Source organism: Geomonas anaerohicana, assembly GCF_016458305.1.
Lineage (GTDB): Bacteria > Desulfobacterota > Desulfuromonadia > Geobacterales > Geobacteraceae > Geomonas > Geomonas anaerohicana.
In genome coordinates this window covers 1-57,671 of record NZ_JAEMHL010000002.1, presented here as the reverse complement: position 1 = coordinate 57,671, position 57,671 = coordinate 1, and the positions used below count along the sequence as shown (strand labels likewise).

Annotated in this window: 49 protein-coding genes (1 of these 49 running past the window's edge); 19 read left to right on the top strand and 30 right to left on the bottom strand. The window is 62.8% G+C overall.

What is annotated here, in order from left to right:
• The 16 genes from tig to xseA all read right to left on the bottom strand — a co-directional run.
• A protein-coding gene (tig, locus tag JFN91_RS03625; protein WP_199387857.1) for a trigger factor crosses the window boundary here: on the bottom strand, positions 1–1,138 show its 5' portion. Its footprint begins 170 nt before the window's first position; only the first 1,138 of its 1,308 coding nucleotides appear in the window; its start codon is at positions 1,136–1,138; its stop codon lies off the left edge, out of view.
• Between the two features lie 364 nt (positions 1,139–1,502).
• The gene (gene cydB, locus JFN91_RS03620; RefSeq protein ID WP_199387856.1) at positions 1,503–2,531 is read right to left on the bottom strand and encodes a cytochrome d ubiquinol oxidase subunit II; all 1,029 of its coding nucleotides are present in this window, start codon (positions 2,529–2,531) and stop codon (positions 1,503–1,505) included.
• Positions 2,532–2,540: 9 nt separating this feature from the next.
• Complete coding sequence (locus JFN91_RS03615) at positions 2,541–3,884, bottom strand: cytochrome ubiquinol oxidase subunit I (RefSeq protein ID WP_215907275.1); 1,344 nt, start codon at positions 3,882–3,884, stop codon at positions 2,541–2,543.
• Between the two features lie 136 nt (positions 3,885–4,020).
• Entirely contained in the window at positions 4,021–4,431 is a 411-nt protein-coding gene (locus JFN91_RS03610; protein ID WP_199387855.1) for an RrF2 family transcriptional regulator, read from the bottom strand.
• A 664-nt stretch (positions 4,432–5,095) separates the two neighbouring features.
• On the bottom strand, positions 5,096–5,515 hold the full coding sequence (locus JFN91_RS22375) for a ComEA family DNA-binding protein (protein ID WP_328745618.1): 420 nt from the start codon (positions 5,513–5,515) through the stop codon (positions 5,096–5,098).
• 134 nt (positions 5,516–5,649) lie between these two features.
• Positions 5,650–7,236 carry a citramalate synthase gene (gene cimA / locus JFN91_RS03600; RefSeq protein ID WP_199387853.1) on the bottom strand — a complete coding sequence of 529 codons (1,587 nt, stop codon included), beginning with the start codon at positions 7,234–7,236 and terminating at the stop codon, positions 5,650–5,652.
• A 224-nt stretch (positions 7,237–7,460) separates the two neighbouring features.
• Positions 7,461–8,678 carry an aspartate kinase gene (locus JFN91_RS03595; protein ID WP_199387852.1) on the bottom strand — a complete coding sequence of 406 codons (1,218 nt, stop codon included), beginning with the start codon at positions 8,676–8,678 and terminating at the stop codon, positions 7,461–7,463.
• A gap of 276 nt (positions 8,679–8,954) precedes the next feature.
• Positions 8,955–9,416 (bottom strand): tRNA (adenosine(37)-N6)-threonylcarbamoyltransferase complex ATPase subunit type 1 TsaE, encoded by a 462-nt coding sequence (gene tsaE, locus JFN91_RS03590; RefSeq protein ID WP_199387851.1) that lies wholly within the window; start codon positions 9,414–9,416, stop codon positions 8,955–8,957.
• An 8-nt stretch (positions 9,417–9,424) separates the two neighbouring features.
• Positions 9,425–9,874 carry a CBS domain-containing protein gene (locus JFN91_RS03585; RefSeq protein WP_199387850.1) on the bottom strand — a complete coding sequence of 150 codons (450 nt, stop codon included), beginning with the start codon at positions 9,872–9,874 and terminating at the stop codon, positions 9,425–9,427.
• 2 nt (positions 9,875–9,876) lie between these two features.
• Positions 9,877–11,451 carry an NAD(P)H-hydrate dehydratase gene (locus JFN91_RS03580; protein WP_199387849.1) on the bottom strand — a complete coding sequence of 525 codons (1,575 nt, stop codon included), beginning with the start codon at positions 11,449–11,451 and terminating at the stop codon, positions 9,877–9,879.
• On the bottom strand, positions 11,452–11,829 hold the full coding sequence (locus JFN91_RS03575) for a holo-[acyl-carrier-protein] synthase (RefSeq protein WP_199387848.1): 378 nt from the start codon (positions 11,827–11,829) through the stop codon (positions 11,452–11,454).
• A 74-nt stretch (positions 11,830–11,903) separates the two neighbouring features.
• Positions 11,904–13,133 (bottom strand): peptidase MA family metallohydrolase, encoded by a 1,230-nt coding sequence (locus JFN91_RS03570; RefSeq protein WP_199387847.1) that lies wholly within the window; start codon positions 13,131–13,133, stop codon positions 11,904–11,906.
• Positions 13,126–15,063 (bottom strand): 1-deoxy-D-xylulose-5-phosphate synthase, encoded by a 1,938-nt coding sequence (dxs, locus tag JFN91_RS03565; RefSeq protein ID WP_199387846.1) that lies wholly within the window; start codon positions 15,061–15,063, stop codon positions 13,126–13,128. Before dxs ends, JFN91_RS03570 begins: the two co-directional genes overlap by 8 nt.
• Positions 15,064–15,948, bottom strand: a complete 885-nt coding sequence (locus JFN91_RS03560; protein ID WP_199387845.1) for a polyprenyl synthetase family protein — start codon at positions 15,946–15,948, stop codon at positions 15,064–15,066.
• A 180-nt stretch (positions 15,949–16,128) separates the two neighbouring features.
• Positions 16,129–16,356 (bottom strand): exodeoxyribonuclease VII small subunit, encoded by a 228-nt coding sequence (locus tag JFN91_RS03555; protein ID WP_199387844.1) that lies wholly within the window; start codon positions 16,354–16,356, stop codon positions 16,129–16,131.
• A 76-nt stretch (positions 16,357–16,432) separates the two neighbouring features.
• Positions 16,433–17,809, bottom strand: a complete 1,377-nt coding sequence (xseA, locus tag JFN91_RS03550; protein ID WP_199387843.1) for an exodeoxyribonuclease VII large subunit — start codon at positions 17,807–17,809, stop codon at positions 16,433–16,435.
• Between the two features lie 293 nt (positions 17,810–18,102).
• Between xseA and JFN91_RS03545 the strand changes: the two genes are divergently transcribed.
• Positions 18,103–19,476, top strand: a complete 1,374-nt coding sequence (locus JFN91_RS03545; RefSeq protein WP_199387842.1) for a ParA family protein — start codon at positions 18,103–18,105, stop codon at positions 19,474–19,476.
• 331 nt (positions 19,477–19,807) lie between these two features.
• Here JFN91_RS03545 and JFN91_RS03540 read toward each other — a convergent pair whose 3' ends face one another.
• Positions 19,808–20,761 carry a divergent polysaccharide deacetylase family protein gene (locus JFN91_RS03540; protein WP_199387841.1) on the bottom strand — a complete coding sequence of 318 codons (954 nt, stop codon included), beginning with the start codon at positions 20,759–20,761 and terminating at the stop codon, positions 19,808–19,810.
• 317 nt (positions 20,762–21,078) lie between these two features.
• On the opposite strand from JFN91_RS03540, the gene JFN91_RS03535 reads away from it, so the two are divergent.
• The 4 genes from JFN91_RS03535 (at position 21,079) to JFN91_RS03520 (ending at position 24,960) form a co-directional block, all read left to right on the top strand.
• Positions 21,079–21,498, top strand: a complete 420-nt coding sequence (locus tag JFN91_RS03535; RefSeq protein ID WP_199387840.1) for a bacteriohemerythrin — start codon at positions 21,079–21,081, stop codon at positions 21,496–21,498.
• Positions 21,499–21,694: 196 nt separating this feature from the next.
• A complete protein-coding gene (ric, locus tag JFN91_RS03530; RefSeq protein ID WP_199387839.1) occupies positions 21,695–22,426 on the top strand; it encodes an iron-sulfur cluster repair di-iron protein in 732 nt (243 codons plus the stop codon).
• A gap of 450 nt (positions 22,427–22,876) precedes the next feature.
• A complete protein-coding gene (locus JFN91_RS03525; protein ID WP_199387838.1) occupies positions 22,877–23,593 on the top strand; it encodes a c-type cytochrome in 717 nt (238 codons plus the stop codon).
• A complete protein-coding gene (locus JFN91_RS03520) occupies positions 23,590–24,960 on the top strand; it encodes a cbb3-type cytochrome c oxidase subunit I (protein WP_199387837.1) in 1,371 nt (456 codons plus the stop codon). The genes JFN91_RS03525 and JFN91_RS03520 overlap by 4 nt, the downstream gene beginning before the upstream one ends.
• A gap of 510 nt (positions 24,961–25,470) precedes the next feature.
• Here JFN91_RS03520 and hcp read toward each other — a convergent pair.
• On the bottom strand, positions 25,471–27,117 hold the full coding sequence (gene hcp, locus JFN91_RS03515) for a hydroxylamine reductase (protein ID WP_199387836.1): 1,647 nt from the start codon (positions 27,115–27,117) through the stop codon (positions 25,471–25,473).
• A 387-nt stretch (positions 27,118–27,504) separates the two neighbouring features.
• Here hcp and JFN91_RS03510 point away from each other — a divergent pair, with 387 nt between their 5' ends.
• The gene (locus tag JFN91_RS03510; protein ID WP_199387835.1) at positions 27,505–28,887 is read left to right on the top strand and encodes a hypothetical protein; all 1,383 of its coding nucleotides are present in this window, start codon (positions 27,505–27,507) and stop codon (positions 28,885–28,887) included.
• Positions 28,888–29,207: 320 nt separating this feature from the next.
• Complete coding sequence (locus tag JFN91_RS03505) at positions 29,208–29,375, top strand: hypothetical protein (RefSeq protein ID WP_183348929.1); 168 nt, start codon at positions 29,208–29,210, stop codon at positions 29,373–29,375.
• A 5-nt stretch (positions 29,376–29,380) separates the two neighbouring features.
• Here JFN91_RS03505 and JFN91_RS03500 read toward each other — a convergent pair whose 3' ends face one another.
• Positions 29,381–30,037: a hypothetical protein gene (locus tag JFN91_RS03500; protein ID WP_199387834.1), complete on the bottom strand. Its 657-nt coding sequence runs from the start codon at positions 30,035–30,037 to the stop codon at positions 29,381–29,383.
• 680 nt (positions 30,038–30,717) lie between these two features.
• Between JFN91_RS03500 and JFN91_RS03495 the strand changes: the two genes are divergently transcribed.
• The 10 genes from JFN91_RS03495 to JFN91_RS03450 all read left to right on the top strand — a co-directional run bounded on the left by JFN91_RS03495 (position 30,718) and on the right by JFN91_RS03450 (position 39,611).
• On the top strand, positions 30,718–32,121 hold the full coding sequence (locus tag JFN91_RS03495) for a cbb3-type cytochrome c oxidase subunit I (protein WP_199387833.1): 1,404 nt from the start codon (positions 30,718–30,720) through the stop codon (positions 32,119–32,121).
• Positions 32,122–32,133: 12 nt separating this feature from the next.
• Positions 32,134–32,997 carry a cbb3-type cytochrome c oxidase subunit II gene (locus tag JFN91_RS03490; RefSeq protein WP_199387832.1) on the top strand — a complete coding sequence of 288 codons (864 nt, stop codon included), beginning with the start codon at positions 32,134–32,136 and terminating at the stop codon, positions 32,995–32,997.
• Between the two features lies 1 nt (position 32,998).
• On the top strand, positions 32,999–33,154 hold the full coding sequence (locus JFN91_RS03485) for a cbb3-type cytochrome c oxidase subunit 3 (RefSeq protein ID WP_199387831.1): 156 nt from the start codon (positions 32,999–33,001) through the stop codon (positions 33,152–33,154).
• A 13-nt stretch (positions 33,155–33,167) separates the two neighbouring features.
• A complete protein-coding gene (locus JFN91_RS03480; RefSeq protein WP_199387830.1) occupies positions 33,168–33,659 on the top strand; it encodes a c-type cytochrome in 492 nt (163 codons plus the stop codon).
• A complete protein-coding gene (locus tag JFN91_RS03475) occupies positions 33,656–34,879 on the top strand; it encodes a 4Fe-4S dicluster domain-containing protein (RefSeq protein ID WP_236014937.1) in 1,224 nt (407 codons plus the stop codon). Before JFN91_RS03480 ends, JFN91_RS03475 begins: the two co-directional genes overlap by 4 nt.
• Positions 34,880–35,029: 150 nt before the next feature.
• Positions 35,030–35,485 (top strand): FixH family protein, encoded by a 456-nt coding sequence (locus tag JFN91_RS03470; protein WP_199387829.1) that lies wholly within the window; start codon positions 35,030–35,032, stop codon positions 35,483–35,485.
• Entirely contained in the window at positions 35,482–37,902 is a 2,421-nt protein-coding gene (locus JFN91_RS03465; protein WP_236014936.1) for a heavy metal translocating P-type ATPase, read from the top strand. The genes JFN91_RS03470 and JFN91_RS03465 overlap by 4 nt, the downstream gene beginning before the upstream one ends.
• Complete coding sequence (gene ccoS, locus JFN91_RS03460) at positions 37,895–38,167, top strand: cbb3-type cytochrome oxidase assembly protein CcoS (protein WP_199387828.1); 273 nt, start codon at positions 37,895–37,897, stop codon at positions 38,165–38,167. The genes JFN91_RS03465 and ccoS overlap by 8 nt, the downstream gene beginning before the upstream one ends.
• A 175-nt stretch (positions 38,168–38,342) precedes the next feature.
• Complete coding sequence (locus JFN91_RS03455) at positions 38,343–39,014, top strand: sulfite exporter TauE/SafE family protein (RefSeq protein ID WP_199387827.1); 672 nt, start codon at positions 38,343–38,345, stop codon at positions 39,012–39,014.
• Between the two features lie 15 nt (positions 39,015–39,029).
• Positions 39,030–39,611, top strand: coding sequence for a cob(I)yrinic acid a,c-diamide adenosyltransferase (locus JFN91_RS03450; protein ID WP_199387826.1), 582 nt, complete (start codon positions 39,030–39,032; stop codon positions 39,609–39,611).
• On the opposite strand, the gene JFN91_RS03445 is transcribed toward JFN91_RS03450, so the two are convergent.
• Both JFN91_RS03445 and JFN91_RS03440 read right to left on the bottom strand, forming a co-directional pair.
• Positions 39,605–40,570, bottom strand: coding sequence for a diguanylate cyclase (locus JFN91_RS03445; RefSeq protein ID WP_199387825.1), 966 nt, complete (start codon positions 40,568–40,570; stop codon positions 39,605–39,607). The two genes, JFN91_RS03450 and JFN91_RS03445, sit on opposite strands and share 7 nt — an antisense overlap.
• A complete protein-coding gene (locus JFN91_RS03440) occupies positions 40,567–44,238 on the bottom strand; it encodes a PAS domain S-box protein (RefSeq protein ID WP_199388348.1) in 3,672 nt (1,223 codons plus the stop codon). Before JFN91_RS03440 ends, JFN91_RS03445 begins: the two co-directional genes overlap by 4 nt.
• 239 nt (positions 44,239–44,477) lie before the next feature.
• On the opposite strand from JFN91_RS03440, the gene JFN91_RS03435 reads away from it, so the two are divergent.
• Positions 44,478–45,869: a 4Fe-4S dicluster domain-containing protein gene (locus JFN91_RS03435; RefSeq protein WP_199387824.1), complete on the top strand. Its 1,392-nt coding sequence runs from the start codon at positions 44,478–44,480 to the stop codon at positions 45,867–45,869.
• 121 nt (positions 45,870–45,990) lie between these two features.
• The gene (locus JFN91_RS03430; protein ID WP_199387823.1) at positions 45,991–46,419 is read left to right on the top strand and encodes an FKBP-type peptidyl-prolyl cis-trans isomerase; all 429 of its coding nucleotides are present in this window, start codon (positions 45,991–45,993) and stop codon (positions 46,417–46,419) included.
• Between the two features lie 23 nt (positions 46,420–46,442).
• On the opposite strand, the gene JFN91_RS03425 is transcribed toward JFN91_RS03430, so the two are convergent.
• From JFN91_RS03425 to JFN91_RS03385, 9 genes are all read right to left on the bottom strand, one after another.
• Positions 46,443–47,060 (bottom strand): LysE family translocator, encoded by a 618-nt coding sequence (locus JFN91_RS03425; protein WP_199387822.1) that lies wholly within the window; start codon positions 47,058–47,060, stop codon positions 46,443–46,445.
• A 7-nt stretch (positions 47,061–47,067) separates the two neighbouring features.
• Positions 47,068–47,397 (bottom strand): type II toxin-antitoxin system HicB family antitoxin, encoded by a 330-nt coding sequence (locus tag JFN91_RS03420; RefSeq protein WP_199387821.1) that lies wholly within the window; start codon positions 47,395–47,397, stop codon positions 47,068–47,070.
• Between the two features lie 291 nt (positions 47,398–47,688).
• Entirely contained in the window at positions 47,689–49,023 is a 1,335-nt protein-coding gene (locus JFN91_RS03415) for an MFS transporter (RefSeq protein ID WP_199387820.1), read from the bottom strand.
• Positions 49,024–49,026: 3 nt separating this feature from the next.
• Complete coding sequence (locus JFN91_RS03410; RefSeq protein WP_199387819.1) at positions 49,027–49,566, bottom strand: surface-adhesin E family protein; 540 nt, start codon at positions 49,564–49,566, stop codon at positions 49,027–49,029.
• A 33-nt stretch (positions 49,567–49,599) separates the two neighbouring features.
• Entirely contained in the window at positions 49,600–50,301 is a 702-nt protein-coding gene (locus JFN91_RS03405; RefSeq protein WP_199387818.1) for an aspartate/glutamate racemase family protein, read from the bottom strand.
• Between the two features lie 40 nt (positions 50,302–50,341).
• Entirely contained in the window at positions 50,342–52,531 is a 2,190-nt protein-coding gene (gene recD2, locus JFN91_RS03400; protein WP_199387817.1) for an SF1B family DNA helicase RecD2, read from the bottom strand.
• Positions 52,532–52,618: 87 nt separating this feature from the next.
• Positions 52,619–53,332, bottom strand: coding sequence for a general secretion pathway protein GspB (locus tag JFN91_RS03395; RefSeq protein WP_199387816.1), 714 nt, complete (start codon positions 53,330–53,332; stop codon positions 52,619–52,621).
• 1 nt (position 53,333) lies between these two features.
• Positions 53,334–54,995 (bottom strand): AAA family ATPase, encoded by a 1,662-nt coding sequence (locus JFN91_RS03390; RefSeq protein ID WP_199387815.1) that lies wholly within the window; start codon positions 54,993–54,995, stop codon positions 53,334–53,336.
• 189 nt (positions 54,996–55,184) lie between these two features.
• Positions 55,185–57,671 (bottom strand): immunoglobulin-like domain-containing protein (locus JFN91_RS03385; protein ID WP_199387814.1); only part of this gene is annotated, 2,487 nt, incomplete at its 5' end.

Genomic DNA, 57,671 nt, shown 5'->3' with positions numbered 1-57,671 from the left:
CCAGCTGCGCCTGGAACTCCTCCTCGGTCACCACGACCGACTCCTTCTCGGCCACGGCGTCGACGATGACGGAACCCTTGACCTGGTCGCGGGCGGCGTCACGGAACTGGGTCTTGTAGCTCTCGTCGGTCATCCCCATCATCTCCAGGGACATCCTCTGCGACGCGAGGCGCTGCTTGGTGTTCTCCAGCATCATGGTCACCTGGCGATCGACCAGGGCCTCGGGGACCTCGACCGGGTTCTTCTCGATGAGCGCCTTGAAGACGTTCTCACGCAGGTCGTGGTTGATGCGGGACTCTTCCTGGGCCTGGTTGATCTCGGCCAGTTTGGCCTTCAGCAGGTCGAGGGTCTCGAACTCCTCGCCGAACTCCTTGGCGAAGTCGTCGTTCAGCTCGGGGAGCTCCTTGACCTTGATTTCTTTCACCGTGATCTCGAAGTCCGCCGGCTTGCCGGCCAGCTCCGCGGAGCCGTAACCTTCCGGGAAGGTCACCTTGATGGTGCTGTTGGTCCCGACGGTCATGCCGACCATCTGGTCCTCGAAGCCCGGGATGAAGCGGCCGGAACCCAGCTCGAGCTGGAAGTCCTCGGCGGCACCCCCCTCGAAGGGAACGCCTTCGATGGAACCCTTGAAGTCGAAGGTGACGAAATCGCCCAGGGCAGCGGCGTGGCCTTCCGGAGCCGGTGCCAACTGCGCCATGCGCTCCTGCATCTCCTTGAGGCGGGCATCGACCGCTGCGGGGTCGAGCACCAGCTGCTCCTTCTCAACCTCGAGGCCGAGGTATTCCTTCAGTTCGACTTCCGGGAATACTTCGATCACTGCCGAGTACTTGAACGGTTCGCCCTTCTTGAGCAGATCGCTTTCGATCACCGGGTAGGATACCGGGTTCAGCCCCTTTTCCTCGACAGCCTTGAAGTAGCTCTCGTGAACCAGGTTCTTGACCACGTCCTCAGCCATCTTCTCGCCGTAGTGTTTCTCGATCAGGCTCATCGGGACCTTGCCCTTACGGAACCCTTTTATCGCGGCATGCTTTCTTATTTCGGCATAGGCCTTGTCAACTTCAGCAGAAACTTTGTCCGCCGGGATTTCGAAGTTCAACTTTTTCTTGATGCTGTTGACCGTTTCAACACTAATCTGCATGGAAAATCCTCTCTTTGTTCACTTTATATGGCAGGCTCTCTGCCGTAAGGCCTCGTGCATGATTGTCTGGGCGGGGGTTGTGGTGACGGGTCTGTCGGGGCATCCGCTAGAAAAGCTGCCTCCCGGGAAGGGCTTTGGCACCGGCGCTGTTCGCTTAGGGCGCGCGACAAGAGGGTAAAGTAGCAAAGAGGAAGGGAACTTGTCAATATAGAATTGGTTTCGCTTTAAACGCTTACGGCCCCGAAGGGCCGTCCACGGCGGCACTTCGCCGCAACACGTGCCGTGGTTTGATCGCCCCGGAACCGGGCGCCGGAGCACGAAAAAGCCGCCCCCCGGATGGGGGGCGGCGGCAGGCAAAAGCAGGCTAGTAGGCCTCGTGGTCGGCGGCCACCGCCTCGGCGGTAACCGTTCCCCGGAAGAGCCGGTACACCCAGATCTTGTACAGGATCACCACCGGCACGAAGGTGAAGGCCACCCCGGTCATGATCTGCAGCGTGTACTCCGAGGAGGAGCTGTTGTAGATGGTGAGGCTGGACAGGGCGTCCATGCTGGACGGGATCAGGTTGGGGAACAGCCCGATCACCCCGGTCCCGACCACGCCCAGGATGGTGACGCAGGAGGCGGCGAAGGCGGCCAGGGTGTTGCCGGCGCCCAGCAGCAGGCGCACACCGACCAGGGCCGCCACGGCAACAAGCGGCGCCACCAGGAGGACCGGGGCCTTCAAATAATTGTCATAGAGCTTGGTCGCGAAGTTGGTGTAGCCCAGGAAGGCGACCGCCACCACGAGGAGCGGGACCCAGAGGGTGCGGGCCAGGGACTCGGCGCGCCGGCTCAGGCCGCCGGTGCTCTTCACCGCGACGTAGAGGGCGCCGTGCTCCAGGAACAGCATCACGAAGAGCAGGCCGCTCACGATGCCGTAGGGGTTCAAAAGGGCGATGAGGGAGCCGTGGTAACCGGCCTTGTCCATGGGCAGGCCCGCGAAGATGTTGCCGAAGGCGACCCCGAAGAGGAGCGCCGGCACGAAGCTCGACAGGACGATGGCCCAGTCCCAGCAGCCGCGCCAGGTGGCGCCCTCTTCCTTGCTGCGGAACTCGAAGGAGACACCGCGCACGATGAGTGCGAAGAGCAGCAGCAGAAGCGGCGTGTACAGGTAGCTGAACATGAGCGCGTAGGTGGTCGGGAAGGCGGCGAAGGTGGCGCCGCCGGCGGTGATCAGCCAGACCTCGTTGCCGTCCCATACCGGCCCGAAACTGTTGATGACGACGCGCCGCTCCAGGTCGGTCCTGCCCAGCACGCGGTGCAGCATCCCCGCCCCCAGCACGAAGCCGTCCAGCATGAAATAGACCGCCCACAGAACGCCCCAAAGTACAAACCATACGATATGCAGATCCATTGTCCCCCCCTAGTTTCTGAAGGCGTTGCTAGCGCCGACGTGAGTTTCTTCAGGCCCTTTGCGGGCGAATTTGGCCAACAGGTAGATATCCACGAAGCCCAAAAGGCCGTAGAGCAGCGTGAAGCCCAAAAGCGAGCCGATCACCTGCGACATCTCCAGGGACTTGGAAACCGCGTCCGAAGTCTTCATGATGCCGTAGACGATCCAGGGCTGACGCCCCACCTCGGAAACGATCCAGCCAAGCTGGTTGGCGATGTAGGGGAGCGGGATGCAGAGCACCAAAAGCTTCAGGAACAGGGGGTACTTCTCCAGCAGGCCGTTCTTGGACAGGAACAGCCCCGCAGCCGACAGCAGGATGAACAGGGTGCCCAGACCGACCATCAGGCGGAAGCTCAGGAATACCGGGAGTACCGGCGGACGCTCGTCCTTGGGGAAGGAGGTGATGCCGCGGATCTGGGCGTTGGTGTCGTGGAAGGCGAGGAAGCTCAGCAGGCCCGGCACCGGGAGCGCGGTGACCAGGTTGCACTCGTTCTTCTCGTCCGGGAAGGCGATCAGGTGCATGGGAGCGTTGTTACAGGAATTCCAGACCGCCTCCATGGCGGCGAACTTGGCGGGCTGGGTCTTGGCGACGTCGGCCGCGTGGAAGTCGCCGATGACGCCGACCATTATGGAGGCGGCCAGGGCGAAGACGGCGGCCATACCGAAGGAGGCCTTGAAGAACTCGCGGTTGCGCGCCTTGAGCAGGTGGTAGGCGGAGATCCCCATTACGAAGAAGCCGGCCACGGTGTAACCGGACACGATCTGGTGCCCGAATTTCAGCAGGCCGAAGGGGTTGGTGATGAGCGCCATGAAGTCCACCATCTCGGCGCGGCCGTTTCTGAGCACGTAGCCCACCGGGTGCTGCATCCAGCCGTTGGCCAGGAGGATCCAGAGCCCGGAGAGGTTGGTCGCCAGCGCCACCAGCCAGATGGAGACCGCGTGGAACCTTTTGCCCACCTTCTCCCAGCCAAAGGCCCAGACCCCGATGAACACGCTTTCCATGAAGAAGGCCACGGTGGCCTCGATGGCCAGCGGCGCCCCGAAGATGTCGCCGACGTAGCGCGAGTACTCGGCCCAGTTCATGCCGAACTGGAACTCCATGGTAATCCCGGTCACCACGCCGAGGGCGAAGTTGATCAGGAACAGCTTGCCCCAGAACTTCGTCATCCTCTTGTACATCTCGTTGCCGGTCAGCACGTAGCGGGTCTCCATCATCGCTACCAGGACCGACAATCCCAGGGTGAGGGGGACGAAAATGAAGTGGAACATGCTGGTGATGGCAAACTGCAGCCTGCTCAGGGTTAGTACATCCATGATTCGCTCCTTAGATAAAAATGAACAGTTTGGCCCTTGGGCCGTTTCCCAGCCTTACTTGATATTAGCGGTCACAAAAGACCAACAGGACCTTCTTTATCTTAATTGTAGACAAAAATTTTTTACACGCTACGGCTCAGGACTCGGGGTTCCGCGCCAGGGTATCGATAGTGACACCGTCCAGAATATGGACCACTTCGGTCTGCACCTGTTTCCAAACGGCATGAACGCGGCAAGGGCCTCCCCTGTCGCAGGCGCTGCCCAGCAGGCAGCGGTTGGGGAGAATGGGCCCCTCGACGGCCTCGACCACTTCACGCAGGGTGATGGCGGACGCCGGACGCGCCAGCACGAAGCCACCGCCGGTACCGCGCGAGGAGGTGACCAGGCCGAGTTTGGCGAAGCTCTGGAAGATTTTGGCAAGGAAGGTCTGCGGCACCTCGGCGGCAGCGGCAATCTCGCTGATCAGGGAGACCCGCCCCGGCGGCTGCTGCGCCAGGTAGATGATGCCACGGATTGCGTATTCGCCCTTGCGGGTCAGTTCCATCATAAAAACACCTTTAGGACCAATTTGATCCCTTTTATAACCGACCCCCCTGATCCTGTCAAGACAAAATCATGGGAGGGAAAACTTTCTCTCGGCGGTAGCAGGTCCAGTTCGGGCAAGGTGCGCGAAGCGGGTGCGCTCAGGCTACGGACGGCGCATCCACGCATCCACGCATCCACGCATCCACGCATCCACGCATCCACGCATCCACGCATCCACGCATCCACGCATCCGGCGCATCCGGCGCATCCGGCGCATCGATACGGCGGCGCGGTGCGATGGCAAAAACTGTAAAGAAGGGGTAACAAAAAGAGGGGGCGTCGGAGACGTCCCCCCTTGGTGTCTTTATGATGTGGGATCAGCCCAGGAGGCTGTTGAAGTTCCTGGCTCTGTTGGCAAGGATGGTAGGATCGAGCACCTCTCCACAGCAGGTGCATTTCCAGGCATCGAAAGATCTCACGAAGTCGTAATATTTTTCCGCAAACATCCGACCTTTGCATTTAGGGCATTTCATAAGCCGTACCTCCCAACAAAAAGTTGATTAAAGAACTTCATGTGGGATCGTATAATTCACGCGACATGCCAAGATCGGAAATCTAAACAAACTGTAATCTAAGCAGTACTCCTTTTGGAAGGAACCATCGCAAAAAGGCCTCCTTAGCGACCATTAGAAATACTTACGAATCGCCGCCAACGTCCCTTCACCGATCCCCGGCACCCGCAGCAGCCCCTCCACGGAACCAAAAGCGCCATTTTCCTGACGGTCGGCCATGATACGTCGGGAAAGTGCCGGTCCGATGCCGGGGAGCAGGTCCCATTCCTCCTCCTGGAGCAGGTCGGGGTGCAGCGGTATATTGAGGACCATCCTCTCCTTGGCACCCATTTTAGACAAATATATCGAAGACTTACCGCTACCACCTTGAGCCACGGTCACCACATCGCCGCTGGCGAGAACCCGAGTGACGGGGCCCCTGACGCTTGCCGGCGCCGCCGCGTCATGCACCGTCATTTTAATGGCGGTGCCTGCGGTAGCGCCAACCGGCAGGCGGTAAACACCCGGTCGGGCGACCTTTCCGGCGATGCGCACCGTGATCCCCTGCCCCGTATAACGGGAAAAGGCCGCGCCCTCACCCGTAGGGGTGGGAACGCGGCCTTTAAAGTACAGCGAGAGGGAGAGGAGCAGGGCGAGACACCAAAGGGTGAGTCGCTGGCTCCTGGGCATCATTTCTTCGGTGCCGCCGTCTCCTCGTCTTTATGCAGCTTGAACTCGATGGCGTCCACGAGAGCCTGGTAGGAGGCCTCGATGACGTTGCTGGAGACGCCGACGGTGCCCCAGCGCCCTTCCTTGTCGCCGCTTTCGATGAGGACGCGGATGGAGGAAGCGGTCCCCTGCCCTGCCGGAAGCACGCGCACCTTGTAGTCGTGCAGTTTCACGTCCTTGAGCTTGGGATAGAACTTCTCCAGCGCCTTCCTGAGGGCGTTGTCCAGGGCGTTGACCGGGCCGTGTCCCTCGGAGGCGGTGTGCTCGACCTTGCCGCCGACCTTGACCTTGATGGTCGCCTCGGAGATGGGCTGGTCGTCCTCGGTGCGCTTCTCGTCGATGACGCGGAAGCCGATCACGGAGAAGAACTTGCGGTGCGTGCCGAGGGCCCGCTTCATCAGCAATTCGAAGGAAGCCTCCGCTCCCTCGAACTGGTAGCCGCGGTTCTCCATGGACTTGATGTCTTCCAGGATCTCGAGGGTGACCGGGTCCTTGCTGTCCAGGTTGATGTTGAACTCGGTCGCCTTGGCGAGGATGTTGGCCCGCCCGGAGAGGTCGGAGACCAGGACGCGGGTGGTGTTGCCCACCAGTTCCGGCCGCATGTGCTCGTAGGTTTCCGGGTGGCGCTGGATCGCCGAGACGTGCACGCCTCCCTTGTGGGCGAAGGCGGAGTTGCCGACGTAGGGCTGGTGCTTGTTGGGCGCCAGGTTGGCCAGTTCGTAGACGTAGCGGGACAGGTCCCGCAGCGTCTTCATCTGGGCGTCGGAGATGCAGTCACGCTTCATCTTCACCTTGAGCGCCGGGATGATGGAGCAGAGGTTCGCGTTGCCGCAGCGCTCGCCGAAGCCGTTGATGGTCCCCTGCACGTGCACGATCCCCTGTTGCACGGAGATGATGGAGTTGGCCACCGCGCACTCGCCGTCGTTGTGGGCGTGGATGCCGAGCGGTGTTTTGATGTGCTTTTTCACCTCGTCCACGATCGCGGCGATTTCGTAGGGCATGGAGCCGCCGTTGGTGTCGCAGAGGATGATGCAGTCCGCGCCCGCCTGCTGGGCCGCCTGCAGCGTCTTGATGGCGTACTCGGGGTTGGACTTGTAGCCGTCGAAGAAGTGCTCGGCGTCGTAGAAGACCTCGGGCATGTTCTTCTTGAGGAACTCCAGCGAGTCGAAGATCAGCTCCAGGTTCTCCTCGAGCGGGATCCTGAGCGCCTCGTGCACGTGGAAGTCCCAGGTCTTGCCGAAGATGGTGGCGGCGTCGGCCTTGGAGTCCACCAGCGTGCGCAGGTTCTGGTCCTTATCCGGGGTGATCTTGGCGCGGCGGGTCGAGCCGAAGGCCGCGATTTTCGCCTGGGAAAGCTTCTCCTTCTTGATGTCCTTGAAGAAGGCGACGTCCTTAGGGTTGGAACCGGGCCATCCCCCCTCGATGTAGTGAATGCCGCATTCGTCCAGCTTGTGCGCGATGCGGATCTTGTCCTCTACCAGGAAAGAGATGTCCTCCGCCTGCGTTCCGTCCCTAAGCGTCGTATCGTAAAGTTTCACCAGGCTCATATCCCCCCCGAACTTCATCAAAAGACGTTCAACGTTCAACGTTCAACGTTCAAAAGTCAGTTTGGGACCGGCTCCGTACTGCCTGTCCCTTTCGCCTTGGGGACTGGCTCCGCAGGTGCCTGTCCCCTTTTGACGTTCGCAGTTCCGCATCCGCCGTTACGGAAACGCCCGAGCCGAAGCCGGGGCGTTTCGTAACGTCGAACGTTGAACGTTGAACGGGTTCTTTACTTCCCGGCCAGGCCGAAGGCGTCGTGCAGCACGCGGACGGCGAGTTCGGTGTACTTGGCGTCGACCACGACGGAGATCTTGATCTCGGAGGTGGAGATCATCTGGATGTTGATCCCCTCCTTGGCGAGCGCCTGGAACATGGTGGTGGCCACGCCGGCGTGGCTCCTCATGCCGAGACCGACGATGGAGACCTTGGTCACGTTCTCGTCGGAGAGCACTTCCTTGGCGTGGATCGCCTCGGCGGTTTCCTTGGTGATGGAGAGTGCTTTCTTGAAATCGGCCTGGGGCACGGTGAAGGTGAAGTCGGTGGAACCGGCCTCGCTCACGTTCTGGACGATCATGTCGACGGAGATGTTGGCATCGGAAAGCGGCGAGAGGATCTGGGCGGCGATCCCCGGCTTGTCCGGTACCTGCATGACGGCAATTTTCACTTCATCCTTGGCGTAGGCGATACCCGAGACGAGCACTGCTTCCATTTCTTTATCCTCCTTGGTAACCATGGTTCCGAGATTTTCGTTGAAACTCGAGCGGACGTGGACGTCGACGTTGTACTTGCTGGCGAACTCCACGGAGCGGATCTGCAGCACCTTGGCGCCGAGGCTGGCCAGCTCCAGCATCTCCTCGTAGGAAATGCGCTCGATCTTCTTGGCGTCCTTGCAGATGTTGGGATCGGTGGTGTAGACGCCGTCCACGTCGGTGAAGATCTCGCAGACGTCGGCCTTCAGGGCCGCGGCGAGGGCTACCGCCGAGGTGTCGGAGCCGCCGCGCCCCAGGGTGGTGACGCTGCCGGACTCGTCGACGCCCTGGAAGCCGGCCACGATCAGGATGGTCCCCTCTTTCAGGTCGGCGCGCATCTTCTTGTCGTCGATGCTCTCGATCCTGGCTTTGCTGTAAGAGGTATCGGTAAGGATGGGCACCTGGAAGCCGAGGTAGGACTTCGCCTTGTACCCCATGGCTTTCAGGCACATGGCCAAGAGGGCGATGGAGACCTGCTCCCCCGCCGCGACAAGCACGTCGTATTCGCGGTTGTCCGGGAACTCGCACACCTCGTTGGCAAGCGCGACCAGCTTGTTGGTTTCGCCTGCCATGGCGGAGACAACCACCACCATGTCGTTGCCGGCGTCATAGGTTTTTGCCACCCTCTTGGCGACGTTGCGAATTCGTTCGACGGACCCCATCGAGGTGCCGCCGTACTTTTGGACCACCAAAGCCATGCCGTCCTCCTTGTACTCTACTGATTGATCCACCCGGAGCATAATCCCGGCGGTAGGAACCACTTTATTAGCACATTAGCGTGTACGGTCAAAACATTTTTTTAAGTAATCACGGCCAAGATAGCCTATTTCTTCATTTTTCGGGGCCGTCCTGTTTACAGTATAAAAAAACGCCCCTCCTCGTTGAGAGAAAGGGGCGTTTGGTTGATACCGTGATCCCGATCGGAAGCGCCACGCAAGCCGCTGTTTGAATCGACAGCGGCGCTGTTCCTGTCACTATGCCAGAACCGTTTCGGCAAGGACCCGCGCACGCGGCCCGGAGGCCTCGAAACAGACGGAGCGCTCGTCGGCCCCGGCGTGATTCAGGGTAACGGTGAGGAGATCAGCGGGGAGATCCTCCTCGAGCCGCTCGGCCCACTCCACCACGCAGGCGCCATCGCCGGAGAAGTATTCGTCGAAGCCCAAGGCCTCGACGTCGTGCGCCCCCTCCAGCCGGTACAGGTCGAAATGGTACAGCGGAATGCGCCCGTCGTAGATGTTGAGGATGGTGTAGGTGGGGCTGGTCACCGGTGTCTCCGGGTCCACCTCCAGCCCGAGCGCGACCCCCTTCGCGAACTGGGTCTTGCCGGCACCCAGGTCTCCCACCAGGGCGACGAAATCCCCCGGCTGCAACAGCCGCCCCAGCCTCGCTCCCAGTGCTACCGTCTCTTCCTGGCTCTTGCTCAACACGCAGGACATCCGGCCGCCTAGGCGATCATGGTGCGCACCATGTCGATGCGCCCGATGATGCCGACCACGCGGCGCCCTTCCACGACGGGGACGGCCTGGACCTTCTTCTCGGTCATGATCTCGGCGACGTCGGAAACCGGCGCCTCCGGCGCCACGCTGGCGACGTCCTCGGAGTAGATATCCCCCACGGTCTGGCCGGTCATCTTCTGCAATTCCTTCTCGAAGCGCTTGTCACTCTCCAGGTAGATGACCCAGTCGAAGATGGAGATGACAGTCGGGATGTGCAGCGGCTTGTCCTGCTCGATCAGGTCGCTTTCCGAGACGATGCCGATCAGGAGCCCCTCGTCGTCCACCACGGGGACGCTGGAGATGCGGCGCTCGGCGAAGAGCTTGGCGAGATCCCTGACGGTGGTGTCGCGGCGCACGGTGATGACGTCTGTGGTCATGATCTCTTTGGCTTTCATCATGGTCATTCTCCCTGTTGATGGTTCGTTGCGGTGGTTCGGGACGCGGCCAGGTTCGCCAGCGCCACGGGGAGCATCTCCTGCACGTCGGTGGCGCTCATCCCCTGGGTGCCCATGGCCTCCACCAGGAAGTCGGCGGCGTGGCCGTGAACGAAGGCGCCCAGTTGGCAGGCGGCGAAAGGATGATACCCCTGCCCCAGGAATGCGGCAACCACGCCGGTCAGGACGTCGCCCATGCCGCCGGTGGCCATGCCGGGATTGCCGCTGCCGTTGATGGCGATGCTTCCGTCCGGCGCCGCGATGATGCTGCGCGCCCCCTTGAGGATCAGGTGCACACCGTACTTGACGGCAAAGGCGCGGGCGCAGCCGATGCGATCAGCCTCCACCTCCGGCACCGAGCATCCCACCAGGCGCGCCATCTCCCCCGGATGCGGGGTGAGCACGGTGATGCGGTCCTTCCTGGCCAACAAGAGTTCCGGCTGCAGCGCCACGGCGTTCAGTCCGTCCGCGTCCAGCACCAGCGGCTTGTCGAGCGCGGGCAGAAGCGAATGCACCAGGTAAATCGTAGAGGGGGCGGTGCCTATGCCTGGCCCCAGCGCGACCACGTCGCGGATCGCTGCGGCGGCGAGGACCTCGGCCAGGGATCCCGCCCTCAGGTAGCCGGTTTGTTCCGGCCCGACCGGAATGGTCATGGCCTCGGTGGTCTTTTGTTCCAGCATCGGGTTCAGGGCGGCCGGCACGGCCAGGGTCACCAGCCCCGCCCCGGCGCGCTGTGCGCTGTTTGCCGCCATGGCCGCGGCGCCGGTCTTGCCGGTACTGCCGGCGACGATGAGGCAGTGACCGCCGCTCCCCTTGTGCGCGGTGACGCTGCGGGGACGGAAGAGGTCGGCCGCGCAGGCAAGGTCGACATACTGCGCGCCCTCCGCCTCGGCGACGACCTTGTCCGGCATGCCGATGTCGGCCACCACCAGGCGTCCGCACAGGTCGGCGCCCGGGTAAAGCACGTTGCCCAGCTTCGCCAGGGCGAAGGTGACCGTGATGTCGGCGCGCACCGCGCGCCCCAGCACCTTACCGGTGGCGGCGTCGACGCCGGAGGGGATGTCGACGGAAACCACGGGCACCCCGGCCGCGTTGATCATCTCGATCGCCTCAGCATAAACCCCGGTCACCTCGCTGTTCATGCCGGTGCCAAGCAGGGCGTCCACGATCACGGTCGCGTCTTTAAGCAGCTCCTCTGCCCCGGCCAGCCCCTGCGGCATGCTCTGCACCGTCGCACGATCCAGGCGAGCCAGGTTGGCCGCCGCGTCCCCGGCCACAGCCTCCGACGCGGCCAAAAGCAGTACCGGCGCTTCCCAGCCGCACTCCGCGAGCAGCCGGGAAATCACGAAGCCGTCGCCGCCGTTATTTCCTTTTCCCGCCACGATGACGGCGCGCCGCGCCTCACCCTCGCCGAAAGCCTCCTCGATGACGTCGGCGCAGCCGCGCCCGGCACGTTCCATGAGCTCCAGCCCCGGCACGCCGAACTCGCCGATGGCCCGCCGATCCATAAGCTGCATGACCTGTCCGCTCACGACCTTCATCTAACGCTCCAGTACCACCATGGCCACGGCGCAACCGGCGTCGTGCGATAGCGACAGGAAACAGGAGCAAAGTCCCGCCTCCCGGAACAGCTCTTCGGCCCGCCCCCCCAGACGCAATGCCGGCTTGCCGAGGGAGTCGTTGACCACCTCCATGTCCTGCCAGGAAAGGCCGTCGCGCAGCCCGGTGCCCAGCGCCTTCAGGAAGGACTCCTTGGCTGCGAAACGCAGGGCATAGTGCTGTGCCGAAAACTTTTTCGTCGAACAGTAATCTATCTCGCCGCGCGTGAAGATGCGCTGAAACAAGGCATCGTTGCCCTGCTTCAGGAACTTCTCGAAGCGCGCAATCTCCACAATGTCAACGCCGGTACCGTAAATCAAGAAAGACTCCCGTGTTGTTGCTCAGGATTGGCGCCGGTCTGTCAGATACGCCGCTCCTACTGATACTATACCACTCACTGCGCCGCGTCGCCTGTACCAGAACCGGGCAGCGACTCGCGCCATTCGCGTACCACCCCGTTCAGGTCCAGCGAGTAATCCGACAGTGCCTTGGCGACCGCAGCGTCCATGTTGTTCCCCTGCCCCAGGTACTTGAGGACCTGCTGCACGGCGTACCAGCCGTAGCGGTCCGCCATGAAGCGGGTCATCAGGTAGCTCTGCTGATACGCCAGTCCTGCCTCGGTGCCCGCCATGCCGGTGAAGCCCTTGGTCAGAGTGGCCATAGGGATCAGGTGGTTACCACGCACTTCCGGGACCCGGGGGACGTACTCCTTGCGCCCCTCGATCTCGGCCAGCCCCTCGTTAAACCAGGTGGGGACGTTGCCGCGGGTAAGTTCGGCAACCAGGACATGGGTGAACTCGTGAAAGATGATGGCGCGCAGTTGCGGCGTGAGCTTGGTGATGCCGCCTACCGGGAGGCGGATCTTGCCGTCGTAGAGCCCGCCGGACCAGTCCGGCCCGGCAGTGACGCTGCTGTAATCCTTCCTGGTGTAGAGGAGCACCGGGATGCGGGTGGTCGGAAAAACGCCCAAGTCGGCGCCGACCGCGTTGTAGGCGCTTTCCAGCGCGTCCAGCACCTCGGCGGAGAGACCGGGGGGAAGCTCGGCGTCGAAGCCCAAGTCGAACATGGAGCTGTACCCCTTGTCCATCCGGGATTCCACCGGCAGCTCGCGCTCGGCCTTCTCGATCAGGGTGGCCAGCACCTTGTTGGCGGGGTCCAGCTCCTTGGCGCGGCGCCACAACTCCAGTGCGCCGGGAAGGTCGCCGGTGTCGTAGCTGATCTTCCCCTGGTAGACCAGCGACTCGCTCCCCTCACCCGCCTGGATCAGCTCATCCCGCGCCACGGAGTAATCCTTGTTGAGGTACAAGGCGATGCCGCGCATGAGGGCGAGCTCTTTGCTGTCGGGTATCAGTTCATGGGCCTGTTTGAAGTTTTCACCGGCTTGGGCGTAACGGCCGGCCTGCAGGTCGCGCTTGGCAAGTTCGCTGTAGGTGAAGGCGAGTTGGTGCTTGAGCTCGAGATCGTAGGGAAAGCGCGAGGTCGCCGCCTTCAGCTCTTCGAGCGCCTGGACGAAGTCCCCCTTGGAGATCAGTTGCTGGGCCTTGGTGCCATAGGTGACAGGATCGGCGGCGAGAGCGGTGCCCGCGCAAAACAGCAGGGCGAGCAGCAGCGTGCGATCAAGCATGCGGCTGTTCCGGGACGGCCGGCTGTTCGGACCGTTTGGCCGGCGCGGCTGTGCGGCGTCCCTGGCAGGCCTCGCGGACCGAGCGGGCGATACCGGCGGCGTCGAGACCGTAGGCGGCCTTCAGGTCGGCCTGCTCCCCCTGCTCCACGAAAGCGTCGGGGTAGCCCAGGCGCACCACCCGCACCCCGGTCACCTCGTGTTCTTCGAGGTGTTCCAGTATGGCGGTGCCGAAGCCGCCCTGGACCACGTTGTCTTCCACCGTGACCAGGAGGCCGGTCCGGGCCAGTTCGATGATCAGTTCTGTGTCGAGCGGCTTGACGAAGCGGGCGTTCATGACGGCAACCTCGATCCCTTCTTCGGCGAGGGCGACCGCAGCCTGCCGGGCCGGCTCGACCATGGTGCCGACCGCGAGGATGGCGCCGTCCTTGCCGTCCTTCAACCTCTCCCCTTTGCCGATGGCCAGCGGGGTGAGGATCTGCTCCATCGGGACGCCGAGGCCGTTGCCGCGCGGGTAGCGCAGGGCCGCCGGGCCATCAAGGGAAAGCGCAGTGAGCAGCATGTGCTGCAGCTCGTTTTCGTCCTTGGGTGCCATTATGGTAAGACCGGGGACGGCGCGCAGATAAGAGAGGTCGAAGACGCCATGGTGGGTGGGGCCGTCGCTGCCGACCACGCCGGCACGGTCGATGGCGAAAACTACGGGGAGATCCTGCAGGCAGACGTCGTGGCAGAGCTGGTCGAAACCGCGCTGCAGGAACGAGGAGTACAGCGCAACCACCGGCTTGAAACCTTGGGCGGCAAGCCCCGCGGCAAAGGTGACGGCGTGCTGCTCCGCGATACCCACGTCGAAGAAGCGCTCGGGGAATTCCTTGGCGAAGGGGGTGAGACCGGTGCCGTCCGGCATGGCGGCGGTGATGGCGACGATGCGCTCGTCCTCCTGGGCCAGCCGCTTGATGGTCTGGCCGAAGACGCCGGTATAGGAGGCGGCGCCTCCCTTACCCTTGTGGACCTTGCCCGTCTTGACGTCGAAGGGACCGACGCCGTGGAACAGCGACGGGTTCGCCTCCGCGGGGGGATACCCCTTCCCTTTCCTGGTCAGCACGTGGATCAGCACCGCGTCGTCGAAACGCTTCACGTTCTCCAGCGTCTCCAAAAGTTTCGGGATGTCGTGTCCGTCGATGGGGCCGATGTACTCGAAACCGAAGGCCTCGAAGAGCATCCCCGGGGTGAACAGGGTCTTCAGCGACTCCTCGGCCCGCTTGGCGATCTTCAGCACCGATCTGCCGAACATGGGGAGCCCCTCCAGGAAGGCCTCCAGGTCCTTCTTGGCGCGATGCACGTATTCGCTGGTGATGGTGCGGGAGAGGAGGTTGGAGAGGGCGCCGACGTTTTCCGAGATGGACATCTCGTTGTCGTTCAGGATCACCACCAGGTCCTTGTTCAGCTCACCGGCGTGGTTCAGACCTTCGAAGGCGAGGCCGCCGGTCATGGCGCCGTCGCCGATCACCGCCAGCACCTTATTGCGCGCCTTTTTCAGGTCGCGCCCCACGGCAAAGCCGACGCCGGCGGAGATGGAGGTGGAGGAGTGTCCGACGTCGAAGCAGTCATGCGGCGACTCGGCCCGCTTGGGGAAGCCGCTGATGCCGCCCTGGGTGCGCAGGGTGCCGAAGCGCTCCTTCCTGCCGGTCAAAAGTTTGTGGGCGTAGGCCTGGTGCCCCACATCCCAGACGATCTTGTCCTTGGGGGAATCAAAGACCCGGTGCAGCGCGATGGTAAGTTCCACCACGCCGAGACTCGGTGCCACGTGGCCGCCGTTGGCGGCGCAGGTGTCGATGATGCGCGCGCGCAGTTCTTCGGCGAGCGTCTCCAGCTCGCGCAACGAGAGCGACTTCAGTTGACTCGGGTCGGTGATGCCGTCAAGGATGCTGGGCATTTACGATTTCCTTTTCACGATGTACGAGGCGATGGCGCGCAGAGGTTCGGCCCCCTCGTCGAATGACGAGAGCGCGTCCAGGGCGATCTCTACCAGCTCGTGGGCGCGGGCCTTGGAAGCCTCCAGCCCCATCAAGGCGGGATAGGTCGCCTTGCCCCTAGCCTGGTCGCTGCCGGCGTCCTTGCCCAGTTCCTCCGTGGTCCCCTCGACGTCGAGGATGTCGTCGGCGATCTGGAAGGCAAGGCCGATGGCATCGGCGTAACGGGTCAGCGATTTGAACTGCTCCTCGCTCGCCGCTGCCAGGATGGCGCCGCAGCGCACCGAGGCGCGGATCAGCGCGCCGGTCTTGTGGGTGTGGATGTAGGAGAGCGTGGCGAGGTCGACGTCGTGGCGCCCTTCGCTTTCCATGTCGACCACCTGCCCGCCCACCATGCCGCGCGAGCCGGAGGCGACGGCGATCTCCTGGATTACCTTGAGCCGTGCCGCGGGATCCCCGCCGGTGCCGTTGGAGAGCAGGATGAAGGCCTCGGTCAGGAGGGCGTCGCCGGCCAGGATGGCGGTCGCCTCACCATATACTTTATGGTTGGTCGGGTTGCCCCTGCGGAAGTCGTCGTTGTCCATGGCGGGCAGGTCGTCATGGATCAGCGAGTAGGTGTGGATCATCTCCATGGCGCAGGCCGCGGGCATCACCGCGTCCGCGGAGCCGCCGACCGCCTCGCAGGCCGCCAGCATCAGCACCGGGCGCACGCGCTTGCCGCCGGCGAAGACCGAGTAGCGCATGGCGCTGTGCAGGGATGCCGGCAGTTCCTCGGCATCGGGGAGGTAGCGCTCCAGGGCCTGGTCGACCAACTGGCACTTCTGCTTCAGGTATTCCTTAAGATCCATGCGAGATTCCTTGTAGTCGAGATCCCCCTCCCCTTGCGGGAGGGGGTTAGGGGGTGGGGGAAGGTGCCATCATTGCCGTAACCCTGCGGCTTCACCCACCCCCCTGCCCCCTCCCGTCAAGGGAGGGGGGGAGGCGTCCCTGCTAACGATGCCCGGCCGCGATCAAACAAGAGGTTGGTGCTACTCCACCTCTTCGAAGGGCCTGGTGGTGAGGCTGCCGTCGCGCTGCTTGATGAGCACTTCGACCCGCCGCTCGGCCTCGTTGAGCTTCTTCGAACAGAAGGCGGAAAATTTCACCCCCTCCTCGAACGCCTTCAGGGAGTCCTCGAGCGAAAGCTCGCCCCCTTCCAGCTTCTTCACGACGTCCTCGAGCTTCTTCAGTGCGGTCTCGAACTTCTCAACGGCCATGCCAACCTCGTGTCCGGGTACTGCCGCGACGGATTAGAAGCGCCGCCGCGTTTAATTATTAAAAAGTGATCGCCTATTATACCGATCGCTCTGGTGCCGTCAAGGATTCACTCTGCCCGCTGGCCTGCTCCACGGTACAGAGGGCGAAACCGGCGGCAAGGGATAATTCGAGTCGATCGCCGGGTGCCAGTTGACGGAACGAGGTGACCACCGAGCGACCGGGGAGCTTGCGGGCGATGCTGTAGCCGCGGGAAAGCGTGGCCAGCGGCGAGACAGCATTGAGGGTGCCGGTGGCGAGCCCGACGCTCTCCGCGGCGCAGGCCAGACGCCGTGTCATGGCGTGGTCCAGGCGCAATGAGAGCGTCGAGAGCCGCTCCGCGTTGCGCTGCAGGGTGAGCGCGGGACTCTGGCGGGCCAGGCGCGCCGACAGGGTGACGATGCGCTCCGAGGCGTCGTCGAGGATCAGCCCCGCCTCCCGCACCAGGCGGGCGTCCAGCGAGTCGACCCGCTGGGCCAGGTGGCCGAGAATACGGCTCGGGTCCGTGATGGCGCGGCTCATCGCCGTCACCAGCGCGCGCGAGCGTTCCAGCCGGCGCAGTTGCGCGACCTGGAGCCGGTGGCTCAGCGCCTCCACCGTCGCGGTCAGTTCCTGCTTGCTCTGCACCACCAGTTCAGCCGCGGCCGAAGGGGTGGCGGCGCGCAGGTCGGCAACGAAGTCCGCGATGGTGAAGTCGATCTCGTGCCCCACCGCAGAGATGACGGGAACGGTGGACTTATGAATGGCACGGGCCACCACCTCCTCGTTGAAGGCCCACAGGTCCTCCAGCGATCCGCCGCCGCGGCCGACAATCATGACGTCGACGTTGCCGGCGCGGTTCAGGTCGGCGATGGCCGCAGCGATCTCCTGGGCCGCCCCCTCCCCCTGCACCCGGACCGGTGCGATCAAAAGTTCCACGTTGGCGAAGCGGCGCGAGAGCACGGTGAGGATGTCGCGGATGGCGGCGCCGGTGGGCGAGGTAACCACGCCGATCTTGCGGGGGAGTTTCGGGATCTCGCGCTTGTGCAGCTCCGAGAAGAGCCCTTCCTTGGCGAGGCGCTCCTTCAACTGGATGAAGGCAAGCTGCAGCCCGCCGATCCCCTGCGGCTCCATGCTGTCCACGGAGAGCTGGTACTCGCCGCGCGGCTCGAACAGGGTCATGCGGGCGCGCACCAGGACGCGCATGCCGTCGCGGGGGGTGAACTTGAGGGTACGGAAGGCGCCGCGGAACATGACGCAGCGGATCTGGGCGCCGGGGTCCTTGAGGGTGAAGTAGCAGTGCCCCGACTGCGGGCAGGCGAGGTTGGAGATTTCCCCTTCCACCCAGACCTGGTCGAAGTTCTCCTCCAGGAGGCCGCGCACCAGCGCCGTCAGCGCGCTCACCGTCAGGACACGGCGTTCTTTGAAAAGTTGCATGGAGCCTCCTGGCTCTGCCACGTGTGAATCCCGTCTCCTGAAGGGCGGCGTTCAGGGGTCGGCTCCTCCCCCCGGAGGGGGGAGGCTGGGAGGGGGGAAGCTAGTGCAAGACGCTGCGCGTCCCCCTCCCTATCCCTCCCCCTCCGGGGGCGGGGACTCGCCTTGGTGCTATCCAGAGGGAGCGCTGCCCCCTGCTGAGTAAGATGTTTTCTTGCTGTTACTGCAGCCGTTTTCTAGCATGCAGCCAGCGCCATTGTCAAACCGGTTGACCGTCCGGCCGTGTCGATGTTAGTATGCGCGCCATGAAAAATTACCCTTATGTAATAACTGTTTCCTCGGAAAAAGGGGGCGTCGGCAAGACGACTTTGGCGACCAACCTCGCGATCTTTCTGAAGGCCCTGGACGAAAATCTGCCGGTGTCGATCTTCTCCTTCGACAACCACTTCACCATCGACAAGATGTTCTCCATCAAGGGGCAGAAACTGAACGGCACCGTGGCGGACCTCCTTTTGGAAACCCGCGGGCGCGACCTGCTGCACACCGGGCAGTACGGGGTAAACTACATCCCCTCCTCCACCACCCTTCCGGAACTGCGCGGCTCGCTCAAGGGACCGATGGTGCTGGCACGACTCCTGGCGATGTCCGAGATCCCGGGCATCCTGATCGTCGACACCCGCCCCGACCTCGACGTAATGACCCAGAACGCGCTCTACGCCGCGGACCGGGTGCTGGTCCCCATCAAGGACATGGCCAGCATGGACAACTGCCGCAACATCTTCGAGCTGTTCGATAAGAGAGGACTGGATAGAAAGAGCCTGTCGCTCATCCCCTGCCTGATCGACGAGAGGATCAAGTTCGAAGGGATGTTCAAGGACCAGAAGACGCTCCTGAAGGCGTTCGCCATCAACCGCGGCTTCCGCTGCTCCGACATATTCATCTCCAAGAGCCCCAAGGTGGAGAGCCTCAACACCAACCCCGAAGGGAAGATCTACCCGATCCTCACCCACGGGCGCGGTACCGACGTCTACGGCCAGTTCGCGGCGCTGGGGCAGACCTGCCTCAACGAGTTCTACGAGACCGAAGAGCCGCGCGCCATGCTCTACGACAAGTGGCAGCACGAGGAGAACAAGAGAAAGAAAGAGGAATACTTCGGCAGGCTTTCCGGGCTGAAGAGCCAGTGCCTGGTGTGCGGGAAAGAGTTGAGCCAGGAGTCGCAGGTTTCCTACTACTGCGAGAGCTCCGACGGCGCCGCCAGCGGCTACATGGAAGCCGACTGCTTCACCGGGTTCCTGGTATCGACCATCTTCAAGATCGAGCGCCAGTTGCCGCAGGACGACCCGACCCGGCAGATGATCCACCAGACCGCGCTGGAGTCCGTGTTCGTACTGAACCCGGGCGTCGGCGACGAGGCGGGGAGCATCGACTTCCACCGTTTCGACCTGACCGGCAGCGAATTGTTGAAGAAGAAGTACCCGCTGGCCCGCGCCCCGCAGCGCGACGGCTTCTCCGGGATCATGACCGAGACCCTGGCCGGCTATGAAGGTGAGTTGCGCGACGCCTTCCTGATGGTTCACCCCGTGAACGGCAACAACCCCGCCTCTATCCTGGTGGACGACAAGTACCGGGAAGTCGCGAAGCTCAAGAAGAAGATCGCGGCACAGCTTTAGAGAGGCAGAAACGGTTCAACGTTCAACGTTCAACGTTCGACGGAGGCCTTCCAGGTCTGCAGCTTTGTCGCTACTGCGCGTCCATAGAGAGGCAGAAACGGTTCAACGTTCAACGTTCAATGTTCGGCGCAGGCCTTCCAGGTCTGCAGCTTTGTCGCTACTGCGCGTCCATAGAGAGGCAGAAACCGTTCAAGGTTCAACGTTCAATGTTCGGCGCAGGCCTTCCAGGTCTGCAGCTTTCTCGCTACGGCACGTTAGGTGAACGTAGCGATGAGGGTGACCGAAGCCGCTGCACTCTCTCGAACATTGAACGTCGAACGTTGAACGGCTTCTAATTGGTCAGTTCCGACACGTGCACAAAAGTGATGCCGCTTTTGGCCAGTTCGGGCATATAGAGCTTCAGGGCTCGCATGGTTGCAGGGTGCGGATGACAGATTGCTATCGCCGCACCCTTTTTTCTTGCTACGGCGGCGGCCTGCGCCAACTGCTTGCCGATGGCACTTTCATCCTGCACGTTGTCCAAAAACACCTGGCGCGCGGCACACTTCATCCCCAGCGCCTTCGCCTCCCGGTACCCGACCGAGGCCGGCGAGGTCTTGCTGTCCACGAAGAACAGTCCCTTCTCCTTCAATATCTGCAGCACCACCTTCATCTTGCCCGCGTCCTGGGTGAAGCGCGACCCCATGTGGTTGTTGGCGCCGACCGCATGGGGCACGGTGGCGAAGTAACTCTTTATCCTCGTCGCGATCTCGCCGTCGTCCATGGCAACCAGCACGCCTATCGACTCCATCTTCTGCTTGGGATACCCCTCCGGCTCCATCGGCATGTGCACCATCACCTGGGCACCGGCCGCGTGCGCGCCTTCGGCCACCTGCTTGGCGTGGGCCAGGCTCGGGATGACCGAGTAGGTGAGCGGCTGCCCGATCGACTGCAGCGTCTTCAGCTCCTGCATATTGGTTCCCATGTCGTCGATGATGATGGCCAGACGACCCGGACCGGTGGCTTTGGGGAGCGCGGCCGGATGCGGCTTGGGAGCCGGAACCTGGGCGGTGGACAGCTGCTGCTGCACGGGAGCCGGCCGTTCGGGCATCGGTTGATGCTTGGTCGCGCCGGCCGTCGCTTTCGGCGGAGGTTGAGAGGGGGGAGCAGGCTTCTTGAAATGCTCCAGGAGGAAAAAAGCGGCAGCGATCAGTACCGCGACTATGAGAAGTGCCATGAGCGGCTTGCGTCCACCGCCGCCGGGAGCAGGCTTGCGCCTGTTTACCGCCTTGCCTTTTCTTGCCAAAACTACCTCCACCGGGACGGCGCCGCGACATGGCATTGCCGCAACCGCCCCAAGACATCAGTGCCGGCCCTTTCAGCCCGCCGGCATGTTCTAATGTGAGATAGCATGATGCGCTGCGACATTGCAAACACTTTGCAAAAGGGGAGAGACTGGGGAAGGGGACTGGCTCCGCCAGGTGCCTGTCCCCCTGGTGCTTCGGGAAGGTGGCTGAGCTGAAAGGAGTGCCGTCGGCTGCCGTCCCATCCCCAACATTAAAGAGATTGATTAAGGCAAAGGGAGGATGTATAAAAACTCTCAACTGTCTCAGGAGGATGAACATGCTGGTCCAGTGGAGAGACGATCTCAGCATCGGGATGCTAGAGATCGACGTTCAACACAAGCTTCTTTTCGATAAGTTCAACGCCTTCGTCAACGCCTACCAATCCAACCAGGATACCGACGAAATCATGCGCATGTTCTGGTTCCTGGAAGCGTATGCCGTCACACACTTCAAGGAAGAGGAGAAGCTGATGCAGCAGGTCCGCTACCCGGACTATGAGAAACATCGGGAAAAGCACCTTGCCTTCATCGACCAGATCAACCAACTGAAAGAGCGCCTGAAGGCGGAGGGACTCACCCAGGGTGTGGTCAACAACATGACCACCTTCATCACCAGCTGGCTAATCGACCACATTTCCACCATGGACCGCGCCATCGGCCGCTTCGTCAACAACTCGGCAGTCCCGCCCGGGATCTGAACGCCGCTCCGTTTCCGCACCAGCGCCGCCCCCCGGCGCTTTTGCCTCCCCCCCACTCCGCACTACCTTTCACTTTTTGATCTGGATCATACGCTAAACTGCCGATAGTGTTACCATGGGCTCAAAGGGGTAGAAAACACCCCGCAACGTCTGAACCGGCCGCTCTTGCGACAAGAGCCGCCAAGGGAGCGACACCATGAAAAACGCAACTCCGGAACCTGCAGAAAAAAATAACGTGGAAACCGTAGGCTCGGTGGTCGCAAGAGATTTTCGCACCGCCCAAGTCTTTGAAAAATACGGCATCGACTTCTGCTGCGGCGGCAACCTGCCGCTGGCGCAGGCCTGCCGCGAAAAAGGGATCGACCTTGCGACGCTGCAGCGCGACCTGGAAGAGACCTCTGCCCGCCCGCTGGAGCGCAGCCAGAACTACGACGCCTGGGAGCTTCCCTTCCTCGCCGACTACATCGTCAACGCGCACCACGGCTACCTGAAGGAGAGCGTCCCGACCATCACCGCCTATACCACCAAGATCGCACAGGTGCACGGCCCCAACCACCCCGAGGTGGTGCAGATCGCCCAGATCTTCGAAAAGGTGGCGGCCGACCTGATGCAGCACCTGGAAAACGAGGAAGGGCAACTTTTCCCCGCCATCAGGAAGCTCACTGAACTGAAAAAGGAAGGTGGTGCACCGAACCCTGAAGAGATCAGGAAGCTGAAAGCAGTCCTCTCGGAACTGGGCCACGAGCATGACGAGGTGGGGGCCGCGGTACACGAGATCCGCCGGCTTTCCAAGAACTACGCGGTGCCCGCCGACGCCTGCAACACCTTCATGGTGACCTACCAAAAGCTGAAAGAGTTCGAGGACGATCTGCACAAACACGTCCACCTCGAGAACAACATCCTGTTCCCGAAGGCAAGCAAGCTGTAACAGTCCTACGGATCCCCCCTCCCCTTGCGGGAGGGGGTTAGGGGGTGGGGGAAGGTGCCATCATCGCCGTTCCTTGCGGCTTCCCCCCCGCCCCCTCCCCATGCGGGAGGGGGGGAGCCCGCGAACAAGGAATAGCTGAAAAACAAGGAGCCCACGTATGACGATCGTAGTAGCAATCTTTGCCTTTTCCTGGCTGGCCCTGGCGGCCGTTTCGCTTTGCCCCCTCAGGCAGCGTAAAGATGATTAAGACGCCGCAGCCAGCTCCACATTAGCCCGTCCCGCTCCACCCACACGACTCGCGCCAGGCCCCGAAACCGGATCCCCACAATCCTTTCGGGGCTTTATTTATTTGGCGAGGTTGACATACCCCCTCCTGACGGTATCCTTCCTGCTGTCGATCATTAGAGTGAATTAACTTTTCTCATCAACGACGGCAAAAAGGAGGGCGGTATGACCGGAAAAACAGCCCGGCTGATCTTCTGGGTGGGTACTCTCACCTCGGCAGCGATTTTCCTCTGGCAAACCTACGACTTCCACATGCAGACCCCCAAGTTCACCCACACGGACAAGCTCACCGAACAAGTAGTTGCCGGCAAGAAGGTCTGGCACAAGTACAACTGCAACGACTGCCACACCATCCTGGGTTTTGGCGGCTACTACGCCCCCGACATGACCAAGGCCTTCTACCGGCTCGGCGAGAACAATATCGCCTCGATCGTGCAGCACCCCGACGTCATGTACAAGAACTCCTTCCGCAAGATGCCCCAGCTCAACGTGAGCGAAACGGAAACGAGACAACTGGTCTCCTTCCTACGCTGGGTGGGCGATATCGAAAACCGACACTGGCCCCCCCAGGACGAGAAGTTCGTACAGGCCTACAAGCTGCGCGAGTCCCAGCCGCAGAAGCTGGACAAGGTGCACCTGGTGCTGCAGGCCTGCGGCGGCTGCCACACCTTCGAGAACCAGGGGCGCAACGTGGGCGGCGACCTGACCACCATCGCCAACCGGATCACCTACGACCGCCAGACCCTGATCAACTACATGATCAATCCGCAGTCGGTGCGGCCAGGGGTCGCCATGCCTCCGCAGGACGTGAGCCCGCAGACGGCGGCCATCATCGCGGACTTCATCCTGAGCCTCAAGTCCACCAAGGAGGTGAGCAAATGATGCTGATCGAATACCAAAGCCAGCGGGTATCGCTGTGGTACTTCCGTCTCGCCCTGGTGCTCTTCATACTGCAGGTGATCTTGGGGCTGTGGCTCTCCATCAACTACGCCTTCACACTGCCGCAGGACCTGGTCAACGTCTTCCCCTTCTCCACCGCCCGGGCGCTGCACACGAACCTGCTGGTCGCCTGGATGCTGCTGGGCTTCATGGGCGGAACCTACTACATCCTGCCGCCCGAGTGTGCGCGGGACCTTTTCAGCGAAAAGCTCGCCTACCTGCAGCTGATCATCTTCGTCGGTACGGCGGTCACCGCCGTCGTCGGTTTCCTCTTCGGCTGGACCCAGGGCAAGCCGCTCCTGGAGATCCCCCTCCCCCTGGACTGGCTCATCGTGGTGGCGGCACTCATCTTCATCGCCAACGTAGCCATGACCATCATCAAGGCCGAGGTGCGCACGGCACTGCAGTGGATGCTCTTGGGCGGAGTGACCTTCCTGGCCCTCATGTACCTGTTCGGGATGCCCTTCTACCAGAACCTGAACACGGATTACTACTACTGGTGGTGGGTGATCCATCTCTGGGTGGAAGGGGCCTGGGAAGTGGTGACCGCATCTATCGTCGCCTACATCATCATGAGGGTCACCGGTGTGGACCGGAAGGTGGTCGAGAAGTGGCTTTACGTTGAGACGGGGCTGTTCCTCTTCACCGGCATCGTCGGTACCGGGCATCACTACTACTGGATCGGCGCACCCGACTACTGGCTCTGGTGGGGCGGCATCTTCAGCGCCCTCGAGCCGCTCCCCATCGTGCTCATGGTGGTGGACACCTGGATGCACGTGCGCGAGCGCAGGAACCCCATCGTCAATCCGCTCACCTGGTACTACATCATCGGGCTGGCCATCTATCACCTGGTGGGCGCAGGCCTCTGGGGCTTCATGCACACGCTGCCGCCGATCAACTACTACACCCACGGCAGCCAGGTCACCGTCTCGCATGGCCACCTCGCCTTCTTCGGCGCCTATGCCCTGTTGAACCTGACCATCTTCTACTTCGCCATGCCGCGCCTGAAGGGGATCAACAAGTACAATGACCGGCTGGGCAAGTGGGGCTTCTGGATCACCACCATCGGCATGTTCATCCTGGGGCTCGTGTTCGGCATCGCCGGGATTCTGCAAACGTACCTGGAGCGGTTCCTGGACATCGGTTACAGCACCGCGCACCTCACCATGATGTTCTGGTTCCGGGTCGCCTTCGGCGTCGGTCTGGTCTTCCTTGCCGGCGTCGTCATCACCGTGTACCACCTCTTCACCATCAAACCCTCCAGCATCCCGGCCCCGGAACCGGTGGTGACTCCCGCCTCCAACATCTAAGGAAAGGTAAAAGGGACCATGCGTTCGCATGGTCCCTTTTACCTTTCCTTTCCCCATCCTCAGGTGGTGCCCAGATCTGGCCAGTCTCCTACGTTAATGGGTGCTTCATTTACTAATGTAAGGGCTGCTTTTTCTAATTTAGGGGTCACTTTAAAATAAAGTAGGTGCGTTGCTAAATTCAAATCCCCCCTGCCCCCCCTTTGACAAGAGGGGGACGCAAATGCTCCTGCAGCGCTTCGTGGCAAATGTGCTCCTGGTTCACAAATTCCTCAGCTTCGCTGAAATATCGACGGCTTGGGTAAGGTGGGTGGGCGGAATGGAGCGTTCCGCGAGAGGGACAGGCACCTAACGGAGCCGGTCCCCTTCCGCTCCTTCCGCCGGATGAACAAAAAAAAGGCGCCAGGTCTGCCCGGACCTGGCGCTAAGGAGCTACATCTGCTCTGGTGCTGCGTGCTGCTACTGCAAAGGGGACCGGCACCTTCGGAGCCGGTCCCCTCCTACTTTCGTTTATTACGCGAGACTCGCCTGCAGGTCGGCGTCGGCACTGCCGATCTGGCCGATGTTGAAGTTGTCGACCAGGAACTGCAACACGTTGGGCGACAGGTACGCCGGAAGCGCCGGCCCCAGCTTGATGTTCTTGACGCCAAGGTACAGGAGCGACAGCAGGATGACGTGCGCCTTCTGCTCGTACCAGGAAAGGATGAAGGAGAGCGGCAGGTCGTTGATGCCGCAGTTGAAGGCGCCGGCCAACGCGAGCGCGATCTGAACGGCGGAGTAGGCGTCGTTGCACTGCCCCACGTCCAAAAGACGCGGGATGCCGCCGATGTCGCCGAACTCGAGCTTGTTGAAACGGAACTTGCCGCAGGCAAGGGTCAGGATGACACAGTCCTTGGGCACCTTCTCGGCAAACTCGGTGTAGTAGTTACGACCGCTCTTGGCGCCGTCGCAGCCGCCGATCAGGAAGAAGTGCTTGACCGCTCCCGCCTTGACCGCCTCGATGACCTTGTCCGCCACACCCAATACCGCGTTGTGACCGAAACCGGTCAGGATCTCCTGGCCGGGGGCGTCGGGGAGGTCCGGGCACTCGAGGGCCTTGTTGATCACTTCGTCGAACTTGTAGCCGGTCAGGTGCTTGGCGCCGGGCCAGCCTACCTCGCCCCAGGTGAAGAGACGGTCCTTATAGCTGTCCGCCGGACGCTGGATGCAGTTGGTGTTGAAGATGATGGCGCCGGGGAACGCCGGGAACTCCTTGGCCTGGTCCTGCCATGCGCCGCCGAAGTTGCCGTAGAGGTGCGAGTACTTTTTCAAGCCCGGGTAGCCGTGGGCCGGGAGCATCTCGCCGTGGGTGTAGATGTCGATCCCCTTCCCTTCGGTCTGCTTCAAAAGCTCCTCGAGCATGCGCAGGTCGTGACCGGAAACGAGGATGCCCTTGTTCTTGCGGGTGCCGAGCTGGACCTTGGTCGGGACCGGGTGACCGTAGTGCTCCACGTGCCCGGTGTTCAGCATCTCCATCACCTTGATGTTCAGCTTGCCGCACTCCATGGCGATGCCCACGAAGTCCATGAGCCCCTTGCTAGTGTCGGTGGTGGCGGCGAGCGCCTTGTGGAAGAAGGCGAACACCTCTTCGTCGGTCTTGCCCAGGATGTAGGCGTGGTTCGCATAGGCGGCCATGCCCTTCAGGCCGTAAATGATGATCTCGATGGCGGAGAGGATGTCCGGGTCGCTGTGCTGGCTCTTCACCCCGTGCTCCTGCCCCTGGGCCACCAGCCCTTCCAGGTTGTCGGCGATGACCCACGCGGCCGGGCCGTCGGTGATGGCGGGAGCAGCCGCACCGTTCTTGGCGCGGTAGGCGCTCTCGTACAACGCCTTCACCTGCTCTTTCTGGTCGTAGCATTTCCTCAGCTTGCCTGCCAACTGCACCGGATCGAAATCGACGTTGGTGACGGTGGTGAAAAGACCCTCGATGAGGAACATGTCGGCGACCATGCTGCGCGCGCCGAATTCCCTTGCCTTGTCAGCGTAAATAGCCAGCCCTTTGAGACCGTACATCATCAGGTCCAAAAGCGCAGCGACCTCGGGATTCTTCCCACATACACCCACTACCTCGCATCCCGTTCCCTTGGCGGCCTGCTCACATTGACGGCAGAACATTCCCATAAGAACCAACCTCCTGTTTTATGTGGTTTTTCAACAGCCACTATGAAGTAGCTGAGTTACTGGCGCACGTAAGTGTAACAACAATGCTGGCAGATCCAAGTAGAAAAATGTGGATGACTGAACTCCACACGCAAAATGTGTAGCAGTTAATCCAATTGCTTTCCTCAATGACAGTATCAGAGGAGGGCCTGAAGCCGTCGAGGCTACCTGTGTTTTTACAAAGTATTCACCTGATGCGTCCCGCGCCAAACCTTCAGCCGTTAACTGAGCAACCGTGCGCGCATTAATACTTTACAATACTTCATTTTCCTTTGCTCTTCTGCTGATTTATGGTAATAAGCTTGCGCTTGCTAAGCGTAGAAAAAGGTTCTGGCACGGGAGGGATCAGTGAACAACGCTGTTCGTCTGCTAATTTTGGCCTTGGTTTTAACAGTTGTCGGCCTCATCTGTTATGGCCCATACTTGAACACATATTTTGCCTGTGATGACTTCAAATATCTGGAGAATATAATCTCACGCTCGCCAGTCGCCATATCTCTGGGCTACAACGCCCAGATGCGACTGTTGAGTAACTGGGCATGGGTCCCCCTCTACTGGATATCCGGCACCGAACCGCTCGCCTACAACACCTTCGGCCTCTGTGTCAATCTGGGAAACGCACTCCTGCTGTACCACGTCCTGAAGAAGCTTTTGAAGAACGAATTTGTGGCCTCCATGGCCCCCCTTTTCTTCGTCATGAATGCCGCCGCGGCAGATGCCGTCTTCTGGAAAGCAAACTTCAGCGGGTTGCTCAGTCTGTTCTTTAGCCTCCTGTCCCTATCCCTCTACGTTGACTACAGGTTGCGTCAGTCATTACGGTTATACTGGCTGTCAGTGGCTGTTTACGTGCTGGCCATCTTCAGCAAAGAGGATGCTACAGCATTGATAGCTTTGCTGGTTATCGTCGAGTTCCTCTACCTCGATGGTCTGTCCCGGATACGTCCCCTCCTGTTACGCGTAGCGCCCTACGTCCTCGCAGTCGTGTTCTACCTTGCCGTAACGACGCTCGCCTACCGCTATTACCACCTGACCTCTGAAACGTGGGGATGGTTCAGGCTGAGGCCCCTCTACTTGCTTTTTGGGGGATTCAGCGCCTTCTTCATCAATCCTGATGGCCTTCTGAGCATGCAGGACGTCAGGATCTACATCACTGCCCTATTAATTCCGCTGAGCTTTCTCCTGGTAAAGGACCGGAAGGTCCTGCTGCTCGGCTTCTTGTGGATAATCGTTACCTTCGCCCCTTCAAGCCTCACATCCATCGGCGTTTTTGATCCCCGTTCCTTCACCAGTTCTACCAGCCGCTTTTACTACGCCCCGGCCGCCGGTGTGGCCATCGTGCTGGCGGCATGCCTCGACCAGGTAAGGGTGTGGACCGGGCGCCAAAAAGGCTACGCGATCGCGGTACTGTTCTGCGCCGGCTACCTTGCTCTCAATGTCCCGAGAATCCATGCCCGCGGGGATGCGTGGTCCCATAGCGCGGAGCATGCCCGCAGTTTTACGGCCGCAATGAAACAATTGGCCCCGACTGTTCCCGCTGGTTCATACATGGTGCTGGACACCCAATACAAGCCCGTGGGCTGGATGTGGCAGGCGCTCAATGTCGCTTATCTTACATCGGGAATCCAAGGGGGCAGGAGCTATCCCGCGACAATCAGGCCGGATCAGCCAGTATTTTTAGTGAGATGTGATCCTTCAACAGTGCTTCCTTACCAGGTCGCAAGGATACGTTAAATCATGCGTGTTTCTGTCGTCATACCTGTCTACAAGGTGTCTACCATTCAGGAACTCGTAGCCACCGTTCATGCTGTGGATGAGGAAGTCATCGCTACTCCACCTCTTCAAAAGAGCGGCAAGCAGTCCCCTCCTGGGCATTGGCAAAGACTCCAGTTTTGTCAAGCACCCCACCGGCCTGTGACGTTCCCACTCCCGATTTTCTCTTGAAGTCACTATGAAATGTTGAAACCTGGATTAATATTTCTGGAAAGTTTTCATTTCAGAGTAAACATGACTACCGCTACTACACGGAAGTCTCAATGCCAGGGGGGATAGACATGGGCAAGGACAGCAAGACGCTATGCAAGTGGGACAAGGACGAGATAAAGGACAACCTGAAGGAACTTAAAAAAATCGTGGCGGAGCCGCGCTATGTTTGCAAGAAATGCGGACGGGCGGCTAAGAAAGAGGAGCACCTCTGCAAGCCGGAGCCTCTGGACAAGTAGCAGCGCTAGCCCCCGTGGGATTCGCCCTGGGAGGGACTTTCGTTGAGCCACTTCATCATCATGCCGCTCACCGGGTTGCGCTTGCGGAACTCGTTGCGCACGTAGTCCATGAGCTTGTTTAAAAGGTCCTCGAACTGCCCCCATTCTTTCTTCAGGTCATCGAGGGCGTGCGCGTTCTGCGGCTCCCGCTGCACCCGGCGCAGCAGTTCTTCGAGACGTTCCTGCCCCGTTTTCTGCTGGGTCATCAGGTCTTTAACCATCTTGGTGAATTCCTCGGAGAAGAAGAGCCCCTGTTTCTGGAAGGTGTCCATAAAGTGTTCGCCGGTCCCCCTGATGGTTCGTAGCTGCTTCTCCGCCTGGGCGCGCTCGCCTTCGCCCAGCGACGCCAGGAACTCCCGCCCCAGCCGCAGCTGGTCGATCAGGCTGGCGTAGAGCCGCGCCAGTGCGTCGGACTTGTTCTCCTGCTGCACGATCTGCTCGCACAGCCCCTCCCGGAACAGCTTCAGGGCACGCTCCGTCTCGTTCCGCATGCGCACCCTGAAATCCTGGCAACTCTGCTGGGTGACCTGCCTGATGAAAAAGTTGACTGCCCAAAAGGTGGCCCCGAGCCAGATGACGAGCAGGGTTGCTCCCGCCAAGCAGTAGTAGATTACTTCACTCATATGATTCCTCCGTGCCGCACTCTGGAAGAGCGCCGACACATGTAGCAACAACGTAAAAGGGACCCGACTCAGTAACGTGGGGCATCCTGATAGGTTGCGTATCGGCATTTGCTACAGTTTCTGCAGGCAAAAGAGGCTTGTGGGAGCAACAAGAAGCAAATTCCCCCTGTCCCCCCTTCGCAAAAGGGGGGGGATGCTCATTCACATGCAGCGCTTCGTGGGCTGCGTGCTCGGTGCTTCCAAAGACAAATCCCCCCCTGCCTCCCTTTGATCTCGATCCCAAGGTCCGCCTTGGGAACGCAAAGCCTTTCAGAAGCTCCTGCTTCCCTCGGATACATAGCTGGAGCTATGCGCCATATGTGGTTCCCAAGCTGGAGATTGGGAACCAGGAAAAAAGGGGGGGACTGGCTCCGCCAGGTGCCAGTCCCTTCCTCTGGACCAAAGTGACGCCGTATACATGTGGAACGCTTGCTAAACGGCGATAACAACTTAAACTAACACTTTGTTATTGCACGATCATTGGACGTTACTCTGACACACACCTTGGCTCAATCATACAAACTCACGGCAGTTCCGATATTTATGACATAGGCTTGCGGCGACTAACGACGGGTGTCGACTAAGCATACCCGTCGTTCATGTGTCGCCGGCACTGATCCATTCATCTCCAGGAGGACGGCATGAACCAACAGGAAGGGTACGCTGACGACATCGTCAAAGGGTTTGTGATCTGGAGCATGGTATGGGGACTGGTGGCCGTGCTGGTCGGCGTCTTCATCTCGTTCCAAATCGCCTTCCCGCAGCTCAACTTCCCCCCCTACCTCACCTACGGCCGCCTGCGCCCGATCCACACCAACGCCGGCATCTTCGGCTGGGGCATCGGCAGCTTCATGGCCTTCTTCATCTACATCACCCAGCGCCTGACGCGAACGAGCCTGTGGAGCCCGGGGCTGGCGAAAGCCCAGCTCTGGCTTTTCAACGTGGTGATCGCGCTGGCGGCGGTGACGCTGGCCATGGGGATGAACCGCTCCAAGGAGTACGCCGAGCTCGAATGGCCGGTGGCGAGCCTGGTGGTGGTGCTCTGGGTCATCTTCGCGGTCAACATCGTGATGACCATCGTGAAAAGGCGCGAGGAGCAGATGTACATCTCGCTCTGGTACATCCTGGCCACCCTGGTCGGGGTCGCGGTGCTCTACCTGGTCAACAACGCCTCCATTCCTGTGTCGCTCACCAAGTCCTACTCCGCCTACGCCGGCGCCAACGACGCCAACGTGCAGTGGTGGTACGGGCACAACGCGGTGGCCATGGTGCTCACCACGCCGCCCCTGGCCATCTTCTACTACTTCCTCCCCAAGGCGACCGGGGTCCCCATCTACAGCCACCGCATGGGGGTGATCGCCTTCTGGAGCCTCATCTTCATGTACCTGTGGACCGGGGCACACCACCTCTTGTGGGCGCCGGTGCCGGACTGGGTGCAGACGCTGGCCATGGCCTTCTCGGTGATGCTGATCGCCCCCTCCTGGGCCGCGGTCTTCAACGGCTACTTCTCCATGAACGGCCAGTGGCACCAGATGCGCGAGAACTACCTGGTGAAGTTCCTGATCTTCGGCATCACCTTCTACGGCCTGCAGACGCTGCAGGGGCCGTCGCAGTCGATCCGCACCTTCTCCGCCTTCATCCACTTCACCGACTGGGTGCCGGGTCACGTGCACATGGGGACGCTGGGGTGGGTGTCGCTGGTACTTTTCGCCGCCATCTACTACACCATCCCCCGGCTCTACCACACCGAGATCTACAGCATAGGCCTCGCCAACGTGCACTTCTGGCTGGTGCTTACCGGCCAGCTCATCTTCTCCATCACCATGTGGATCGCGGGGGTGCAGCAGGCGGCCATGCTGAACGCCACCAACCCCGACGGCAGCCTCCACTACAGCTTCATCGAGACCCTGGTGGAGCTCTACCCCTACTGGCACATGCGGGCCCTGGGCGGGGTCATCTATCTCGCCGGGCTCCTCGTCTTCCTCTACAACATCTACCTGACCATCGCCGGCGCCAAGACCCAGGCCGCGGCGCAAAGAGCCTAGGGAGGAGACGCCATGATCGAGAAAAAGCCCATCATATTCCTGCTCCTGGCAACTGCCACCATCCTGGTCGGCACCATCATCACCATGGTGCTTCCCTTCCGGTGGATCAACGACCCGAAGCTCGCCATCGCCTCGGTGAAACCCTACACCCCGCTGCAGCTGGAAGGACGGGACATCTACATCCGCGAGGGGTGCAACAACTGCCACACCCAGACGGTGCGCCCGCTCCTTTCCGACACGGAGCGCTACGGCGAGTATTCCAAAAGCGGCGAGTTCGTCTACGACCAGCCCTTCCTGTGGGGTTCGCGCAGAAACGGCCCCGATCTCGCCCGCATCGGCGGCAAGTACCCGGACGCCTGGCACGTGAAGCACATGAAGGACCCGCGCGCCATGGTGCCGCGCTCCAACATGCCCTCCTACGACTTCCTGAACCGGCCGCTCGACACGAGCCTCTCGGAGAAGAAGATGAAGGCGCTCAAGTTCCCCTACACCCAGGCGGACCTCGACGCGCTGAAAGGCAAGAGCGAGATGGACGCCATCATCGCCTACATGCAGAAGGTGGGCAACGACATCCCCTGGAGAAAGACCGGCAAGACCGAGGTGCTGGGTGAGCTGAAGAACCCGTTCCAGGACAACATGAGCGTACTCCCCGAGGGACAGAAGCTTTACGCCGAGCACTGTGCCCAGTGCCACGGCATCGAGCTGAAGGGCGAGGTGGGGCCGGACCTGCGCGACATGGACCAGCCCGACTCGAAAGTCTTCGCCACGGTCTACGGCGGCATCACCGCAGGCGGCATGCCGGCCTTCGGCGACACGCTGGGCAAGGAGCGGACCTGGAAGGTGGTCACCTACCTGAAGTCCGTGCACAAGCACTGACATGGACAGCGCCAGCATCTACTACCTGGGGGTGACCCTCATCCTGTTCCTGATCTTTGCCGCCATCGTAGTGCGCACCTACAGCAAAAGGCACGCGGCGCGCGGTGAAGAGCCCAAGTTCCGGATGATGGATGACGACTACCCGAACCACCAATAAAAAGGAGGACGCGATGTCCGACGAAAATAAAGAGTACGACGGCATCAGGTACCGTGCGGAGAAAAGCTCTCCGCTGGTGTTCAGGATCCTGTACTTCGGACTGTGGACCTGGGGGATCATCTTCATGGCCTACTACCTGTTCAGCGGCTGGACTTCCTACGGCGAATTCGACCAGATCAAGAAGGCCAAGGAGGCGCGCCTCGCCGTACAGCAGGAGAAAGGAAACGCCGGCCAGGCGGTTCCGACCAGCAAGGAAATCAAGAGCACCGACCTCGCCGAGGCAGGCAAGAAGGAGTTTGCCGCCCGCTGTGCCTCCTGCCACGGCGCCGACGGCAAGGGAGGGATCGGCCCCGACCTGACCGCCAAGCAGTTCAAGTACGGCAGGACCGCCCCCGAGGTGACCGCGAGCATCAGTGACGGGCGCCCGGGCGGCATGCCCGGCTTCAAGAACGAGCTCTCCGGCGACAAGATCCAGGGGCTGGTCCAGTACGTCCTGTCGCTTTGAGAGAGGTACCGCTGCAAACCGGCCGCATCGCGCCCTGGCGCGGTGCGGTGCAGTGGCTGGCCACCCTGCTCATGCTGGGGCTTCCCTTTATCCGTCCCGGCGGCGAATCGCTGCTGCGGCTGGATGCGGGCACCAGGACGCTCCTCTTCTTCGGCGCCAAGCTGCGCATCGAGGAGTTCTACCTCTTCCTGATCGTGGTGCTGATCCTGGTCTTCGCCTTCCTGTTCGTGACCATGCTCTTTGGCAGGGTCTGGTGCGGCTGGCTCTGCCCGCAGACCACGCTGGGCGACCTCGCCGACTGGATCGAGCGCCACACCAGGAACCTGCCCACGCCGCTACGCGCCGGGCTGAGGCATTTGCTGTACCTGGCTCTCTCGGCCCTGGTGGGCGCCAACCTGGTCTGGTACTTCATCGCACCGCCCGAGTTTTTGGCGCGGCTTCTGGCCGGACAACTGGGGGCGGTGGCGGGGATCTCGCTGGCGGTGACGGCGCTGGTGGTCTACCTCGACCTCGCCTTGGTGCGGCGCCGGTTCTGCAAGAGCGTCTGCCCCTACGGGCGCATCCAGTTGATGACCATGGAGCGCGGCACGCTCACCCTGGAGTTCGACCCGGAGCTGAAAGGGGTCTGCCTGCGCTGCGGCGCCTGCGTCAGGGCCTGCCCCACCGGGATCGACATCCGCGACGGGCTGCAGATCGAGTGCATCAACTGCGGCCGCTGCCTGGACGCCTGCCGCGACGTTTTCGCCAAGCGCGGCACCGGCGGGTTGATCCACTACACCTTCGGCCCCAGGGGCGCCGATGGATCGCGCCCGGTGAACAGGAAAGCGTTCCTGCTGGGGGGCGTGCTCCTACTGCTGGTGGGGCTACTGGTCTTCGGGGTGACCACGCGCCGGGAGGCCACCCTCAAGGTGCAGCGCGCGGAAAGCGGTGAGGTGAAGCGGCTGCCGGACGGATCGCTGGTGAACTTCTATTCCGCTTTTCTCGAGAACCGCGGCGGGGCGGAGCACTCCTTCTCGCTGGAGACCGCGCCGCTTGCGGGCTACCGGGTGGAGCTGGTGGGGCCGGTGCGGGGGATAACGCTGGAGCCGAACGCCAACAGGAAGATCGGCTTCGCGCTGAAGCTGAACCCGGCTCCGCCGCCGGGGACGCTGGTGGAGCTGAGGCTCGTGTCGGAAGGGAACGTGGTGGCGGCAAGTCCGCTGCCGGTAGCACTGCAGTAACGAGTAGCGCCCTCACCCCTGCCCCTCTCTCGGAGGGCGAGGGGGTAACTTCGCCCCTGGAATCATAGCAAAGGTGCATGTCCATCCCCTCGCCCTCTGGAAGGGGGCGGCCGGAGGCCAGGTGAGGGACTTTTTCACAAGGAAGGAAGCATGGAAAAACCAGTAACCCAATTACCCTGCCGCTGGCAATTTCTGATCCTGCTGTTATTGGCGATCTTTCTCCTGGGGATGGGGACCAGCATGTTCATCTCGTTTGAAAAAGGGAGCAAGGTGACCGACGCGGACTACTACCAGCACGGCCTCAACTACGCCAAGAGCAAGACCGGCGCCTACAACGCGGGACTGGACTGGGTCATGTCCGCCACCCTGGCCGGCAGCGACCTGCAGGTCCGGGTGCATGACGAGAAGGGCGCACCGGTACGCGGCGGGAAGCTGCTGTTCCAGACCAGGAACGGCAACGAGAAGGAGGTGCTGCCCCTCACGGAAACCTCCCCCGGCGTCTTCGTCGCCCCCTGGCCCGTGTCGGGACAGGGCGAGCTGCGCGGCGAGCTGCTGTTCACCAAGGGAGAGTCGGTCGCCTCCCAGAAAGTGGTGTTCTTCAATTGAGAGCCCCCCTGTCCCCCTGTTTCCACTGCGGTGCCGACATCCCGCCCGGGATGCTGGTCGAGGAGCGCACGCCGGACTCGGTGCTCTCCTTTTGCTGCCACGGCTGCCACGGCGCCTACCTCCTCATCAGCGGCTCGGGCTTGGCCGATTACTACCGCCGGCGCGACTGGCAGCAAACAGGGCTCATCCCCCAGGCCTTCAAGGGGGAGTACCGGGACGCCTACCTCTCCCGCTTCGTCTACCCGGCCAGCGAGGGGAGCGTCATCGACATCATCATCGACGGCATCCGCTGCGCCTCCTGCGTCTGGCTCAACGAGAAGATCATCGGCGCCATCCCCGGCGTGCTCGACGCGCGCGTCAACTACGCCACCGGCCGGGCCCGGGTCCGGTTCGCCCCCGACAAGATCACCCCCGCCGCCATCTTCAACCGCATCGACCAGATCGGCTACGTGCCGCGCCCCTACACCGAGGATGCCGCGCGCGAGGCAGGTCAGCGGGTGCACAAGGACCTGCTGATCCGCTTCGGCACCGCCTTCTTTCTCACCATGCAGCTCATGGCCTACGCCTTTGCCCTGTACGCGGGGTATTTCCAGGGAATCGAGCCGCAGATGAAGGCGTACCTGCAGCTCTTCTCGCTCCTGGTCACGACACCCGTGGTCTTTTACTGCGGCTGGCCCTTTCTCGCCGGCGCCTGGCGGGGCATCTGCAACGGCGCCCCCAACATGGAACTCTTGATCGCCATCGGCACCCTCTCCTCCTACGGCTACAGCGTCTACGCGACCTTTACCGGCGGCGAGGTCTACTACGAGACCGCGGCCATGATCGTCACCCTGATCCTCGCCGGGAGGCTTTTGGAAAACGGCGCCAAAAGGCGCGCCTCCAGCGGCATCGGCAGACTCCTGGAGCTCTGTTCGGGACAGGCGCAGCGCTTCGTCGGGGAGCAACTGGAGACGGTGGAGCCTTCGGAGCTTAAACCTGGGGACCTGATCCTGGTGGCGCCGGGGGAACGTTTTCCGGTGGACGGAACGGTGCTGGAGGGGATGAGCGACGTGGACGAATCGGCGGCGACGGGCGAACCGCTGCCGCAGGTGAAAAAGGCGGGAGACCAGGTCATCGCCGGCAGCTCCAACCTGACCGGCGCGCTGCGGGTGCACTGCCTCCGAAAGACCGGGGACAGCTTCATCGCCCGGGTGGCACAGTTGGTCGAGGAGGCGCAGAGCCGGCGCGCACCGATCCAGGCCATCGCCGACCGGGTCAGCGCCTACTTCGTCCCTGCCGTGCTCACCCTCGCCGTGGCCACCTTCTGCTGGCACTACAGCCAGGGGAGATCGCTGGGGGCGAGTCTCATGGTGGCGCTGGCGGTGCTGGTGATCGCCTGTCCCTGTGCCTTGGGGCTGGCCACCCCGACCGCCATCCTGGCCGGCACCGGGGCCGCCGCCGCGCAGGGCGTGATCTTCAAGGGGGGCGACGTGCTGGAAGGACTCAGCCGCGTCAGCATCGCCGTCTTCGACAAGACCGGCACCCTCACCCGCGGCACTCCCATGCTGGTCGACATCCAGGCCGGCGCGGCCATGACGCCGCGCCAGGTGCTCTCTTTGGCCGCTGCGGTGGAATGCGGTTCATTGCACCCCATCGCCAAGGCGGTGCGCGACTACGCCGCCCGGCACGACATCGAGTATCCCACCGGGACCGAGCTGGTGACGCTGGCCGGGGCCGGTGTCACCGGTCGGGTGGCGAGCGAGACGGTGGCACTGGGGAGCGTGCCCTTCCTGGAGCGCCTCGGCGTTTCGGGTATCCCCGCCGAGCTGGAATCACCCGAGGGAGGGATGCTGGTCGGGGTGGCCCACAAGGGGCGCTACTGCGGCACCCTCACCTTCAAGGACCGCATGCGGGACGACGCCCCCGGGGTGATCTCCTACTTCCGGCGCAAGAACATCGACACCCTGCTGTTAAGCGGCGACCGCCAGGAGTGCACCGACAAGGTCGCCAAGAGCGCTGGGGTGGCCCGCGGTATCGGGTCTCTCTCGCCGGCGGACAAGACCAGGGAGATTGCACAGCTGCAGGAGAGAGGGGCAACGGTGCTGATGGTGGGCGACGGGATCAACGATGCCCCGGCCCTCTCCGCCGCCGACGTCGGCTGCGCCGTGGCCGGGGGGACCGACATTGCCCTGGAGACCTCGGACCTGGTGCTCGCCAAGCCCGACCTGGAGCGACTGTCGCTGGCGCACCGGATGGCGCGGCGCACCATGGGCGTGGTCCGGCAGAACCTGGTCTGGGCTTTTCTCTACAATCTGATCGGCATCCCGCTCGCCATGAGCGGGCGCCTGACCCCGATCTACGCCGCCGCCGCCATGGCGCTCAGTTCCGTCTGTGTGGTGGGCAACTCGCTTAGGCTGATGAGGACTCCGGATGAATAATTCCCTTTTCGCACTGATCGCTCTCTCCTTCTTCCTGGGCTGCGGCTGCTGGCTCTTCTTCCTGTGGGGGGTGCAGAAAGGGGAATTCACCGACCTGGAGCGCCCCAAGCACCGGATGCTGGATGACGACGACATCCCGATTCCATTCCCTGGGGAGGCGCCTCCCGAGCCGCCCGTCCCCGCTTGCGACGGGCACGAACTCACCCTTTCGCACCGCCTCCCGGAGCCCACGCAGGAGGAGGTGAAGGCGGTGCCGCACCAATAACAGTTGATCTCCCCCTCCCGCAAGGGGAGAGGGGACCCAAAGCAGCCCTCTCCGGATTGTGTGATTAACCTTCGTAAAGGGGGACAGGCACCTGCGGAGCCAGTCCCCAGCCCTCACTCCCCACAGCCCTAAAAGGGGACAGGCACCTTCGGAGCCAGTCCCCAAGGAGACCGCTATGCTACAGATCTGGTTGGCGTTCGTGGCCGGTTTGGCCGGCAGCTTCCACTGCATCGGGATGTGCGGCGGCATCGTGGCCGCGATCTCACTGAAGGATAAGGAAGGAGCCTTGGGATCACGGCTCAAATCCCAACTCTTTTACAATACCGGCCGCATCGTCACCTATACCCTCCTCGGGGCGCTGGCCGGGCTGATCGGCTCGTCGCTCGACCTGATGTCCATGAAGATGGTGTTCCGCTGGTTCATGGTGGGCGCCAACCTGATGGTGATCATGGTCGGACTCTCCTCGGCGCTCGGCCTGAGCGTCCTCAACCTATCCACCCTGGAAGGAACCGGCGCGCGCTTTCTCACCGCCCCGATGCGCCGCGCCCTCGCCGCCCCCTCCCCCCTTGCCTCCCTGCCGCTGGGGCTCGTGCTGGGGCTCCTTCCCTGCGGCCTGGTCTACGCGCCGCTCCTGGTGGCCGCCGGCACCGGGAGCCCCGTCACCGGCGCGGCCACCATGGCGGCCATGGGCCTTGGCACCGTCCCGGTCATGCTCGGTTTCGGGACCGCATCGAGCGCCGTCTCCGGCGCCCTCAAAAACGCCATGCTGCGCGCCGCCGGCGTCGCCATCGCCCTATTGGGCGTGGCGGGTTTGTGGAAAATCTTCGGTAAGGCCTGCTGTCATTAGTGGGGAGGCGCTATCATGAAAAATCAGGGAAGCCCGCCGCTGCAAATTCACAAGCTGGTGCCAAAGCTGAAGCAGGGACTGACCGTGGTCATCACCGGTCACGGCAAGGGGAAGACCACCGCGGCTCTGGGGATGGCCGTGCGGGCCTGCGGGCACGGCATGAAGGTCTGCATCATTCAGTTCATGAAGGGAGACCTGTACGCGGGGGAATGGGACGGGGTGAAGCTGTTGGGTAAACAGGTGGAGCTGCACACCACCGGCAAGGGGTTCTGCGGCATCCTGGGCAACCCGTATCCCAGGAGCGAACACCGGGCCAACGCGCAGGACGCGGTGCGGCTCGCTCTGGATAAGATCGACTCGGGCGCCTTTGACATGGTGATCCTGGATGAGATCAACAACGCCCTGCAATTACAATTGGTCGACCTGGAACAGGTCCTGGAGATCCTGGCTCACAAGCCGCCGCTCATGCACCTCGTGCTCACCGGGCGCGACGCCCATCCCATGGTGGTCGAACTGGCCGACACCGTGAGCGAGGTCGTGGAAGTGAAGCACGCCTACCGCAAGGAGATCGAGCCTCAGCCCGGGGTGGACTACTGATCGAAGAGGGTGAACCGGTTCCTCCCTGCCGTTTTGGAGCGGTACAGGGCGTCGTCGGCGGCGGTGATGAACCACTCCTGGTTGTGCTCCCGGGTCACCAGCGCTCCCGCCACGCCGAGGCTCATGGTGACCATGCCGAACTCGGAGTGGGCATGCGGCAGGGCCTGCGCCAAGAGTTCCAGCCGCAGCCGCTCGGCCAGGTGCCCGGCCAGTTCGGCACTGGTGTCGGGCAGGATGACGGCAAATTCCTCGCCGCCGTAGCGCGCCACCACCTCCCCCGCCCGTTTGAAACTCTTCCTGAGCAGTTCCCCCACCAACTGCAGACACTTGTCCCCGGCGAAGTGACCGTAAAGGTCGTTGAACTTCTTGAAGTGGTCGATGTCGCACATGATGAGCGAGAGATTGCGCCCGTTGCGCGCGGCGCGCTGGATCTCCGAGCACAGCGACTCGTCGAAGTGGCGCCGGTTGGCTACACCGGTCAGCCCGTCCTGGCGCGCCAGTTGCTCCAACTCCCGATTCTTCCAGGCCAGTTCCGTGCTGAGCTTTTCCAACAGATCTCCCCTGCGCTTCAGTTCCAGGTGGTTGCGCACCCGCGCCACAACTATGGCGGGGCGGATCGGCTTGGTGAGGTAGTCGATGGCCCCCTCCTCCAGCCCCCGGGTCTCGTCCTCGTCGTTGCTCATGGCGGTCACGAACACCACCGGGATGTGCGCCGTCGCCGGATCCTGCTTCAGCACCCGGCAAACCTGGTAGCCGTCCATGCCGGGCATCATGATGTCCAACAGCACCAGGTCCGGGGTGTGCTCCCGCACCATGCGGATGCCGTCGGCACCGCTCTTGGCGAAGAGGACATCGAACTCCCCCTTGAGGATCTGGTACAGGATCTCGATGTTGGCCGTGGTGTCGTCAACGATCAGGATCTTCCCTCTTCCCGCTTCTTCCGCTCCCTCGACGTTCATGTCCTTAGCTCCAGGTGTTCCATAATGTCCCGCAAGATGGCGCCGGCGTCGCCGAAATCGAGCGCCTGCAGTGTGGCGTCCAACCGCTCCGGCAGTTCCCCCGCCAGCAGGGGGCGCATCTCCTCCCACACCGACAGGGCGCCCATGTTCTGGTCCGCCAGCAGGCGGGCCAGGGTGCGCGCCAGGGCGGACACCTGCTCCGGGTCCTCGCAATCGATGTGCACCGAGGCAGTTGTTGCCGTCGTTCCTGTCGCGCCCGGCTCCGCGGTCAGCACTTCAATGGAGGTCATCACCTCCTCCAGCTTCTCGGCAAACCGCTCCAGGGTCTCATGCACCTGGCTGGCGTCGTTACCCTGCAGGGCAAGCTCCAGCGAGGCGGCGGCGCTGCCGAGCCAGATGGCACCCAGGTTCCCCGCGCTCCCCTTTACCGTATGGATCAGGCGCCGGGCCTCCTTCAGGTCGCCCGCGCCGGCGGCCGCCGCGACACGCCGCACCAGCTCCCGGTTGTCCCGATGGAAGGTGACCAAGAGCCTCCTCAGGAGCCTGCCGTCCTGGATGCGCGCCTTGGCCCGCTGCAACTCCAGTCCGGGGGCGTGGTCGGGGAGTTCCAGGTCGGCAGGCAGCGGCTCCGCGACCGGGGGCTCCGCGATCCGAGGCAGCGTTCCTACCCAGCGCCTTAGGGTCGCGAACAACCCCGGCACGTTGATCGGCTTGTCCACCTGGTCGTTCATGCCCGCCTCGTGGCAGAGCAGGCGTTCCCCCGGCAGCGCGCTGGCGGTCATGGCGATGATGGGAAGCCGCTCCAGCGCGGGGTCGAGCCGCATGCGCCGGGTCGCCTCCAGCCCGTCCATGACCGGCATGTGCACGTCCATGAGCACGGCATGGTACTGCGCGCCCGGCGCGTGCACCATGGACAACGCCTCGGCGCCGTTGCGGGCCAGTTCCACCGTGACGCCCCCTCGCTCCAGGATGAACCGGGCCACCTCCTGGTTGATCGGGTTGTCCTCCACCAGCAGAACACGCATGCCGGGTGCGCCCAGGGTGCCGTCACCGACGGCTACCGGCTCGGCAAGGGCGACCTGTCCCGCCCCTGCCAGTCCGAAGCGGGCCGTGAAGCTGAAGGTGCTGCCGCGCCCCGGCTCGCTCTCCACCCACACCTGCCCCTCCATGAGCTGCACCAGTTCGCGGCAGATGGCCAGCCCCAGCCCGGTGCCGCCGTAGCGGCGCGTGGTGGAGTTGTCGGCCTGGGTGAAGGGGGTGAAGAGCCCCTCCCGCTGTTTCGCGTCCATGCCGATACCTGTGTCGGAGATCGAGAAGCGCAGCGTGGCGCACTCCTCTTCAACCGCCACGAGCGCCACCGCCACCTCGACCGTCCCTTTTTCGGTGAACTTGATGGCGTTGCCGGTCAGGTTCAGCAGCACCTGCCCAAGCCTGAGCGGGTCCCCTACCAGCAGTTCCGGAATACCGGAACCGGCGGCCACGGTGAAGGCGATCTCCTTTTCCCTGATGATTGCCCCAACGACGTTGTCCAGGTCGGAGAGCACCTGCTCCATCCGGAACGGGATACGCTCCAGTTCCATCTTGCCTGCCTCTATCTTCGAGAAGTCGAGGATATCGTTGATGACCCGCAAGAGCACTCCCGAAGCGCTCTGCGCCTTGTCCAGGTAATCCTTCTGCTGCTCGGAGAGCTCGGTCTGCCGCAACAGGTACAGCATGCCGAGCGCCGCGTTCATGGGGGTGCGGATCTCGTGGCTCATGTTGGCGAGAAACTCGCTCTTGGCGCGGGTAGCTGCCTCGGCCGCCTCGGTCGCGCGGCGCAGTTCCTCTTCGGCCCGCTTTCTCTCGGTGATGTCGAAGAAGGTCACCACCCCGCCCACCAGCTCCCCGTCCCGCGTCTGCGGGTAGGACCAGTACTCGACGGCGAAACTGGTGCCGTCGGCACGCCAGAAGACCTGGTCGTCGTTGTGCAGCCCCTGCTCTCCGCGCAGCACGCGGTAGAGCGGGCACTCCTGCACCGGGTTGGGAGAGCCGTCGGGGGCAGTGTGATGGATGAGCAGGTGCATGTTCTTGCCCAGCAGGGCCTCGGTGCCGCCGTAGCCGAGCAGGGTGGCGCAGGCACGGTTGGCAAAGGTGCAGTTGCCAAGCAGGTCCATCCCGAAGATCGCCTCCGCCGTAGATTCCAAGAGCAGCCTGATGCGCTCGTCGCTTCTGATCAGCGCCTCCTCGGCACGCTTTCTCTCGGTGATGTCCTCCTTTACCGCCACCAGGTTTTTGATGGTCCCGCTCTCGTCCTTAACCGGCGATACCGAGGCGCTCTCCCAGTACAGGTCGCCGTTTTTGCGCTTGTTGCGCATTTCTCCGCGCCACACCCGCCCGGAGAGGACGGTCTGCCACATCTGGGTGTAAAACTCCCTGGGGTGGTATCCGGACTTCACAATCCTCGGGTTCTGTCCCAGCACCTCCTCCGCTCCGTACCCGGTCACCTTGGTGAAGTGGGGATTGACGTACTCGATCCGGCCGTTGCGGTCGGTGACCAGCACCGTCACCGGCGCCTGGTCGATGGCCAGGCGCAGTTCGCGCGCCGATTCTTTTTGCCGGCGCAGCTCCAGGATCATGCGGTTGAAGGCGTCGGCCAGGGTGCCGATTTCGTCACCGGTCCGGATCACCACCGGCTCCAGCTCCTGGTCCTGGTCGCTGATTCCTTCCACGTGACCGATGAAGGTCAAAAGCGGCGCCGTCAGCCGCCGCATGAACAGCGTGCAGATCAGTACGCTCCCGGAGAGCGCCGCCACCAGCCCGGCCGCCAGGAGTACCTTGGCCTCCCGCACCGGCGCGTAGGCCTCGGTGAGGGGGAAGGTGGAGGCGAGGATCCACCCCGTACTTTTCAGGCGCTTGAAGGCCGCCACCGCCGGCAGTCCGGCCGAGGTGACCGTTTCGCCGGCCCCCTCGTACCCGGCCACGGCACGGTCCAGTAGCGGATTCACCCCAGGGCGGGGAGCCTGCTTCAGGATGCGCTCCTGGTCCGGGTGGGTGATGATGATGCGCTTGGTGTTGAACAGGTAGAGATAGCCGTTTTTGCCGACGCGCACGTGGGCGAGTTTGCCCAGGTAGTTGTCCTTGTACAGGTCGATCATGCCGCCGATCATCCCCAGCAGTTCCCCCTGGTCGTCCAGCACCGGGACGATGAAGGCGACGGTGGGATGACCGTGCTGCTGGGTAGTGATGAAGGGTTCGGAGATGACCGGCTTTTTGCTGCGGGCGGCGGCGCGGTAGTAGTCGCGGAAGGAGTAGTCGCGGCCGATGAGCTGCTCTTCCAGAGGGTTGACCGCCAGGAGCTTGCCTGCGGCATCGAAGATGAAGATGTCGCTGTCGAAGAGGGCGAGGGCCTCGGGGCGCTGCTCCAGGAAGCGTTGCGCCGGGAGGCGGCTGGTGAAGAGGTGCGGGGGAATGCTCTTGGCGAGGGCCTCGAGCTGGAGTTGGGTGATGCGCATCTTGCTGTCGATCTCTCCGGCCATGGAGCTGACCATGGAGAATTGCTGCTCCGACACGGTCTCCTGGTACTGCTTCTCCAGGAACCATCCTGCGCACAGGGTCATGAAGGTGAGCACCAGCGCCACCAGCAGGGACACCATCAGGCTCATCTTGGTTGTCAGGCTCAGCTTCTTCATGATCACAGAGCGCTCCTCGCCGGCACGCGGACCCAAAGCGGCCGGACGGCACCCAACGCGTCAGTCGCTTTGTTCCTTTTCGGCGGAAGGGGGGGGATCTTTAATTAGTCACGTCAAGAATATCGAAGGTAACCTGGCGGAAAGGCATGGGGAAGCCGTGCCGTTTTGGAGAGCTTGCCGGAGATGGTCGCCCTGCTATACTGGCACATTGTCATTTTTTTAATAAAAGGAGGCACATCGTGCCAGAGCAGCGACCTGACGACGGCTATCACCGCCTGATGCGGCGGGTGAACCTGTTCCCGCAGGGGGCGCCTGACTCCGATCTCCTGCTCAGGATCTTCTCCCTTTTGTGCAGCGAGCAGGAGGCGACGCTGATGAGCATGCTGCCGCTGCGCCCGTTCTCGGCTGCCAAGGCGGCCCGGGTGTGGAACCTCCCCATAAAAGACACACGCGCGCTGCTGGAAAAGCTCGCCTCGCGCTCGCTGCTGCTCGACATCGAGCGCGACGGCAGGATGGTCTACATCCTCCCTCCCCCCATGGCCGGCTTTTTCGAGTTCTCGCTGATGCGGCTGCGCCCGGACCTGGACCAGAAGGAGCTGTCCCGCCTCTTTTTCCATTACATCAATGTCGAGGATGCCTTCATCCGAGACCTCTTTGCCGGCGGCGAGACCTCGCTGGGGCGGGTGCTGGTGAACGAGGAGGCCATTCCCGACGAGAAGGCGTGCCAGGTGCTGGACTACGAGCGGGCCAGCGAGGTGATCAAGAGCGCGAGCCATATCGCCGTGGGGCTTTGCTACTGCCGGCAGAAGATGGCGCACGTGGAGCGCGCCTGCGACGCGCCGCTGGACATCTGCCTGACCCTGAACCTGGCGGCACAGTCGCTGTTGCGGCGGGGCGTGGCGCGCCGCGTGGAGAGCGCCGAGGGGCTCGACCTGCTGCAAAAGGCGCGCGAACTGAACCTGGTGCAGTGCGCGGACAACGTGCAGCAACGGGTTAACTTCATCTGCAACTGCTGCCGCTGCTGCTGCGAAGGGCTGATCGCCACCCGCAGGCTGGCCATCCCCAACCACATGTACAGCACCAACTTCGTGCAGTCGACTGCTGCCCACCGCTGCAGCGGCTGCGGCAGGTGCGCCGCCGTCTGCCCGGTGGATGCCATCACGATGGAACCCAAGGAGCCCCCCTTCCCCCTCCCTGACCCTCCCCCTCCGGGGGAGGGGATGTCCGGCGGCGAACTCCTCCCCCCGGAGGGGGGAGGCCGGGAGGGGGGAGGTCGCGACAGGGGCCGGCCCAGGGCGCGGGTCGCCACCGACTTCTGCCTGGGATGCGGGGTCTGCGTGCGCAACTGCCCCGCCGGCGCCATCCGGCTCACCAGCCGGGCCAGGCGGGTCCTGACCCCGGTGAACACCGCGCACCGCCTGGTACTGATGGCGATCGAGCGCGGCAAGTTGCAGAACCTCATCTTCGACAACCAGGCCTACCTGAGCCACCGCGCCATGGCGGCCATCCTCGGGGCCATCCTCAAGCTGCCGCCGGTGAAGAGGCTCATGGCCGGCGAGCAGCTGAAGTCCCGCTACCTGGTACGCCTGCTGGAGCACGTCGAGGTGGACCGGTTCTCGGGGTACGACTAGGGGCATGTTGTACACGAAGTGGAGCACGTGGAGCAGAGCTCTCCCCTTTGCGAAGGGGGGACGGGGGGATTTGCCTTATGGAACGGCGTGGGTATCGAGATACGACCAACGGAGGTGGCACATGCCAACGGTAAAGTACGGCAGTACGGTGCAGGTGCATTACACGGCGCTGCGCAAAAACGGAGAGGTCGTCGAATCGACTGCGGGGGGAGACCCGATACGGATCACGGTGGGTGCGGGCAAGATGATGCGGGGGCTGGAGGAGGCGTTGGAGGGGATGTCGGCGGGAGAATCGAAGCGGGTGACCGTGCCGCCGGACAAGGCCTACGGGCGCCGTGACCCCTCCGCGGTGTCCCGCTTCTCCCGCGATTCGGCCGCCCCCATCGGCGGCAGCGCGACCGAGATGCAGCACGAAGTGGTGAACCAGGGAACCACGGACGAGTTCAGCATCGTCACCACGGACCGCAGAGTGAACCTGGACCGCAACCGTCACCTGGCGGGCGAAGAGATCGTGCTGGAGATCGACGTGGTGGAAATAGAGAACACCTGAGGGGAGAGGGCTCGCGCCCTCCCCTACCCCATCCCGAGCAGCTTGAGCCCCTCCCGGAACAGCAGCAGCGCGAAGAAGGTCAACAGCGCACCGAGCAGGCGCATGATCCAGAGGTAAACCCGGCTCCCCATGAAGGCGCGCGATCTCCCTACCGCGACGGCGAGAACGATCTTGGCGCCCACCAGGCAGAGGTAGAAGCTCCCGATGAAGGCGACGAAGGCGGCGGGACCGACCTTGAGCGAGCGGGTCAGCAGCGGCGCGCCCACGGTGATCCAGAACAGGTAGGGGTGCGGGCTGAGGAAGTTGGTCAGCACCCCCTTCCTGAGCGACTTGGGAGGTTCCTTGGGGAGATCCAGTTGCACCGGCCGCGCCATCAGGGAGTGGTAGCCGGTGTAGAGGACAAAGAGGCCGCCGGCCAGCGAAAGCGCCCCGAGGATGCCGTGATAACCGGAGAGGTTCATCAACAAAAGCAGCGTGGCGGCGATGATGGGAAAATCGGTAATGATGGGAGAGAGCGCCACCCGTACCCCGGAGCGGGTGCCGTGGGTGAGCGTCTCGGAGATGACCAGCATCAAAAGCGGCCCCGGCGAGAACCCCGCCGAGCAGCCCAGAACAAGACCTGCAGTAAGAAAATCGATCATATTTCCATTAATGACTTAGTTTGGCGCTGGCAAGCCGGTTCAGGCTCACCCCCGCTTCGGCGGCCTGAATCGCCAGTTGACGGTGCACCTCGGGAGGGACGCGCACCATGAATTTCCCGCTGAAGTTCCTGCCAGCGATAGGTTCGGGAATAACCTCTCCGGCGCCGGTCATATCGACGATGACCTCGCCAACCAGTTCGCGAATCCCTTTCAATGCCGCTTCAGGACTCTTGGCTAACCAGCTCAAGCTGGGGAACTCGGCGCACAGCCCCACGAACTCGCTGTCGTCCTCCGACCACGTAATTCGGTACGTATATTTATCGGTCAGTTCTGCCACGTTCCACCTCCAACCGCTCGATCGCCGTCAACACCTGCTTCACTTGGTACACCTTGGCGTACCCATTGGAGTTCTGTATGTTCACTCGCGGGTCACCGACCCAAGGTGTTTTGTAGACATGGTGGCTCCCCCCTCTCCTGCGGGGTTCACCGAAGTAGTGCTCACAGACTCTGCACAGTTCTGCGAAACGCACGGCTCCGGGTGAGCGTCGAAGCCTCTCAACGATGTCCTCTACGCTGGCCATAGGCATAGTACCAATATTGACACTAGAAGGTCAAGTTGCGCAACAGGCTACTCCTTCTCCTTGGGCATCTGCGGCTGCTCGGCGGCGGTTTCCATGCCTTGGGCGACTTCTTTCACGATCCCCATCCGGGCGTAGATGGGGCGGACCATCTGCCTGATGCGGGGGAGGTTCTTTGCAAAGACGAACGCTCCTGCAAGGCAGCAGCAGGCGCCGATGACCAGGGTTATCCGTGGGCCGACCACCTTGGTCATGGCGCCGGCTCCCAGGCTGCCGAAGGGGGCCATCCCCATGAAGGCCATGGTGAAGAAGCTCATCACCCTCCCCCGCTTGTCCTCCTCCAGGATGGTCTGCAAGATGGTGTTGCAGGACGCAACCAGGGTCATGGCACCGAACCCCGCAACGACCAGTGCTGCCAGGGAAAGCGTCATGCTGCTGGAGATGGCGAAGACGGCGACCCCGACGGAGAAGAGACAGGTGGAGAACACAATCACCTTGCCCAGGCCCAGGACCGTCCCGCGGGAGGCAAGGTAGATGGTGCCGACCAGGGCACCGCATCCGGCGGCGGTCATCAGGAAGCCGAAGGTGTGCGCGCCGCCGTGCAGGATGTCCTTGGCAAAGACCGGGACCAGCACGGTGTACGGCATGCCGGTTAGACTCATAAGGGCGACCAGCAGCAGGATGCTACGGATGGGGCCGAAGCCGAAGGAGTAGAGGAAACCTTCCTTGAGTTCATGGTGGATGCGGCGCCGCGGCGTCTCCTTGCCGGGCCGCGGCTCGATGCGCATGGCGGCCAGCGCCATGAGCACCGCGAGATAACTCGCGCTGTTGAGGAGGAAGCAGATCCCCTCCCCGACGGTGGCGACCAGCAGACCGGCAACGGTCGGGCCGATCAGACGGGCGGCATTGACCATGGAGGAGTTGAGCGCGATGGCGTTGCCCAGGTCCTCGCGCTCGGTCACCATCTCGACCACGAAAGACTGGCGCACCGGTATGTCGAAGGCGTTCACCACACCGAGCACCAGGCTGAGCACCACGATGTGCCAGACCTGGACCACCCCGAGCATCACCGCCGCAGCCAGGAGCCCGGCCTGAACCATGGCGAGCGCCTGGGTCAGCATCAAAAGGCGGCGCCGGTTGCAGCGATCCGCGAAGACACCGGCAACCGGCGCGAAGATGAACGTCGGGACCTGGCTGGTGAAGCCGACCACGCCGAGGAGCATCGCCGAGTCGGTCAACCGGTACACGAGCCAACTCATGGCGACCTGCTGCATCCAGGTGCCAACCAGCGAGACGCTCTGCCCCGCCACGAAGAGGCGGTAGTTCCGGGAGCGCAGCGCCCGGAGCAGCACCTTGGCGCGGGATATGCCGGAGAGGGGGCTCATGGCTTACAGTGGGGTGCCTTCCTGGGGCGGCGACTCGCCCGGCACATTGCTGGGATTATCCTGCTCGTCCCCGTCGTCCTCCAGGGTGCAGACGATGGCGGCGACGGTCTCTCCGAAGCTGCCGGGTACGATGTCGCTCCACTGCTCGTCGTTGCCGTAGGAACTCATCGGGCTTCCCTTGGCGTCGTAGTAGTGCACCGAGGAGACGTTCATGGTCGCTTCGTTGCAGTTGATATTCCATTTTTCCTTGCTGTAGTAGCTCCCCTTCAGCGGTCCGGTGAGCGCCTTGCGCCCCGCGTCGGTATAGAGAAAGGCGACCCACGCCGAGCGGATGTTGCTGTCGGCATCAACGATCTGCGCAGAGCCCTTGACGCCGTACACGCACATGCTGTCGCTGCAGTCGAGCTTCAGCAGTGACGAATCGGCATCCCACTTTTCCTGCAAGGATTGCAAGGTCGGTGCATCCTTGGTCGTCTTTTTCTTCTCCCCGGCGAACGAGGTCGAGGCAATGAGTACCAGCGCCAGGATCAATAATGATTTCATACTCCCCCCTATGTCACTTCCGACCTGCTCCTTTTACCACGTCCTCCCTTCCCTGCAATAGCGCACGACACTTTCGACGTGGATGGCCGTGGTATTGAGGAAGGTGGTGTCGAAGTCACCGTCTTTGAGTATCAGCGGCAATTCGGTGCAGCCGAGAATAATAGCCTCCACCTGCTCGTCTGCTACCAGCCGGGCGATGATGTCGATCAACCCTTTCCTGGTATCGTCCTTGATGATGCCCAGTTCTATCTCGGTCATCAGCTTGTCGTGGATGTAGTGCTGATCATCGGCAGAGGGAACCACCACTGAGATACCCGCGGCCGCGAAGGGAGGCGCGAAGAAGTTCTCTTCCATGGTGAACCTTGTGCCTAAAAGACCGACTTTCTTCACACCCAGTTCCTTCGCCTTGTCGCAGGTGGCGGCGACGATGCTGATGAGCGGGATGGGCGACTTGGCCTGGACCTCGTCGAAGACCACGTGCGGGGTGTTGGCGGTGATGATGGCGAAGTCGGCACCCGCCTTGTGCAGCGCCCGCACCTTCTGGACCAGCAGGTAGACGAGGTGGTTCCACTCGCGCTTGGCGGCGAGGTCCATTACCTCCTGCAGGCTCACGCTGTAGATCACCATCTCCGGTGCGGCCAGGCTCCCCGGCACACGAAACGCCTCGATGATGCGCTGGTAGTAGTCGACGGTGGACTCGGGTCCCAGCCCCCCGATCATGCCGATGGTCTTCATCACGTCCTCCTCTGGATCTTGCTGTTCATCGTCACGGAGCTCACGCCGGTGCGCTGCTGATCCTGCGCGCCAGGTCGGTCATCCTGCGCTGCGATTTGTTGGTCCGCACCGCCATGGCCAGCGCCTTGGGCTCACCGATCACCACCACCAGTTTCTTCCCACGGGTGACCGCTGTGTAGATCAGGTTGCGCTCCAGCATGGTGTAGTGCTGCATGGAGAGCGGGATCACCACCGCCGTGTACTCGGATCCCTGGCTCTTGTGGATGCTGGTGGCGTAGGCGAGGCTCACCTCGTCCAGTTCGCCGAACTGATATTCCACCAGGCGCTCGTCGAAATCGACGCTGAGCGTCCCCTCCTCCTGGCGCACCTCCACGATCCGGCCGATGTCGCCGTTGAAGACTTCCTTCTCGTAGTTGTTCACCGTCTGGATCACCTTGTCCCCCGGCGCGAAGCCGGTGCCGAAGCGGGTCACCCGTGGTTCCGCCTTGCCGTTCAGCACCCCCTGCAGCTCCGCGTTGAGCGACGCGGTGCCCAGCCCGCCGCGGTTCATGGGGGTGAGCACCTGGATGTCGCGCACCGGGTCGAAGCCGAAACGTTTGGGGATGCGCTCGGTGATCACCTGGAGCAGCTTGCCGTGGATGTCCTCGGCGCTCGCCGCCGGGATGAAGTAGAAGTCGGCCAGTTCCTTCCCCTCGTCCTGCAGCGGCAGTTCCCCGCGGTTAATGCGGTGGGCGTTGACGATGATCCTGGAGCCCGCGGCCTGGCGGAATATCTCGGTGAGGCGCACGGTGGCGACGGCGCCGGAGTCGATGATGTCGGCGAGGACGCAGCCGGGGCCGACCGAGGGGAGTTGGTCCACGTCCCCCACGATGATCAGCCCGGCGTGGTCCGGGACGGCGGGGAGGAGCTTGTGCATCAGCACCACATCCACCATGGAGGCCTCGTCCATCACCAGGAGGTCGGTGGTGAGCGGGTTGTCCCGGTCGCGCTTGAAGCCGAAAGTCTGCGGGTCGAACTCCAGCAGGCGGTGGATGGTCTTCGCCTCGAGCCCGGTGGATTCGGTGAGCCGCTTGGCCGCCCGACCGGTCGGGGCGCACAAGGTCACCTTGAGGTGCTGTGAACGGATGATGGCCAGGATGCTGTTCACCAGCGTGGTCTTGCCCACCCCGGGGCCGCCGGTGACCACGACCACCTTGTTCTTCAGGGCGAGCCGGATCGCGTCGCGCTGCGACTCGGAAAGGGTGATGCCGTTGTGGCTCTCCGCCCAGGGGATGGCTTCTTCGGCGACCACGCCACGCCACGGCGGCTCACCTCCGGCGAGACGCGACAGGCTGGCGGCGACGCCCTCTTCGGCGCGGTGCAACGGCGTGAGGAACAGGCAGGGGCGTCCGCCGATCGGTTCGGCGACCAGGTTCTGCTCGGCGATCTCCGCGTCGATGGCGGCTTCGATGATGGCAGGGGGGATGTCCAACAGGGAGGCGGCGCTCTGCACCAGTTCAGCCCGGGCGGCAGCGCAGTGCCCGCTCCCGGAGAGTTCCTGCAGCACGTGCCTCACGCCGGCCTGCGCCCGGATCAGGGAGTCTCGGGCGATGCCGAGGTTAGCGGCCAGGGCGTCGGCGGTCTTGAAGCCGATCCCCTGGATGTCGAGGGCGAGCCGGTACGGGTTCTCGGTAACCTTGAAGATCGCCTCGTTGCCGTAGCACTTGTAGATGCGCACGGCGCGCGCAGTCCCCAAGCCGTTACTCTGCAAAAAGACCATGATCTCGCGGATCGCCTTTTGCTCCACCCAGGCGCTCGCCACCGATTCCATGCGCTTGCGGCCGATGCCGGGGAGTTCCAAAAGGCGTTCCGGCCGGTTCTCGATGACGTCGAAGACCTCCTCGCGGAAGGCCTGCACCAGCACCTTGGCGAAGTGGTGGCCGATGCCGTGCACCATGCCGGAACCGAGGTACTTCTCGATCCCCTCCAGAGTCGTGGGGGGCACCACCTTCAGGTGCTCCGCCTTGAACTGCATGCCGTGGGTGCGGTCGTTGTGCCAGGAGCCGGTGCACTCAAGGAACTCGCCCGGAGTCACCGTAGCGGCGCTGCCGGTCACCGTCACCAGCTCGCGGTGCCCGGCAACCTTCACCCGCAGCACGCAAAAGCCCGTCTCCTCGCTGTGGAAGGTAACCCTCTCCAGCGAGCCGGCGATCCTTTCAACCGGGTGCTCAGCAGGTGATCTTTCTTTCATCGGGGCTCCCGGTGGTGCGTTGGGGAATTGGGAACAGGGATGGCAGGCCGGAACGCTACCAGGGCTTCGGCCGGTACATGTCAGGTTTTAACGGGATTGCCCCGAAGAGAAGGGAATCTCGAAGACGCGGCCGCCGCGCGACAGCTTCACCTTCGTTTCCTTGATCTCGAGCACGCGGGCGCCGCCTACTTCGGCACCCTCACCGACCAGCATGCCGTTTAGGACCGCCCGCCTCATACGCCGTTCGTCCTGGTAGGCGATGCCGGATATGGTGATGTCCTGCGCGCCGCCTGCGACGGCGGGTTCCTGGACTGCGCCCTGTGGCGCGTCGGACGGCGCGGACTGGGCCGCGGCAGCGCGGGCAGCTTTGCGCGAGGGGTGCGCCACCGGCTGGGGAACTGCGGCCGAAGCTTGAGCGGAAACGACCGGTGCTACCGGCGGCGCGGCAGCTGGAACGGGGGTCGGCACCGGCGACGCGACCGGGGCGGTTGTCACCGGGGACGCCACTGCGGCCGGCGCCGCTGGGGCCGGCGGTATCGCAGCGACGGGTGCCTGCGGTGGGGGGGCGGCGGGGGCTTCGGCTGCCGGTTGCGGGGCATGCCCTTTGAGCAGGAACCCGGCGCCCACGCCGGCCATAAGCAGCACGACGCCCGCGATCACTGCCACCGGGTAGCGGCGCGGCTCCTTGGGCTGGGCGGCCAGGCGGTAGCGCAGCACCTCGGGGCGCAGGTCATGGTCGCCACCGCGCCTGCTCCTGCGCTCCTGTTCCATTTTTCTCAATGCATCGAGTATCAGGCTCATGTCACATCCGTCCCGTCTGCTTGCTATCCGCGCCCTGCACCCGCGCCAGTCCGGGCGGGAAGTAGCCGCCGGCCCGGCGATAAAGGAGCATCAGTGTCTGCGCCCCCACCTTCCCGTCCGCCATCAACTGCTCCCGGCGCTGGAATTCGGCGAGTCCCGCCTTGGTGGGCTCGCTGAGCTTGCCGTCCAGGGGGCCGTCGTAGCATCCCACCTGTTTCAAAAGCCCCTGCAGTGACTTGGTAGCGGCGGCCTTCTCCGCCCCCTTGGTGCGAGAGGCGATACCGTGGAAGTCCTTCCAGAGGACGGTGGTCCCGCCGCTCCAAAGCTGCGCCAGTTCGGCGCGGGTGAGCTTGGTGCGCCCGGAGACCTGCGGTACGACTTCGACCTCGTCCTTGTCCACCCCCACCAGGGCCACCAACCGCTCAGTGCCCCCCGGCAGCACGATGTGGAGCAGCGCGGGGGCGTCCAACCGCCCCAGGAGCTCGATGTTGGAGGAGAACTTGGAGGCAACAAGGGCGCGCTCTTTCACCAAGGTGCGCAGGTTTGCCGGCTGTCCCCGCACCGGCTCCACCCGCTGGACCCGCCATGCCCCTAATACCGCGTTCACAGCCGCATACAGGTTGTCCTGCTCCGGCTGGGCCGCGATCGCCTGGCGCGCGGCCTCGGCCGACCACGGGGGCAGCTTCGCTCCCGTTGGGACCGTCTCCTTAACCTCCTTAACCTCTTTGCTCTCCTGCTTCTGCCCAGGCAGGAGATGAAACGAGACCGCGGAGAAGCCGGCAATGATGATCACGCACAGCACCAGGGCCGCCGACAGCACCCTCACCTGCGATGCACGTTTGCGGCGCGGCGCATCCTTGCGCAGGTCGGCAATGGCGAGCGCCGCCATGGCCGGGGTGACGTCCTTGCACTCGCGCGTGTAGGCGAGCAGCAGGGCGCGGTCGCAGACCCCGTTGATCAAGCGCGGCAGGCCGCCAGAAAACTTGAAGATGCGCTTGAAGGCGCCGGGAGAGAAGGTCAGCGGTTCGCGGCCGTCGGCGGCGAACCGGATCCGGTGCCGGATGTAGGCGCAGGTGTCCTCGAAGCACATCGGCTTTAAGTGGTAGCGCACCGTGATGCGCTGATCGAGTTGCCGCAACTCGTCCCGGGCCAGAAGCGCGTTCAGCTCCGGCTGTCCTACCAGCACGATCTGGATCAGCTTGTCGCTCTCGGTCTCCAGGTTGGAGATGAGCCGCACGTGCTCCAGCACCTCCACCGAGAGGTTCTGGGCCTCGTCTATGACCAGCACCACCGTGTGGCCGGCTCGGTTCTCCTCGAGCAGGTAGGCGTTGAGGGCCGCATGCAGGTCGCGGATCTCGTTCCCTTCCGTGGGGAGGCCGAACTCCGCGTTCACCTCTTTCATGAAGCCAAGCGGAGAGAGGATCGGGTTGAAGATCAGCGCGGTGCGGTGGGTTTGCGGGTCGAGCTGGTTCAACAGGGTGCGCACGATGGTGGTCTTGCCGGTACCGACCTCGCCGGAGAGTTCGATGAACCCGGCGCGGTTTTCGATGGCGAAGAGCAGGTGCGCGAAAGCCTCCTGATGCGGAGCGCTCAGGAACAGGAAAGACGGGTTAGGAGTAAGTGCAAAAGGTGCTTCTTTAAAGCCGAAAGATTCCCAGTACATGTTTCCCCGTTTTGCCCGGCCAGGGCGGGAGAAGGTTGGGTGAAGTGGAGGTTATAGCTATAGTTTTTTGCGGCGGGAGTGTCAAGGGAATCCTGCTGCATTGAATGAATGGCCATCAAGGCTAACAACAAAAAACCTGCTGCGGAAGAGGCTTCCGCAGCAGGTCGCTGTCGCCGCTATGAGACAGTATCAGTGGTGAGTTTTGACTTCGTCCAGCAGGGTGTTGATCGAGGTCGTGTCGTTGGACGCGATGTTGTCGAAGGTCACGCTGCCGACTGCCTGGTGCGCATTATCGAGGATGGTGATCTTCAGGTGGTTCGCCCCGTCGTTGCCCGTCACAAGGTTGCTCTGGGTGGCATTGGCTACCAGGCTGCTGATGTCGAGCGTGTCATGGTCGACATTGAAGTCGGTAACGTGATCGTTCCCCTTGGTCGCCATGATGGTGTCATGGCCGGCGCCGGTCGAGAAGATGTCGTTGCCCGAAGTGCCCACCATGGCATCATTGCCGCCGGTACCGGTTATCACGTAACTAGCGGAGTGGACACCGAGCAGCGTGACATCCAGGTTGTGGTTTCCGGTCGGGTCGCCGTCGCCATCGGTTGCCGAGACCTGGAAGTGCAGGGTCTCGTCGTTGGGGATCAGCCGCTCGGTGTAGGAGAAGCTGTCCAGCTTGCCGCTGCCGGTAGTGACCGTGAAAGTAATGGAGGTGAAGTCGTGCAGCGGGTCGAAATGCATCTCGCCATTGCTGCCAAGCGTTACGGAGCCGGTATCATGCCCCGCGGAGCCGTCGGGGTTGAGGTAGTTCGTAACGTAGGACATGGCCAGTGCACCACCCCCCTGAACCTTGCCGTAGAGCGAGATGGTGTCGACGGCAATGCCGCTTGCGAACGTAACGTTGAACTGCTCGCCCACGTCCACGTTGCCGTTGCCGACACCAAAGCCTACCGAGGTCGGCTTCAGCTGTTCCGCGTTGCCGATGGACCCGTTGTGGTTGGTGTCGACGGCGTTGAAGGTTGCATCGTTGAGCACGAAGCTGTTGGTGGCCGCCCCACCGTTCACGTTGAGCAGGCTGATGTTGCCTGAAGCAAAGGTGGCGCGGGCGTTGACCATGTCGAAGGCATAAGTGCCGTCGGTGTTGATGGTCAGGTCGAAGAAGTGGTTGGCGGCCGTATGGCTGGTGCTGGAGTAGGCCGCCGCGGTGACCGAGCCGTCGGCATGAGTGGTGTACTCGTAGCTCAGTTTGCCGGCCAGGGAATCGCCGACCACGTTGATCGAGCCGACCTGATCGGCACCGAAGTTGATGTCGTGGTTGCCGTAGAGTACGCCGGCGGTGGAGCTGTTCTCATTGCCGACGATGGCATGGTCGATCATGGTGAAGGTCGGGTGATCGTCCACGATGGTGATACCGAGGTTGGAGTTGGCAACACTGCCGTTGGCATCGGTGACGCTGACCGAGACCTGCTCCAGGTAGCTCTCTACGCTGGCGGGCGGGGTCAGCACGTTATCGCTGAGCGTGAAGCTGTACTGGAGAGTGCCGCCGGTAGCGGTGTCGGTGTAGCCGGTGACCTCCATGTGGCCGTAGGTTACTCCGTCGATGGAGATCGGACCGGTGGAACCGAGGTTATGCAGCGCGCTGATGGAGATATCCGTGTTGCCGATGTGGACGGTGCTGACGCCGTCCAGAGCGGTAATCGAGAGCGATCCGGTCTGCGTCAGGGCAGCGGCGGCAGGGGCCGAACCGTCCGACAGGTTGGCCTCGTTGACCGAGACGCCGACAGGGGTGAGCGTGACGTCGTGGTCGATGCTGGCAGTAGCGGTGGCGCCGAGGACGCTGGTCGCCTCATAGCTGCCGCCGTTTATGGCGGTTACCGTGGCGGTGATGCTTTCATCAGCGGGGTTGGACAACGGTACGAAGAGCGACCCGTTGCCGGAAGCGTTGATAACGACGGTGTGGGTCGTAGTCAGACCGGTGTAAGCATCATAAACATCAACCGTAGCAGTAGCGGACCCAATCGGAACGTTATCCAGGTGGATGTTGAAGGTCGCTCCTGCATCATGCTCCCCGATGTTTGTGGTGCTGATGTGTACTGCAGTGGTATCGACGGTGTCGGTTATGTGCGAGGTGACCACACCGTGGTCGATCTGCAGGTCCTCGAAGGTCTTGCCGGCCACCTCGGCGGTGGCGATGGAGAGCTGCACCTGGCCCGGATCGACGTACACGTCATCGCCCTGTGCGGCAACATGGTAGTCGGCGGAGGTGTCGCCCGCCTTGATGACCACGTCCGCGCCGTTGGAGAGATGAACCGTCAGGTCGTCGGTCAGCGCCTGGCTCACGTGCACCGTGAACACGCTCTCCGCGTTCTCCTTCACGTCCGATGTCGTCATGCTCACGTTGACCGTGTCGATGGTGTCGGTTATGTGCGAGGTGACCACACCGTGGTCGATCTGCAGGTCCTCGAAGGTCTTGCCGGCCACCTCGGCGGTGGCGATGGAGAGCTGCACCTGGCCCGGATCGACGTACACGTCATCGCCCTGTGCGGCAACATGGTAGTCGGCCGAGGTGTCGCCGGCCTTGATGACCACGTCCGCGCCGTTGGAGAGATGAACCGTCAGGTCGTCGGTCAGCGCCTGGCTCACGTGCACCGTGAACACGCTCTCCGCGTTCTCCTTCACGTC

Excerpts from the sequence above, each read along its gene's own strand:
- JFN91_RS03490 (WP_199387832.1), top strand. The coding sequence starts at position 32,134 with ATGATCGAGAAAAAGCCCATCATATTCCTGCTCCTGGCAACTGCCACC.
- JFN91_RS03520 (WP_199387837.1), top strand. The coding sequence starts at position 23,590 with ATGATGCTGATCGAATACCAAAGCCAGCGGGTATCGCTGTGGTACTTC.
- recD2 (WP_199387817.1), bottom strand. The coding sequence starts at position 52,531 with ATGAAAGAAAGATCACCTGCTGAGCACCCGGTTGAAAGGATCGCCGGC.
- hcp (WP_199387836.1), bottom strand. The coding sequence starts at position 27,117 with ATGGGAATGTTCTGCCGTCAATGTGAGCAGGCCGCCAAGGGAACGGGA.
- JFN91_RS03580 (WP_199387849.1), bottom strand. The coding sequence starts at position 11,451 with ATGAAGGTCGTGAGCGGACAGGTCATGCAGCTTATGGATCGGCGGGCC.
- JFN91_RS03410 (WP_199387819.1), bottom strand. The coding sequence starts at position 49,566 with ATGAAATCATTATTGATCCTGGCGCTGGTACTCATTGCCTCGACCTCG.
- JFN91_RS03440 (WP_199388348.1), bottom strand. The coding sequence starts at position 44,238 with ATGAAGAAGCTGAGCCTGACAACCAAGATGAGCCTGATGGTGTCCCTG.
- JFN91_RS03480 (WP_199387830.1), top strand. The coding sequence starts at position 33,168 with ATGTCCGACGAAAATAAAGAGTACGACGGCATCAGGTACCGTGCGGAG.
- JFN91_RS03545 (WP_199387842.1), top strand. The coding sequence starts at position 18,103 with ATGCGCGCCATGAAAAATTACCCTTATGTAATAACTGTTTCCTCGGAA.
- JFN91_RS03455 (WP_199387827.1), top strand. The coding sequence starts at position 38,343 with ATGCTACAGATCTGGTTGGCGTTCGTGGCCGGTTTGGCCGGCAGCTTC.
- JFN91_RS03405 (WP_199387818.1), bottom strand. The coding sequence starts at position 50,301 with ATGAAGACCATCGGCATGATCGGGGGGCTGGGACCCGAGTCCACCGTC.
- JFN91_RS03505 (WP_183348929.1), top strand. The coding sequence starts at position 29,208 with ATGGGCAAGGACAGCAAGACGCTATGCAAGTGGGACAAGGACGAGATA.
- JFN91_RS03525 (WP_199387838.1), top strand. The coding sequence starts at position 22,877 with ATGACCGGAAAAACAGCCCGGCTGATCTTCTGGGTGGGTACTCTCACC.
- JFN91_RS03390 (WP_199387815.1), bottom strand. The coding sequence starts at position 54,995 with ATGTACTGGGAATCTTTCGGCTTTAAAGAAGCACCTTTTGCACTTACT.
- JFN91_RS03425 (WP_199387822.1), bottom strand. The coding sequence starts at position 47,060 with ATGATCGATTTTCTTACTGCAGGTCTTGTTCTGGGCTGCTCGGCGGGG.
- JFN91_RS03535 (WP_199387840.1), top strand. The coding sequence starts at position 21,079 with ATGCTGGTCCAGTGGAGAGACGATCTCAGCATCGGGATGCTAGAGATC.
- tsaE (WP_199387851.1), bottom strand. The coding sequence starts at position 9,416 with ATGTCCTGCGTGTTGAGCAAGAGCCAGGAAGAGACGGTAGCACTGGGA.
- JFN91_RS03445 (WP_199387825.1), bottom strand. The coding sequence starts at position 40,570 with ATGAACGTCGAGGGAGCGGAAGAAGCGGGAAGAGGGAAGATCCTGATC.
- JFN91_RS03560 (WP_199387845.1), bottom strand. The coding sequence starts at position 15,948 with ATGGATCTTAAGGAATACCTGAAGCAGAAGTGCCAGTTGGTCGACCAG.
- JFN91_RS03610 (WP_199387855.1), bottom strand. The coding sequence starts at position 4,431 with ATGATGGAACTGACCCGCAAGGGCGAATACGCAATCCGTGGCATCATC.
- JFN91_RS03430 (WP_199387823.1), top strand. The coding sequence starts at position 45,991 with ATGCCAACGGTAAAGTACGGCAGTACGGTGCAGGTGCATTACACGGCG.
- cimA (WP_199387853.1), bottom strand. The coding sequence starts at position 7,236 with ATGAGCCTGGTGAAACTTTACGATACGACGCTTAGGGACGGAACGCAG.
- ric (WP_199387839.1), top strand. The coding sequence starts at position 21,695 with ATGAAAAACGCAACTCCGGAACCTGCAGAAAAAAATAACGTGGAAACC.
- JFN91_RS03415 (WP_199387820.1), bottom strand. The coding sequence starts at position 49,023 with ATGAGCCCCCTCTCCGGCATATCCCGCGCCAAGGTGCTGCTCCGGGCG.
- ccoS (WP_199387828.1), top strand. The coding sequence starts at position 37,895 with ATGAATAATTCCCTTTTCGCACTGATCGCTCTCTCCTTCTTCCTGGGC.
- JFN91_RS03470 (WP_199387829.1), top strand. The coding sequence starts at position 35,030 with ATGGAAAAACCAGTAACCCAATTACCCTGCCGCTGGCAATTTCTGATC.
- JFN91_RS03615 (WP_215907275.1), bottom strand. The coding sequence starts at position 3,884 with ATGGATGTACTAACCCTGAGCAGGCTGCAGTTTGCCATCACCAGCATG.
- JFN91_RS03595 (WP_199387852.1), bottom strand. The coding sequence starts at position 8,678 with ATGGCTTTGGTGGTCCAAAAGTACGGCGGCACCTCGATGGGGTCCGTC.
- JFN91_RS03555 (WP_199387844.1), bottom strand. The coding sequence starts at position 16,356 with ATGGCCGTTGAGAAGTTCGAGACCGCACTGAAGAAGCTCGAGGACGTC.
- dxs (WP_199387846.1), bottom strand. The coding sequence starts at position 15,063 with ATGCCCAGCATCCTTGACGGCATCACCGACCCGAGTCAACTGAAGTCG.
- JFN91_RS03500 (WP_199387834.1), bottom strand. The coding sequence starts at position 30,037 with ATGAGTGAAGTAATCTACTACTGCTTGGCGGGAGCAACCCTGCTCGTC.
- xseA (WP_199387843.1), bottom strand. The coding sequence starts at position 17,809 with ATGCAACTTTTCAAAGAACGCCGTGTCCTGACGGTGAGCGCGCTGACG.
- JFN91_RS03570 (WP_199387847.1), bottom strand. The coding sequence starts at position 13,133 with ATGCTTGATCGCACGCTGCTGCTCGCCCTGCTGTTTTGCGCGGGCACC.
- JFN91_RS03495 (WP_199387833.1), top strand. The coding sequence starts at position 30,718 with ATGAACCAACAGGAAGGGTACGCTGACGACATCGTCAAAGGGTTTGTG.
- JFN91_RS03395 (WP_199387816.1), bottom strand. The coding sequence starts at position 53,332 with ATGAGCCTGATACTCGATGCATTGAGAAAAATGGAACAGGAGCGCAGG.
- JFN91_RS03585 (WP_199387850.1), bottom strand. The coding sequence starts at position 9,874 with ATGATGAAAGCCAAAGAGATCATGACCACAGACGTCATCACCGTGCGC.
- cydB (WP_199387856.1), bottom strand. The coding sequence starts at position 2,531 with ATGGATCTGCATATCGTATGGTTTGTACTTTGGGGCGTTCTGTGGGCG.
- JFN91_RS03450 (WP_199387826.1), top strand. The coding sequence starts at position 39,030 with ATGAAAAATCAGGGAAGCCCGCCGCTGCAAATTCACAAGCTGGTGCCA.
- JFN91_RS03485 (WP_199387831.1), top strand. The coding sequence starts at position 32,999 with ATGGACAGCGCCAGCATCTACTACCTGGGGGTGACCCTCATCCTGTTC.